The sequence below is a fragment of the Pseudoponticoccus marisrubri genome (genome assembly GCF_001482405.1).
GTDB classification, from domain to species: domain Bacteria; phylum Pseudomonadota; class Alphaproteobacteria; order Rhodobacterales; family Rhodobacteraceae; genus Pseudoponticoccus; species Pseudoponticoccus marisrubri.
Map to the genome: position 1 here is coordinate 1 of NZ_LPXO01000010.1, position 56124 is coordinate 56124.

52 protein-coding genes are annotated in these 56124 nt (G+C 68.9%); 23 read left to right on the forward strand and 29 right to left on the reverse strand.

All coding sequences use genetic code 11. The features are described from left to right. Positions 1-68: 68 nt before the first annotated feature. Complete coding sequence (locus AVJ23_RS15115) at positions 69-575, reverse strand: rhomboid family intramembrane serine protease (RefSeq protein WP_240484670.1); 507 nt, start codon at positions 573-575, stop codon at positions 69-71. A gap of 217 nt (positions 576-792) precedes the next feature. After that, a complete protein-coding gene (locus tag AVJ23_RS15120; RefSeq protein WP_058863053.1) occupies positions 793-2049 on the reverse strand; it encodes a hypothetical protein in 1257 nt (418 codons plus the stop codon). Between the two features lie 149 nt (positions 2050-2198). On the opposite strand from AVJ23_RS15120, the gene AVJ23_RS15125 reads away from it, so the two are divergent. The 4 genes from AVJ23_RS15125 to AVJ23_RS15140 all read left to right on the forward strand — a co-directional run bounded on the left by AVJ23_RS15125 (position 2199) and on the right by AVJ23_RS15140 (position 4986). Beyond that, the gene (locus tag AVJ23_RS15125) at positions 2199-2639 is read left to right on the forward strand and encodes a hypothetical protein (protein WP_058863054.1); all 441 of its coding nucleotides are present in this window, start codon (positions 2199-2201) and stop codon (positions 2637-2639) included. Positions 2640-3523: 884 nt separating this feature from the next. Next, positions 3524-3937 (forward strand): hypothetical protein, encoded by a 414-nt coding sequence (locus AVJ23_RS15130; RefSeq protein ID WP_058863055.1) that lies wholly within the window; start codon positions 3524-3526, stop codon positions 3935-3937. A gap of 310 nt (positions 3938-4247) precedes the next feature. After that, the gene (locus tag AVJ23_RS22860) at positions 4248-4598 is read left to right on the forward strand and encodes a hypothetical protein (RefSeq protein WP_157772683.1); all 351 of its coding nucleotides are present in this window, start codon (positions 4248-4250) and stop codon (positions 4596-4598) included. Continuing rightward, complete coding sequence (locus AVJ23_RS15140) at positions 4588-4986, forward strand: hypothetical protein (protein ID WP_058863057.1); 399 nt, start codon at positions 4588-4590, stop codon at positions 4984-4986. Before AVJ23_RS22860 ends, AVJ23_RS15140 begins: the two co-directional genes overlap by 11 nt. A 411-nt stretch (positions 4987-5397) precedes the next feature. Here the strand turns inward: AVJ23_RS15140 and AVJ23_RS15145 are convergent, their stop codons facing one another. Next, positions 5398-7908 carry an adenosylcobalamin-dependent ribonucleoside-diphosphate reductase gene (locus tag AVJ23_RS15145; protein WP_058863058.1) on the reverse strand — a complete coding sequence of 837 codons (2511 nt, stop codon included), beginning with the start codon at positions 7906-7908 and terminating at the stop codon, positions 5398-5400. A gap of 198 nt (positions 7909-8106) precedes the next feature. Here AVJ23_RS15145 and AVJ23_RS15150 point away from each other — a divergent pair, with 198 nt between their 5' ends. After that, the gene (locus AVJ23_RS15150; RefSeq protein ID WP_058863059.1) at positions 8107-8538 is read left to right on the forward strand and encodes a DUF1489 family protein; all 432 of its coding nucleotides are present in this window, start codon (positions 8107-8109) and stop codon (positions 8536-8538) included. 8 nt (positions 8539-8546) lie between these two features. Then, the gene (locus AVJ23_RS15155; RefSeq protein WP_058863060.1) at positions 8547-9086 is read left to right on the forward strand and encodes a GNAT family N-acetyltransferase; all 540 of its coding nucleotides are present in this window, start codon (positions 8547-8549) and stop codon (positions 9084-9086) included. Positions 9087-9148: 62 nt separating this feature from the next. On the opposite strand, the gene AVJ23_RS15160 is transcribed toward AVJ23_RS15155, so the two are convergent. Then, a complete protein-coding gene (locus AVJ23_RS15160) occupies positions 9149-10009 on the reverse strand; it encodes a hypothetical protein (RefSeq protein ID WP_058863061.1) in 861 nt (286 codons plus the stop codon). A 181-nt stretch (positions 10010-10190) separates the two neighbouring features. Further along, positions 10191-10682 (reverse strand): YdcF family protein, encoded by a 492-nt coding sequence (locus tag AVJ23_RS15165; protein ID WP_058863062.1) that lies wholly within the window; start codon positions 10680-10682, stop codon positions 10191-10193. Between the two features lie 69 nt (positions 10683-10751). Here AVJ23_RS15165 and yghU point away from each other — a divergent pair, with 69 nt between their 5' ends. Both yghU and AVJ23_RS15175 read left to right on the forward strand, forming a co-directional pair. After that, complete coding sequence (yghU, locus tag AVJ23_RS15170) at positions 10752-11612, forward strand: glutathione-dependent disulfide-bond oxidoreductase (protein WP_058863063.1); 861 nt, start codon at positions 10752-10754, stop codon at positions 11610-11612. A gap of 37 nt (positions 11613-11649) precedes the next feature. After that, on the forward strand, positions 11650-12993 hold the full coding sequence (locus AVJ23_RS15175; RefSeq protein WP_058863064.1) for an ABC1 kinase family protein: 1344 nt from the start codon (positions 11650-11652) through the stop codon (positions 12991-12993). Between the two features lie 46 nt (positions 12994-13039). On the opposite strand, the gene hisG is transcribed toward AVJ23_RS15175, so the two are convergent. From hisG to hisS, 3 genes are read right to left on the reverse strand one after another with little or no spacing between them, the layout of a single operon-like run. Further along, positions 13040-13735, reverse strand: coding sequence for an ATP phosphoribosyltransferase (gene hisG / locus AVJ23_RS15180; protein WP_058863065.1), 696 nt, complete (start codon positions 13733-13735; stop codon positions 13040-13042). Then, positions 13732-14814 carry an ATP phosphoribosyltransferase regulatory subunit gene (locus AVJ23_RS15185; RefSeq protein ID WP_058863066.1) on the reverse strand — a complete coding sequence of 361 codons (1083 nt, stop codon included), beginning with the start codon at positions 14812-14814 and terminating at the stop codon, positions 13732-13734. The genes hisG and AVJ23_RS15185 overlap by 4 nt, the downstream gene beginning before the upstream one ends. Next, on the reverse strand, positions 14811-16283 hold the full coding sequence (gene hisS / locus AVJ23_RS15190) for a histidine--tRNA ligase (protein ID WP_058863067.1): 1473 nt from the start codon (positions 16281-16283) through the stop codon (positions 14811-14813). Before hisS ends, AVJ23_RS15185 begins: the two co-directional genes overlap by 4 nt. Before the next feature lie 116 nt (positions 16284-16399). On the opposite strand from hisS, the gene AVJ23_RS15195 reads away from it, so the two are divergent. Further along, positions 16400-16606 carry a SlyX family protein gene (locus AVJ23_RS15195; protein ID WP_058863068.1) on the forward strand — a complete coding sequence of 69 codons (207 nt, stop codon included), beginning with the start codon at positions 16400-16402 and terminating at the stop codon, positions 16604-16606. Between the two features lie 81 nt (positions 16607-16687). On the opposite strand, the gene AVJ23_RS15200 is transcribed toward AVJ23_RS15195, so the two are convergent. Further along, complete coding sequence (locus AVJ23_RS15200; RefSeq protein WP_058863069.1) at positions 16688-17581, reverse strand: hypothetical protein; 894 nt, start codon at positions 17579-17581, stop codon at positions 16688-16690. Positions 17582-17687: 106 nt separating this feature from the next. After that, complete coding sequence (dnaE, locus tag AVJ23_RS15205) at positions 17688-21188, reverse strand: DNA polymerase III subunit alpha (protein WP_058863070.1); 3501 nt, start codon at positions 21186-21188, stop codon at positions 17688-17690. A gap of 195 nt (positions 21189-21383) precedes the next feature. Here dnaE and AVJ23_RS15210 point away from each other — a divergent pair, with 195 nt between their 5' ends. From AVJ23_RS15210 to AVJ23_RS15250, 9 genes are all read left to right on the forward strand, one after another. Further along, entirely contained in the window at positions 21384-22307 is a 924-nt protein-coding gene (locus AVJ23_RS15210) for a glutaminase (protein ID WP_058863071.1), read from the forward strand. Between the two features lie 231 nt (positions 22308-22538). Continuing rightward, positions 22539-23930: a xanthine dehydrogenase small subunit gene (gene xdhA / locus AVJ23_RS15215; protein WP_058863072.1), complete on the forward strand. Its 1392-nt coding sequence runs from the start codon at positions 22539-22541 to the stop codon at positions 23928-23930. After that, positions 23927-26365 (forward strand): xanthine dehydrogenase molybdopterin binding subunit, encoded by a 2439-nt coding sequence (gene xdhB / locus AVJ23_RS15220; RefSeq protein ID WP_058863073.1) that lies wholly within the window; start codon positions 23927-23929, stop codon positions 26363-26365. The genes xdhA and xdhB overlap by 4 nt, the downstream gene beginning before the upstream one ends. Beyond that, on the forward strand, positions 26355-27293 hold the full coding sequence (xdhC, locus tag AVJ23_RS15225; protein ID WP_058863074.1) for a xanthine dehydrogenase accessory protein XdhC: 939 nt from the start codon (positions 26355-26357) through the stop codon (positions 27291-27293). Before xdhB ends, xdhC begins: the two co-directional genes overlap by 11 nt. Next, positions 27260-28783 (forward strand): ABC transporter ATP-binding protein, encoded by a 1524-nt coding sequence (locus tag AVJ23_RS15230; RefSeq protein WP_058863075.1) that lies wholly within the window; start codon positions 27260-27262, stop codon positions 28781-28783. Before xdhC ends, AVJ23_RS15230 begins: the two co-directional genes overlap by 34 nt. Before the next feature lie 99 nt (positions 28784-28882). After that, the gene (locus AVJ23_RS15235; protein WP_058863076.1) at positions 28883-29968 is read left to right on the forward strand and encodes an ABC transporter permease; all 1086 of its coding nucleotides are present in this window, start codon (positions 28883-28885) and stop codon (positions 29966-29968) included. Further along, entirely contained in the window at positions 29968-30891 is a 924-nt protein-coding gene (locus tag AVJ23_RS15240; RefSeq protein WP_205626868.1) for an ABC transporter permease, read from the forward strand. Before AVJ23_RS15235 ends, AVJ23_RS15240 begins: the two co-directional genes overlap by 1 nt. A 6-nt stretch (positions 30892-30897) precedes the next feature. Further along, positions 30898-31680 carry an ion transporter gene (locus AVJ23_RS15245; RefSeq protein ID WP_058863077.1) on the forward strand — a complete coding sequence of 261 codons (783 nt, stop codon included), beginning with the start codon at positions 30898-30900 and terminating at the stop codon, positions 31678-31680. A 4-nt stretch (positions 31681-31684) separates the two neighbouring features. Then, positions 31685-32755: a BMP family ABC transporter substrate-binding protein gene (locus AVJ23_RS15250; protein WP_058863078.1), complete on the forward strand. Its 1071-nt coding sequence runs from the start codon at positions 31685-31687 to the stop codon at positions 32753-32755. Positions 32756-32820: 65 nt separating this feature from the next. On the opposite strand, the gene AVJ23_RS15255 is transcribed toward AVJ23_RS15250, so the two are convergent. The 4 genes from AVJ23_RS15255 to AVJ23_RS15270 all read right to left on the reverse strand — a co-directional run bounded on the left by AVJ23_RS15255 (position 32821) and on the right by AVJ23_RS15270 (position 35814). Continuing rightward, on the reverse strand, positions 32821-33531 hold the full coding sequence (locus tag AVJ23_RS15255; RefSeq protein ID WP_058863079.1) for a vWA domain-containing protein: 711 nt from the start codon (positions 33529-33531) through the stop codon (positions 32821-32823). Positions 33532-33603: 72 nt separating this feature from the next. Then, entirely contained in the window at positions 33604-34095 is a 492-nt protein-coding gene (locus tag AVJ23_RS15260; RefSeq protein WP_058863080.1) for a pilus assembly protein N-terminal domain-containing protein, read from the reverse strand. Positions 34096-34197: 102 nt separating this feature from the next. Beyond that, on the reverse strand, positions 34198-35202 hold the full coding sequence (locus tag AVJ23_RS15265) for a sensor histidine kinase (RefSeq protein ID WP_169795948.1): 1005 nt from the start codon (positions 35200-35202) through the stop codon (positions 34198-34200). Between the two features lie 177 nt (positions 35203-35379). Beyond that, positions 35380-35814 carry a CBS domain-containing protein gene (locus tag AVJ23_RS15270; RefSeq protein WP_058863082.1) on the reverse strand — a complete coding sequence of 145 codons (435 nt, stop codon included), beginning with the start codon at positions 35812-35814 and terminating at the stop codon, positions 35380-35382. Between the two features lie 114 nt (positions 35815-35928). Here AVJ23_RS15270 and AVJ23_RS15275 point away from each other — a divergent pair, with 114 nt between their 5' ends. Then, positions 35929-36861, forward strand: coding sequence for an aldo/keto reductase (locus AVJ23_RS15275; RefSeq protein ID WP_058863083.1), 933 nt, complete (start codon positions 35929-35931; stop codon positions 36859-36861). On the opposite strand, the gene AVJ23_RS15280 is transcribed toward AVJ23_RS15275, so the two are convergent. Then, positions 36858-37526, reverse strand: a complete 669-nt coding sequence (locus AVJ23_RS15280) for a nitroreductase (protein WP_058863084.1) — start codon at positions 37524-37526, stop codon at positions 36858-36860. The genes AVJ23_RS15275 and AVJ23_RS15280 overlap by 4 nt on opposite strands. Continuing rightward, on the reverse strand, positions 37523-38608 hold the full coding sequence (locus AVJ23_RS15285) for a CaiB/BaiF CoA transferase family protein (RefSeq protein ID WP_058863085.1): 1086 nt from the start codon (positions 38606-38608) through the stop codon (positions 37523-37525). Before AVJ23_RS15285 ends, AVJ23_RS15280 begins: the two co-directional genes overlap by 4 nt. Before the next feature lie 142 nt (positions 38609-38750). On the opposite strand from AVJ23_RS15285, the gene AVJ23_RS15290 reads away from it, so the two are divergent. The 4 genes from AVJ23_RS15290 to AVJ23_RS15305 all read left to right on the forward strand — a co-directional run bounded on the left by AVJ23_RS15290 (position 38751) and on the right by AVJ23_RS15305 (position 42942). Beyond that, entirely contained in the window at positions 38751-41189 is a 2439-nt protein-coding gene (locus AVJ23_RS15290) for a ligase-associated DNA damage response DEXH box helicase (RefSeq protein WP_058863190.1), read from the forward strand. A 51-nt stretch (positions 41190-41240) separates the two neighbouring features. Beyond that, on the forward strand, positions 41241-41915 hold the full coding sequence (pdeM, locus tag AVJ23_RS15295) for a ligase-associated DNA damage response endonuclease PdeM (protein ID WP_058863086.1): 675 nt from the start codon (positions 41241-41243) through the stop codon (positions 41913-41915). A gap of 39 nt (positions 41916-41954) precedes the next feature. Further along, the gene (locus AVJ23_RS15300) at positions 41955-42368 is read left to right on the forward strand and encodes a PaaI family thioesterase (protein WP_058863087.1); all 414 of its coding nucleotides are present in this window, start codon (positions 41955-41957) and stop codon (positions 42366-42368) included. A 97-nt stretch (positions 42369-42465) separates the two neighbouring features. After that, entirely contained in the window at positions 42466-42942 is a 477-nt protein-coding gene (locus AVJ23_RS15305) for an SRPBCC domain-containing protein (RefSeq protein ID WP_058863088.1), read from the forward strand. A 12-nt stretch (positions 42943-42954) separates the two neighbouring features. Here the strand turns inward: AVJ23_RS15305 and folD are convergent, their stop codons facing one another. The 13 genes from folD to tolQ all read right to left on the reverse strand — a co-directional run bounded on the left by folD (position 42955) and on the right by tolQ (position 56111). Continuing rightward, positions 42955-43857, reverse strand: a complete 903-nt coding sequence (folD, locus tag AVJ23_RS15310; RefSeq protein ID WP_058863089.1) for a bifunctional methylenetetrahydrofolate dehydrogenase/methenyltetrahydrofolate cyclohydrolase FolD — start codon at positions 43855-43857, stop codon at positions 42955-42957. A 73-nt stretch (positions 43858-43930) separates the two neighbouring features. After that, positions 43931-44245, reverse strand: a complete 315-nt coding sequence (locus AVJ23_RS15315) for a chorismate mutase (RefSeq protein ID WP_084794633.1) — start codon at positions 44243-44245, stop codon at positions 43931-43933. 132 nt (positions 44246-44377) lie between these two features. Next, positions 44378-46054 carry a formate--tetrahydrofolate ligase gene (locus tag AVJ23_RS15320; protein WP_058863091.1) on the reverse strand — a complete coding sequence of 559 codons (1677 nt, stop codon included), beginning with the start codon at positions 46052-46054 and terminating at the stop codon, positions 44378-44380. A gap of 174 nt (positions 46055-46228) precedes the next feature. Further along, a complete protein-coding gene (locus tag AVJ23_RS15325; protein WP_058863092.1) occupies positions 46229-46810 on the reverse strand; it encodes an MOSC domain-containing protein in 582 nt (193 codons plus the stop codon). Positions 46811-46952: 142 nt separating this feature from the next. After that, positions 46953-48866 (reverse strand): ATP-dependent zinc metalloprotease FtsH, encoded by a 1914-nt coding sequence (gene ftsH / locus AVJ23_RS15330; RefSeq protein ID WP_058863093.1) that lies wholly within the window; start codon positions 48864-48866, stop codon positions 46953-46955. Between the two features lie 75 nt (positions 48867-48941). Next, entirely contained in the window at positions 48942-50297 is a 1356-nt protein-coding gene (gene tilS / locus AVJ23_RS15335; protein ID WP_058863094.1) for a tRNA lysidine(34) synthetase TilS, read from the reverse strand. A gap of 112 nt (positions 50298-50409) precedes the next feature. Continuing rightward, entirely contained in the window at positions 50410-51234 is an 825-nt protein-coding gene (locus AVJ23_RS15340) for a tetratricopeptide repeat protein (protein ID WP_058863095.1), read from the reverse strand. A gap of 3 nt (positions 51235-51237) precedes the next feature. Next, positions 51238-51759 (reverse strand): peptidoglycan-associated lipoprotein Pal, encoded by a 522-nt coding sequence (pal, locus tag AVJ23_RS15345; protein ID WP_058863096.1) that lies wholly within the window; start codon positions 51757-51759, stop codon positions 51238-51240. A gap of 56 nt (positions 51760-51815) precedes the next feature. Beyond that, positions 51816-53138, reverse strand: coding sequence for a Tol-Pal system beta propeller repeat protein TolB (gene tolB / locus AVJ23_RS15350; RefSeq protein ID WP_058863097.1), 1323 nt, complete (start codon positions 53136-53138; stop codon positions 51816-51818). Positions 53139-53277: 139 nt separating this feature from the next. Then, positions 53278-53718 carry a cell envelope integrity protein TolA gene (gene tolA / locus AVJ23_RS15355; protein ID WP_058863098.1) on the reverse strand — a complete coding sequence of 147 codons (441 nt, stop codon included), beginning with the start codon at positions 53716-53718 and terminating at the stop codon, positions 53278-53280. Beyond that, a complete protein-coding gene (tolA, locus tag AVJ23_RS15360; RefSeq protein WP_240484672.1) occupies positions 53715-54857 on the reverse strand; it encodes a cell envelope integrity protein TolA in 1143 nt (380 codons plus the stop codon). The genes tolA (AVJ23_RS15355) and tolA (AVJ23_RS15360) overlap by 4 nt, the downstream gene beginning before the upstream one ends. Before the next feature lie 78 nt (positions 54858-54935). Then, on the reverse strand, positions 54936-55415 hold the full coding sequence (gene tolR, locus AVJ23_RS15365) for a protein TolR (protein WP_058863100.1): 480 nt from the start codon (positions 55413-55415) through the stop codon (positions 54936-54938). A gap of 3 nt (positions 55416-55418) precedes the next feature. Next, positions 55419-56111 (reverse strand): protein TolQ, encoded by a 693-nt coding sequence (gene tolQ / locus AVJ23_RS15370; protein ID WP_058863101.1) that lies wholly within the window; start codon positions 56109-56111, stop codon positions 55419-55421. Between the last annotated feature and the right edge of the window lie 13 nt (positions 56112-56124).

Below are 56124 nucleotides of genomic sequence, written 5' to 3' on the forward strand. Positions count from 1 at the left end.
TGCGCCACGAAACTGCAAACGCGTAACATCAACCAGCGGTGAGCCAGAGCCTCCAGTCTGGAAAGCGCTCAAGCGTCCCAAATTATCTGACGACGGACACCCCGGGGTGCCTCCCAGGAAACGCCGGGTTGACCGGGCAGCACGCCCCAGATGATCGAGCCATAGAGCACAACCACCAGAAACGACGCGCCAAGTGTCACAGCCGATCGGTCGACAAGGCCACGCGCGATCAGAAAGCCGACCCACCCGAAAACCAACCCGGATGCGCCGATGTGGATGCCCGTGCTGCCGAGCAGCCACACCAGCAAGCCTCCGAGCCCGACGACGATGACGTTCATGGCCATGAGGCCGCGCGTGGCGGTTGCCGCCAGCAGCGCGCCCAGCACCAGCAAGGGCGCCGTGTTCGCCGTCAGATGCGCGAAGCTGCCATGCAGGAACGGCATGCCGACGACGCCATCAAGCCCACTGACCCTCCTCGGAATGAGGCCGAGCCCCGCGTTGAGACCGTAGCCGGTTGCCCAGTTGACGGTCTGTATGATCCACAGCGCGGCCACGAAACCGGCCAGCGCCGCCATCCGTTTCAAGAATACCCACATATGCTCCCGTCCCTCGCTGTTCGGAGGATAAGTGTCGGCACAACCCGATCAAGGTGTGGCCAAGGCTACCGAATACGATCCAACCATGACCTGGTTGAACCATCCCCGCTGCAAGACGCGCGTTGCTCGTCGCAACTCAAGGGAACGCTTCAGCATCACGATCGGTCGATGGACAGCAGGTTCGGGCCGGTCGCGCTCACGAGTTTGCTCCGGCACCGACCTCTCCCTCCAACCGCGCGATCAGCGGTCGCAATCGCTTGACCATCAGGTCTTCTCCGCTTCCGTCGTCGGCGATCCTGCGCAACTGGTCCAGTGCCCAGGCCGTGCGGTCGATCCGTCGGACGGCTGTCATGAGGTGCGCGGCCGCGTTGTCGATGTCGAGAGGGGAGGCGTCGTAGCCTCGGCCGGCGAGCAGATGCTCTATGGCATGCAGGGCCACGCCTGCCGCGAAGGCGGGGTCCTTCTGCGCGAAGTCCCGGGCGGCGCGTGTCAGCGTGGCGGGCGCGGCCTCGTGGTCGGCGGCGCAGTCGAGGGCGATGTCGAGATATCCGGCGGTCTTCGCGGCCGCGAACCATTTCCCCTTGCGACCGTGGTACGCCATCAGGTCCTCGAGAACCCCACGCGGATCCCTGTCCGGGTAGCGCCTCACCAGGTCGCGCCACATCGCCAGCCACGTGCCGCCTGCCGTCATCGGCACGCCATAGCGTGCATAGGCCTCGTCCGCCTTGCCCTGGCGGATCAGGAGGGTCTCGCAGAACTGCGCAATGGCGCGATAACCCGGCGGCATGCGTTCCCCGTCGAGCAGCGCCGCGGCGCGCGCCAGCGCCTCGGCCTCGCGTCCCTGTCGGAGAAGCGCCTCGGCCGCGAATTTCTCATAGAACCAGAGCCGCGTCCTGGCGCTGTCCACGAGAGCAAGCAACGCGTCGTGACGGCCCGCCTCAAGGAGGCAGGACAGGGTCAACGTGGCGCTCGGGACATGCGAGAAGCGGGCGTGATCCGCCCATGCGGCCGAGATCAGGTCGAGATCGCGATCCGCGTGGTCGTTGATCACCGACGGAACCTGCGCGATCTCGCCGAAGCGGTCGGCGAGCGGGGCGAGGTAGTCGACGCCGTCGTCGAGAATGGCCCTGCGCAGCCGCTCCGCCCAGGCCGCGCGCATGGTGTGATCCGCCGGGGCGTCGATCAGGATCGGGGCGAGGTCTTCGAGGCTGCGCGCCACGGCCGTGCCAAGCGCGCCGGAGGAGGTGTCGATATGCTCGAAGGCTGGCCAGATGCGTTCCGCGAGCGCGATGACGCCCTCGCCGGCCGCGACGGGATCGCTCTTCCGCACGGCCTTGATCTCGCGCGTCGCCGCCTTCAGCCGCGCGGTGGCCTTCGCCGTGCCGCGCCAGCCGAATGCGCCCGCGCGCATGCCGGGCTTGAAGGCCCATTTGTGAGTCGTGCTTCGGGCCATGTCGTCCTCTTGTCCTGTCGAGACTGACACAGCGCGGTTCCGGGATGAAGAGCCGACCGCCTCTGGGCGGCCCACATCGACGGGGCCGATCTGGTTGACCTTTCGTCGGTGATCTGGCCATCGGGCCTGCGCAGGACGGGAGCGGTCACATGACCAGCGACGGGGATATCCGCGAGAAACTCGCCAAGCTCGAGCGCCTGTTCGCCCAGGGCGCGACCCCCGGCGAACGGGCCGCGGCCGGTGCGGCACGGGACCGGCTTCAGGCCAGGCTGGATGTCGGAACCGCGGACGACGCGGACCCGGAGATTGAGCTGCAGTACTCCCTGCCGGATGTCTGGTCGGTGCGCATCTTCGTGGCGCTCTGCCGCAAGCACGGGGTGCGACCCTATCGCTATCCCCGGCAACGGCGCACCACGGTCATGGTCCGGGCGCGGCAAGCCGGTTTCGAACGCACGGTCGCCGCAGAGTTCCGCACCCTCTACGGCGAGGTAACGGCGTATTTCGACGAGACGGTGAATCACCTCATCGCCGACGCCATGAAATCCGATGGCAACGACGAGACGCTCGAGCAGCGGCAGCTTCCGAAATAGCACGCCGTGCCCATCCGCCCGCCCGGAGCGGCCGCGAAGCATATCGCCGGCAAATATGACGCAGCGCTGTGCGCGTCGACGATCCGGGATCGTCGCGCCCGCAGTTGCCATCCAGTCTTGTCGGAAATTTGAGTAGCGATATCAGCTTTGGGGGCTTTTCCTCTGGCAAATAGAAACGAGCGCCGCCGCGCTCGTGGTCGTCTCCCGTCAGCGGCCGGGATCGCAAAGGCTGCCGAGGCAGCCCGCTCTGACGGATGGCATGGGAATTTGTCAGGGATGCACGTCGTTGCTTCCGCTCACGCGGATACCACCACCTCTGGGGACTGATCAGGTCCCCGCAGCGCGCTGCTATTTTCGGTGATGCATAACACCGTTCACGAGCGTCCAGTGGTTCTGGATGTCGCTGCCTCCTTTCTCTTCGCTCATCGTGCGGTCCCGGACGGCATCTTCATTCCTTCCGTCATGACGAAGAAATGGAACCATCGAGTTCAAACAGAAACTTTTTTGCAGCCGATGACCCAAGGTTATTTGCCCAGACCTCGCGAAGGCGGTTCTCCGAGATTCCTTTCAACGCTCCCGAGAAGGTGTCCGGTGCGGACGGGGACGCCGCTCTCTGGCCGGGGTGCCACAGCGCTTTGGGCCAGGGTCGTCATTCGGCGTCATGGGGCCGATTGACGACCCTGGCAGAGGACTCTCCTCACGGCCGAAGAGAGCTGAAGTTTTTTCTTCGTGCTGCGGGCGGCTGGCCAATCTCCAAATCGAGAGACGAGAACAACGGTCAATCGACGCAAGCAGGAGCAAGGAGGGAAGATCGGGAAAGAAAAGCGGACAGGCTTGATGCTGCCACGACCGGCAGATGACGCACAACCAATAGGAGGACCACCATGCTGCGCAAGCTCCCAACGAAGACCCTGTCCGCAGATCCGCAACTCGCCCCAGTGCGGGACTTTTTCGAAGAGCACGGAGCCGCCCTGTGCAACGCCGCCGGGCTGATCGACGATGGATTCGGAACGACGCGCGTCCTGCGCCTCATGTCCGGTTTGCGCGAAGCGTCGCGCCTCAATCGGGCGACGCGGCGCAGGCTCGTCGATCTGCATCGGCTCCTATCTCTCGACCCGGTCATCGACGCGTTCGAGCCTGACCTGTCGTCATGGATGCTCCTCGACCCTGCCAGTCCCGAAGTGGAAGAGCTCTGCCTGCTGACTGACCGGCTCTACGATCTTCTGGTCGAGATCGGAGAAATGGATGATGATCGGGACGCCCTGGCGCTCGCCCTCCTGGCTCAGGACGCGGCCTGAAGAGTGGCTTCGGCCATGCAGGGTTTGCATGGCCGGCGTCCTGCCGTCGGACCAACGCAAGGTCCGATACCCGGCCGTCAACCGTCTCGGGACATCTTTGGCGGCCGCCAAAAAAATCTCAAGCACTGGGCAGATTTCTTCTTCGTCATCCAAAAGAACGACCAATGTTCTCTTCACCAGCACCCAAGACCAGCCTTCGCAACCAGCCGAAAGGACCCTGCTACCGCCCAATCATCTCCCTGCGACGGAAAATGACGCCGATGAATCAGGCACCCAGCACCGTTTCCGCACCGCATGAAGGGAGATCAACATGCTCAACACCACAACCCTCGACACTGCCGAAGCCCGTCTCGGCGCATCATATGCGGTAGAGCAGCACCTACGCCGCCACGGCGCGAGTCTCTGCGACCTGCTCGACGCACTCGATGATCCGAGCGGGTTCGCGGCGCTCTGCGATCTGCATGGTGCCTTCGGGCAGCCGATCCCGGAGACACATGCCGTCGAGGTCGCCCTCCGCGACATCCGTCGCATCCTGGCCGACCAGGCACCGTCCTCGCTCGACCGGATCCGCCATGAGCGGGGCTTGCCAGCCTCCGACATAACCCGGTGGCATGGCGCGCGGGTCAGCGAGCTGCTCGCACGGTTCCCTCATGCCGAGTGAGACCGGGACATGCTGTGTCCTTCAGCTGGCGCGCCAGCGCCGCCTGAGCGTCCATCCCGATCAGTTCGGGATGGAGCAGGACATCTGCGACGTGACGCTGTGGCTCATCGAGAAGCACGGTCTGTCTCGTGTCCACGTGTGGGTGGATCGTCACTACACCCAGATCGGACGGGAGATCGCCGGAGTGACCGTCATGACCTCGCCAAGCCACCCCGCGCGGCTGACCGAGGCGGCACACGAGGCGTTTCTCGCGCTCGGCTACACGATCGAAGACACCCGCGCAGACATTTACGGCCATCAGTTCTGCGATGGCCGTCACTCGAAGCACGAGACCATCCAGGCCTACGCGCGCATCGACGGCGCATTGCGGCGCTGGCGATCACCATAAAAACCCTTAGGCACTTCGGAGAAGGGCGGCGAAAGTCGCCCTTTTTTCATGCCTTTCTTTCCTCGGGCCAATACCTGTCAGTATCGCGCATCGAATACTCGGCAAGTCTTTGGAACGGCCGCTGGAGTACTCTTCCACTGGGAAAGGCAGCGGAGGCGCGCCTCCGGACCAACAGCGCTACCGGCCTCGATCGAGCCCCCAAAAAAATTCCGAGAACCGTTTCTGTCGCCCGTTTCCGGTGTCCATATCCCTCAGGACAGAGCCGAAAGCGCCTTCATGCGCGAAATGGTCGAAATAACGGAAAAACGGGCGCGTACGCCCGATTGACCTCAATTGCCTGCGGAATGGACCTTTCAAGCCCGCCGATGGCCATGAATTGGTGGTCAAAATAAATAAGCCCAACCAGCCCCCTCACCCGCATTTGGAATGGCCGCAGGAGGCGCAGGTGAGGCAGCCTTCGATCATGCGCAGGTCGTATTGGCCGCAGCTGGGGCAGGCCTTGCCGCGGGGGGTGTCGAGGCCGACGACCTGGGCCTGGGGGTCGCTTTTCAGGCCCATGCCCTCGCCTTCCAGGAAGCCGATCGCGACCATGTGGCGTTCGATCACGCCGCCGATCGCGGCGAGGATCGAGGGGATGTACTTGCCCTGCACCCAGGCGCCGCCGCGCGGGTCGAAGACGGCCTTGAGCTCTTCGACCACGAAGCTGACATCGCCGCCGCGGCGGAACACGGCCGAGATCATCCGGGTCAGGGCCACGGTCCAGGCGAAATGCTCCATGTTCTTGGAGTTGATGAAGACCTCGAAGGGCCGGCGACGCCCGCCAACGACGATATCGTTGATCGTCAGGTAGATGGCATGCTCGCTGTCGGGCCATTTCAGCTTGTAGGTCTGCCCTTCCAGCGCCTGCGGCCGGTCCAGCGGCTCGGACATGTAGACCACGTCGCCATGCGGCTGGAGCGGTTCGGCCGCGGTGGTGGCGGCGACTTCGGGGGCTTTCTCTTGGCCAAACAAGATCCAACTTGCGGGGACACCACAAATGTCGGCGACTTTCTTCGCCATCTCAGGCGGCAGATTCCTTTCACCGGTTATCCAGTTGTTGAGACGGGTCGTGGATACACCTGCTGCTTCGGCGAACTCCCTTTGAGTTGCATATCCCGCTCTTTCTTGGATCCATTTCAAACGCTCGGCCGCCGAATTCAGATCCGGCAACTCCGCCTTCTTCTCCTCCGCCACGCTCAGCACGCTGCCCGTCACCTCGTTCGGCCGGTAGGTGGTGCAGCCCTTGCAGCCGGTCTCATAGGCGAGCAGGTAGACCTCCTTGAAGGCCTCGAAGGAGATGTCCTCGGGGCAATTGATCGTCTTGGAAATCGAGCTGTCCACCCATTTCTGGGCGGCGGCCTGCATGCGCACGTGTTCCTCGGGCGCCAGAACCTGCGCGTTGACGAAATGGGACGGCAGCTCGGCCTCGGGCCCGTGTTTCGCGCGGTACATCTGCACGGCGTAGTCAATCACGTCTTCCTCGGTGCGGCTGCCATCCTTCTGCAGCACCTTGCGGGTGTAGCTGTAGGCAAAGACCGGCTCGATCCCCGAGGACACGTTGCCAGCATAGAGCGAGATCGTCCCCGTCGGCGCGATCGAGGTGACCAGCGCGTTGCGGATGCCGTGTTCGCGCACGGCCTCGCGCACATCCTCGTCCATGGCCATCATCGTGCCCGAGGCGAGGTACTGCTCGGCATCGAAGAGCGGGAAGGGCCCCTTCTCGCGCGCGAGATCGACCGAGGTCAGGTAGGCGGCGCGCGCGATCGCCTTGAGCCAGGCCTCGGTGCGGACCGCCGCCTCTTCCGAGCCGTAGCGCAGCCCGACCATCAGCAGCGCATCGGCGAGCCCCGTGACCCCCAGCCCGATCCGGCGCTTGGCGCGAGCCTCCTCGGCCTGCTGCGGCAGCGGAAAGCGCGAGGCGTCGACCACGTTGTCCATCATGCGCACGGCGCAGGCGACCAGCTCGGCCAGCTCGTCGGCGTCGATATCGGCGCCCGCCTCGAACGGGTCGCGCACCAGCCGGGCGAGGTTGACCGAGCCCAGCAGGCAGGCGCCATAGGGCGGCAGGGGCTGCTCGCCGCAGGGGTTGGTGGCGCTGATCGTCTCGCAATAGCGCAGGTTGTTGGCCTCGTTGATGCGGTCGATGAAGATCACGCCCGGCTCGGCATAATCATAGGTCGCGCGCATGATGCGGTTCCACAGGTCGCGGGCCGGCAGGGTGTGATAGACCCGGTCGCCGAAGCGCAGCTCCCACGGACCGTCGGCCTTGACCGCCTCCATGAAGGCATCGGTCACCAGCACGGACAGGTTGAACATGCGCAGCCGCGCGCTGTCGGCCTTGGCGGCGATGAAATCCTCGATATCCGGATGGTCGCAGCGCATCGTGGCCATCATGGCGCCCCGGCGCGAGCCCGCGGACATGATGGTGCGGCACATGGCATCCCAGACATCCATGAAGCTGAGCGGCCCGCTGGCATCCGCCGCCACGCCCGCCACCGGCGCGCCCTTGGGCCGGATGGTCGAGAAATCATAGCCGATGCCGCCGCCCTGCTGCATGGTCAGCGCGGCCTCCTTCAGCATGTCGAAGATGCCGGCCATGGTGTCGGGGATCGTGCCCATGACGAAGCAGTTGAACAGTGTCACGGACCGGTCGGTGCCCGCGCCCGCGGTGATGCGGCCCGCCGGCAGGTAGCGGAAATCCGACAGCGCCTCGTAGAATCGCGCCTCCCACGCGTCGGGATCGGCCTCGGGCGCGGCCAGGGCGCGGGCAATGCGGCGCCATGTATCCTCGACGCTGAGGTCGATCGGCGTGCCATCCGCCTCTTTCAGGCGGTATTTCATGTCCCAGATCTGTTCGGCGATGGGCGCGGCAAAGCGGGTCATGTCGGTGATTCTCCGGCTGCGGGGAAGACGCAGCATAGCCAAGAACCGGGCCGTATTGAAGGCACAGTTTGTGTGACGCCGTGATCCGCCCCACAGGATGTCGTGCGGTCTTGGGGCGCGGTCGGGCGGCCGCCCTGCCCTTGCGCGCCCAGGCGGGGCGGCCTAGATGAGGGGGATCAGGCCAGCGGAAGGGCGTCCATGCCGGATCATGTGCATCTCATCAAGCTGAGCGTCGGCACAGAAAGCGTCGAGAGCCTTGCCACCTGGCAGGCCGGCTACGCGCGCCGCTTCGAGGACGGCCTGCCGCGCCACGTCACCCGCATGTGGCCGCGCCGCGAGACCGAGATCCTCGCCGGCGGCTCGATCTACTGGGTCATCAAGGGGCTGGTACAATGCCGCCAGCGCATCCTCCGGCTGGATGCCGTGACCGGGCAGGACGGCACGCGGCGCTGCGCCATCGTGCTCGACCCCGAGATCATCCGCACCGGCACCGCGCCCAAGCGCCCCTTCCAGGGCTGGCGCTACCTGAAGCCCGAGGACGCGCCGCCCGACCTGTCCGAGCATCGGCAGGAAGAGGATACGCTGCCGCCGGAGCTGGCCGGCGCGCTGGCCGAAATCGGCGTGCTGTGAGCTCTGCCATGCAGCTCTGGACGGCTCCCGCAGGGCACACGACCGCGCTGAAAGACCTCTTCACCCGGACCTTCACCGCCTCCGAGGGCGCCGACGAGGGCGCGCTGATCGGCACACTGGTGCAGGGGCTGCTGGCCGACACGCCGCCCGCCGACCTGCGGGTCTTCGCCGTGCCCGACGGGGAAGAGGCCGCCGCGGCGGTGCTCTTCACCCGGCTGCGCTATGCCGGGGATCCGCGCCGCGTGATGCTGCTCTCGCCCATGGCGGTGGCGCCCGACCGGCAGGGCCAGGGCCTTGGACAGGCGCTGCTGACCGAGGCTCTGGCTCGCCTGCGCGCCGAGGGCTTCGAGGGCGCGATCACCTATGGCGACCCGGCCTTCTACGGCAAGCTGGGGTTCCGCCCGCTGTCCCCGCAGATGGCGCCCCCGCCCCACCCGCTCAGCCAGCCCGAGGGCTGGATCGGCCAGTCCCTCACCGACACCCCCCTCACCCCGCTGCAAGGCCCCGCCACCTGCGCCCCTGCCCTAGACGATCCGGCCTACTGGTAGCCCCCGAACGCAAAAGGGCGGCCCGCTTGGGGCCGCCCTTTGCGAAACCGTGGGAACGGGTCTCAGAACCCGATGGAGCCGGTCAGGCCGGTGATGGCCGAGCGTTCGCCGCGCACGACCGAGTTCGACACGGTATGGGCCGGGGTCCGCTTGGCGCGGGCATCGCCCAGCAGCAGCGTCGCGCCCATCGAGAAGCGGTCGCCATCCAGCGAGCCGATCGGCGAGCGGCCGGTGGCCGAGGCGTATTCGCCGCTGAACACCACCGACTGGGTGCCGAGGTTGGTGGTGTAGCTGAGGCCCACCGCCTTGGTGTCGGAGTCCAGCCCGGTATTGTCGATGGCGCTCATCTGGTAGCTGACGAAGGCGTCGAAGCCCGAGCCGAAGGCCATGTTGGCCCCGGCGCCAAGGCTGCGCGCATCCACGTCACCCAGCCCGGCGATGTCGATATTCGACCACACGCCGCTGCCCCAGACGCTGACATTCTGGCCAAGATCGGCGCGCATGCGCAGGCCGGTATCCTTGACCTCGACGATATTGGCCAGGTTGTCGATCTCGGTCTCGCCGTGGAAGGCCGCGCCTTCGAACCGGCCGAAACGCAGCGTGCCCTCGACGCCGTAGCTGTTCAGGTCGGTGTCCAGCCCGCCGCCCAGGTCAAGATTGTCCTTGGCGATATAGGCGCCCAGCCCGAAATTCTGCGACACCCAGTAGGTCGGCGCCACGTGGAAGGCCATCTGGGTCAGCTCGCCGCCATTGTCCTCCAGCTGGTTCCAGCCCAGGTCGACCTTGGTCGAGACACGGCCGAAGCGCAGCACGCTTTCCCCCTCGAGCGAGAAGCCGTCCGCCGTCAGCCCCTGCACGTCGACCGAGGAATAGCCCAGCCCGATTGCCGTTGAATGAGAGAATTCCTGCGCAACCGCAGGCATAGCACAACCAATACCGCACAGGGCGGCCACAAACCACTTGCTCATATTTGCCTCAGCGTTTTTCGAGTTTCTTATGCCGATCGGATAAACCAGCCGGTTCAGATCGCACAAGAGCGAATCCAGAGGCTTAGGCATTTTCTTGGTGGACCGGTCCACGCTTTGGCCCCGGCCTGCCCCCTGCTCAGCGCCCCTTCCCGGCCAGCGCGTACCACGCAAAGGCGCCCGCTTCACGCAACCGCAGGCTTAGTGCGCGACGCGACGGCAAGGGTGTGGCAGGCGGCCAGTCGGCCCGCGCCGACAGGCCCGCCCGCCGCGCCACCAGAAGCGCCCGCGGCGCGTGATAGCGCTCTGTGACAAGCACCACGGGCGGGTGTCCCAGCGCCTCGAGCAGCGGCAGGGAAAGGCGGATATTCTCCTCGGTCGTGGTGGCACGGGGCTCCAGGTGCAGCGCCTCAGGCGCCACGCCCGCGGCATGGCAGAGCCCCGCGATCACCTCGGCCTCGGCCGGTCCGTGACGCCCCTCTCCGCCGCTTGCGATGATGGCACCGATGTGGCCGGCATGCCACAGATCCGCCGCGTGTAGCGCGCGCCGCGACAGGCTGGGCGAGGCCACGCCGCCCGGCCAGACCGCCGCGCCCAGCACCAGCGCCACCGGCCGTCTCGCATCCGTCATCGCGCCCCCTCTGGCATTTCCGCCCGCCATGGTTACCTTGCGCCGCAGCAGACAGGAAGGACGCGACAGATGACCGACAGCTATACCCCGCCCAAGGTCTGGACCTGGGACAAGGAGAATGGCGGCCAGTGGGCCAGCCTCAACCGCCCCATCGCCGGCGCCACCCATGATGCCGAGCTGCCCCGCGGCAAGCACCCGTTCCAGCTCTACAGCCAGGGCACGCCGAACGGGGTCAAGGTGACCATCCTCTTCGAAGAGCTGCTCGCCGCCGGCCATTCGGAGGCCGAGTACGACGCTTGGCTGATCCGCATCGGCAAGGGCGACCAGTTCGGCTCGGGTTTCGTCGAGGTGAACCCCAACTCCAAGATCCCGGCGCTGATGGACTATTCCGGCGACACACCGCTGCGCGTCTTCGAATCCGGCGCCATCCTGATGCACCTGGCCGAGAAATTCGACGCCTTCCTCGCCCATGGCGAGAAGCGCGCCGAGATGCTGTCCTGGCTGATGTGGCAGATGGGCAGCGCGCCCTATCTGGGCGGCGGCTTCGGCCATTTCTACGCCTATGCGCCCTACCCCATGGAATACCCGATCAACCGCTTCGCCATGGAGGTCAAGCGCCAGCTGGACGTGCTGGACCGCCACCTGGCCGAGAACCGCTTCATGACCGGCGACGACTACACCATCGCCGATATCGCGATTTGGCCGTGGTACGGGCGCACCGTGCAGGGCCTGTCCTACGACGCGGGCGAGTTCCTCGACGTGAAGACCTACACGAACGTCATCCGCTGGACCGAAGAGATCGCCGCCCGCCCGGCGGTGCAACGCGGCGCCATGGTCAACAAGACCGGAGGCGAGCCGTCGCAACAGCTGCACGAGCGTCACGACGCCTCGGATTTCGAGACGAAGACGCAGGACAAGATCGGCGCCTGACCCTCGCCCCCGGGGCGGGGCCGCCTATCTCTGCGCCATGAGCGATCCGACCCGCCCCCTCGCCGTCCCGTCCTCGCGCCTGTCGCGCGGGGTCCGGACCGGCACGCTGACCGCCCGGCTGATGGCCGGGATGCTGCCCGGCGCCACCCGCGCGCTGGCCTCGGGCCGCCGGCCCGACCCGCGCGAGATGCTGCTGACCCCCGCCAACATGCAGCGCCTGACTTCCGAGCTGGCCCGGATGCGCGGTGCCGCGATGAAGCTGGGCCAGCTTCTGTCCATGGAATCGGGCGACCTCGTGCCGCCCGAGCTGGCGCAGATCCTCGCCCGGCTGCGCGCCGACGCCCATCACATGCCGCCGGCCCAGCTGAAGCGCGTGCTACTGGACCAATACGGGCCCGACGCGCTGAAGCGCTTCCGCCGATTCGACCCGCGCCCGGTGGCCGCCGCCTCGATCGGGCAGGTGCATCGCGCCGTGGCGCAGGACGGGCGCGAACTGGCGCTCAAGATCCAGTATCCCGGCATCCGCGCCGCGATCGATGCCGATGTGGCCAATCTGGGCACCCTGATGCGCTATTCCGGCCTTGTGCCCGCCGGGCTCGACCTTGCGCCGCTCCTGGACGAGGCCCGCACCCAGCTGCATGAAGAGGCCGACTATACCCGCGAGGCGCGCGAGTTGACCCGTTTCGCCGACCTGCTGGCAGACGACCCGGAATTCGCCCTGCCGCGCCCGCATGCCGACCTGTCCACCGCCGATATCCTGGCCATGGATTACATGCCGGGCCGGCCGATCGAGACGGTGGAAGAGACCGACCAGGCCACCCGCGACCGCGTCGCCGCCCGGCTGATCCGTCTCTACCTGCGCGAGGTCTTCGACTGGGGGCAGGTGCAGACCGATCCGAACTTTGCCAATTTCTTCCACGACCCCGACAGTGGCCGCACCGTGCTGCTGGATTTCGGCGCCGCGCGCAGCTTTGACGCCGCGCTGGTCGACCGGTTCCGCAGGCTGATGCGCGCCACGGCCCAGGGCGAGCGCGAAGCGATCCGCAACGCGCTGTATGATATCGGATACATGCGCCCCGAAACGCCGGCCGCGCAGCAGGAGACGATCCTGCGCATGACGGCGCTGGTCTCGGGCGCGCTGCAGGGCGGCGTGTTCGATTTCGGCGACACGACCCTGCTCGACCGGATGCGGCGCGAGGGCGAGCGGCTGGGGATGGAGCAGGGCTTTGCCGAGGTGCCGCCGATGGACGCGCTGTTCCTGCAGCGCAAGCTGGCGGGCATCGTACTGCTGGCCACCCGGCTGCGCGCGCGGGTCGACATCGCCGCCGTCATGGCGCCCTATCTATCGGACGCACCCCGGCCAGAGTTCTGCCCGAAATGACGGAAACGCTGCCCGTTTCGTACGAAACGGGCAGATTGGCCACCGCTCACTCCAGCGACATCCGGTCCAGCAGGTCGCGCAGCGTCTCGCGCTCGGCATCGCTGAGCGGCGCGGTGCGGCTGCGGAACAGCGTCGCCTGGCTGCGCAGCACCGGTTCCTCGCAGAGCACCTTGAGATGGTTGGCGCGCAGCGTCTCGCCGGTCGAGGTGATGTCGGCGATCGCCTCGGCGGTCAGGTTCTTCACCGTGCCCTCGGTCGCGCCCTGGCTGTCGACCAGCTGGTAATCCGCGACCCCGCCGCGATGCAGGTAATCCCGCACAAGCCTATGATATTTCGTGGCAATCCGCATCCGGAACCCATGGCGCGCACGAAAGGCGCTGGCCGCTGCGTCCAGGTCGTCCAGCGTGTCCACATCGACCCAGCATTGCGGCACGGCGATGATCAGGTCGGCATGGCCAAAGCCCAGCTCGGCCAGCGGCGCGACCTTCTGGTCCCATTGCGCCAGCTTCTCCTGCACCAGGTCGGTGCCGGTCACGCCAAGATGAATACGCCCGGCGGCCAGTTCGCGGGGGATCTCACCGGCGCTCAGCAGCACCAGCTCCATCCCGTCAAGCCCTTGAACTTCCCCGGAATATTCCCGCTCGGACCCGGTCCGCGCAAGGCCCACGCCGCGCGCGCCGAACCAGTCGAAGGTCTTCTCCATCAGCCGTCCCTTGGACGGCACGCCCAGCTTGACGCTCATGTCGCGGCCTCCAGCTCGCAGAGCAGCCCCGGGCGGATCACCCCGCCCACGGCCGGGATTTCGCGCCCCTGCCCCAGCTGCCGGGTCAGCGCGTCATAGCGGCCACCGGACGCGACCACTGGCCAGTCGGGCCGAAAAGGTTCAACGAATCCGAAGACAAAGCCGTCGTAATACTCCATCGAGCTGCGCCCGTAGCTGGCCTCGAAGCCCAGCGCGCCCACGTCCACGCCGCGCGCCTCCAGCGCGTCGCAGCGACGCGAAAACCGCTCCACCGCCGGCGAGATGGCCGGCAGGTCCACCGCGATATCGCGCAGCCGCTCCAGCGCGTAGGGACAGGATTCCGAGACCTTGAGCAACGCCTCGACCAGCGCGACCAGTTCGCCCGACAGGGCAGGCTCTTGCGCGTCTTCCCTAAGTGCCTCGATTCGCTGCGAGATTTCCATCTGCGAGCGCATGCCGATCAGCGGTCCGGCCCCGGCCATCGGGTCCACCGCGGCCAGGAGTGCCGCGCGCGAGGGCGGCACCTGCGCCTGTCCCGCGAAACGCTCCAGCAACGCGCGAAACCGCCGCGGCCGCCAGATATGGCGCTGCAGTGCCGCGCGCCGGCGCCCGGACAGGCCCAACCCTTCGACCGCGGCCATCAGGATGCCGATATCGCCCGTGACCGCGCGCAGCCCGTAAGGCGCCAAGGTATTGAAAAACAGCGCGAAAACCTCGGCATCCGCGGCATCCGGATCGCTGCGGTCAAAGACCTCGTAGCCGACCTGCACATATTCCGAGGCGCGCTCGGGATGCTCCTCCTGCCGGCGAAAGACCTTGCCCGCATAGGTATAGCGCGCGGGCTCCGCCCCCTCGGCCATGTGCATCTGCACCACCGGCACGGTGAAATCGGGCCGCAGCATCACCTCGCCCGCCACCGGGTCATAGGTGACATAGGCGCGGGTGCGGATATCCTCGCCGTACAGGTCCAGCAGCGTGGCCGCGGGCTGCAGAACGGCGCATTCCACCGCCTGCGCGCCGGTTGCCTCGAACGCGGTGCGCAGGTCCTGCGCCTTGGCCGTGATCTTCGAAAGGCTCATGCCTGGCCGTCCAGGATCTCTTGCACCCGGGCCACCAGCTGGTCGCGCGGCACCTCGACCTGGCTGGGTCGTTCCTTCCATTCCTCGAGGCTGGCGCTCTCGGCGATGCGCGCGCCCAGCACCAGGTCCTTGATCTGCACCACGCCCTGCGCCTTCTCCTCCGCGCCCTCGATCACGGCGACCGGCGCGTGACGTTTATCGGCGTATTTCAACTGGTTGCCGAAATTCTTGGGGTTGCCCAGGTAGACCTCGGCGCGGATGCCGGCGGCGCGCAGCTCGGCCACCATGGACTGATAGTCGGCCATGCGGTCGCGGTCCATCACGGTCACCACGACGGGGCCTTGCGGGGTGCCCCCCACCCGGCCCTTCTCGCGCAGCGCGGCCAGCAGCCGGTCGACGCCGATCGACACGCCGGTGGCCGGCACGACCTGCCCGGTGAAGCGCTTGACCAGATCATCATAGCGCCCACCACCGGCGACCGAGCCGAACTGCCGCGGGCGGCCCTTCTCGTCGAGGATCTCGAAGGTCAGCTCGGCCTCGAAGACCGGCCCGGTGTAATAGCCCAGCCCCCGCACGACCGAGGGGTCGATGACAATGCGGTCGGGCCCGTAGCCCTGTGCGGTCAGCAGATCGGCGATCTGCGCCAGCTCGTCCACGCCCTCGGCCCCGGCGGCGCTGTCGCCCACCGCGTCGCGCAGGTTGGCCAGCGTCTCGGTCGTGTCGGCCCCACGCGAGGTGAGGAAGGCCAGCACCGGCGCGGCCTGCGCCTCGCTCAAACCGACCCCGTCGATATAGGCGCCCGAGGCGTCCAGCCGGCCCTTGCCCAGAAGCTCGCGCACCCCGGCCTCGCCCACCTTGTCGAACTTGTCGATGGTGCGCAGCACGGCGGCCGCCTGTCCCTCGTCGGCGACGCCGGTGGCCTCCAGCACGCCGTTCAGCACCTTGCGGTTGTTGACCCGGATCACGTAGTCGCCGCGCGGGATCCCGACCTCTTCGAGGCAGTCGGCCAGCAGCGCGCAGATCTCGGCATCGGCGGCCACGCTGGCCGCGCCCACCGTGTCGGCATCGCATTGATAGAACTGGCGATAGCGCCCCGGGCCCGGCTTCTCGTTGCGCCAGACGGGGCCCATGGCATAGCGCCGATAGGGCAGCGGCAGATCGTTGCGGTGCTGGGCATAGACCCGCGCCAGCGGCGCGGTCAGGTCATAGCGCAGCGCCATCCAGGTCTCGTCCTCGTCCTGCCAGGCAAAGACCCCCTCGTTCGGGCGATCGACGTCGGGCAGGAACTTGCCCAGCGCCTCGACCGTCTCGACGGCCGAGCTTTCCAGCGCATCGAACCCGTAGCGGTGATAGACCGCGGCGATCCGGTCCAGCATGGCCTTGCGCTCGCCCACCTCAGCGCCGAAATAATCGCGAAAGCCCTTGGGGGTCTGGGCCTTGGGCCGCGGGGCTTTTTTCACTTTGGCCATGGGTCGGATCCGCCTTGGAATTGCCTCGCGCACCCTGTACCCATTCGCAACCGCGGGAGCAAGCGACCCGCCCCGGCGATGTCCGGGCCGCCACCCGCAATCCTGGGAGAGTGCCCATGTCCACCGATCGCGACGCGCTGGAAACCCGGCTGGCCTTCCTTGAACGCAGCCTCGAGGACCTCTCGGACACGGTGGTCGTCCAGCAGCGCGAGATCGAGCGGCTGACCCGCCGCGTCGCGCTGCTGATGGCGCGCGAGGCCGAGCGCGAGAGCGAGGGCGGCGGCGGGCTGGTACTGGGCGACGAGCGCCCGCCGCATTACTGAGCCGCGGCCGGGGCCAGGTGGTCTGCGGGACGGCGGGCGGGGCGAGGTGCCGCAGGCACGAGCGCCGTCAGACGGGCCCGCTCAGCTCTTCATGTCCAGCGCGACCACTTCGCCATCATGCAGCAGGATGTTCTTCCAGCGCGCATTGCTGCCAAAGCGTTCATACACGCTGACAAAGACCGTGTTGCGCTCCAGCCGGCCGATCCGGTCGCCGCAGGGCTGGCCGCGGCCCACCCGGCAGACCCGGCTCTTGAGCTCTTCATAGGCGATATCGGTCTCGGCGGTGGGCTGGCCGGCGCCGCCGGCCGCGTAGCGGATCTGCTCGTAGGTCGAGGGCGCGCCGAACAGCACCAGCGCGGCCGAGAACTGGCGCGCGCAACCATCGCCGAACCCCGTCAGGTAGAAGCTGCGCTGCCCGGTCGTGTCCGGCGCGCTGTCATAGAGCGTGTAGCCGCCCCGCCCGCTCTCGGGATAGGCGTTGACCTTGCGGCCCAGCCGGCGCTCGGGCACGTCGCAGACCCGCGCGATCTCGCCATAGGGCAGGGTCGTGCCCAGCGGCACCTGCCGGTAATCCGGCGCGCCGGGCTCGGGCGCGCGCCCGCCACCCCCGCCACCGCCGCCGAACAGCGCGGCAAGCCCGCGGCGCGGCGCCGGGTCGGGCGCAGTCTCCTCGGGCTCGGGGGCCGGCTGGGCCGCCACGGTCGGCTCGGGCGCAGGCGTGGGCGCGCTGTCGCGCCCCGCATCGGCCTGCCGGCGCAGAAAGCCCAGTAGCCCGCCACGCGGACGCTCGGCCGCGGGGGCCGGCTCGGGCGGCGTGTCGACCACGCTTTCGGGCGCCTCCTCGGCCGGCAAGGCCTCGGCGCGGCCGGTCTCGTCCGCCACCTCCACGTCCTGCAGCCGCGGCACGTCCCGCAACGGGTCCCCGCAGGCCGAGACCGCCAGAACCGCCAGACCGATCAACACCCAAGGCCGCATGCGCCCCACTCCTTCCCAGAACGCCCCCTTCTATCCACCGGGCCGGGGGCGGGTCCAGCGCGCAGAGGGATATGGGCGGCGGAACGCGACGTTCCGCCGGGGGGCATCAGAAATCCTCGACCGCCAGCACGCCGTCCAGCGATTTCACCGCACCCTTGACCTCGGGCGTGACGGGGAAATCGGCCTGCAGGTCCAGTTCCACCTCGCCGGGCAGGCCGTGATGGCTCAGGCACAGGTGGACCGGCCCACGCGCGGCACGCGGCATCTGCTCGGCCGCGCGGCTGAGCACCGAGGCGATCTGCGGCAGCGCCTGTTCGGCATCGACGAAGATGCGGATCCCGCCCGGCACCGCGCCGGCCATGGCGGCATCCACCGGCGCCACGCTGCGCCCCAACAGCTTGAGCTGGTCGGCCTCCAGCGTCGCCTCGACCGTGACCACGACCTTGGCGCCGGTCTCGAGGAACTCGCGCGATTTTTCCAGCGTCTCCGAGAACAGCGTGACCTCGTAGGCGCCCGTCGGGTCGGAGAGCTGGCAGAAGGCAAAGCGGTTGCCGCGCGCGGATTTGCGCTCCTGCCGACCGGCCACCACGCCGGCCAGCTTGGCGACCAGCGGGCCGCCCTGCGCGCGGTCGGTCAGCGCGGTCAGCGTGGTCACGTCCTGCCGCCGGAGGCTGGGCATGTAATCGTCCAGCGGATGGCCGGACAGGTAGAAGCCCACCGCCTTGAACTCCTCGGCCAGCCGCTCGGCCGGCAGCCAGTCCGAGACCGGCGAGAGGCGCGGCTCGGGCAGGTCCTCGCCCGCCTCGCCGAACAGCGAGACCTGCGCGCTGGCCTTCTGCTCGTGGATCGCCGCCGAATAGGCCACCAGCGCGTCGAGACTGTCGAAGACCCGGCGCCGGTTGCGGTCCAGCTGGTCGAAACAGCCCGCCCGCGCCATCATCTCCAGCGGCCGCTTGCCGATCCGCTTGAGATCGACCCGGCGGGCGAAGTCGAACAGCGTGGCAAAGGGCCGGCCGTCGCGCCCCTGCACCACCAGCTGCATCGCGTCGACACCGACATTCTTGAGCGCGCCCAGCGCATAGACCAGCTCGCCCTTCTCGACATCGAACATGGCCTGCGAGCGGTTCACGCAGGGCGGCACCCAGGGCAGCTCCAGCCCCTTGCGGACTTCCTCGAAATAGACCGCCAGCTTGTCGGTCAGGTGGATGTCGCAATTCATCACCCCGGCCATGAACTCCACCGGGTGGTTCGCCTTCAGCCAGGCGGTCTGGTAGCTGACCACGGCATAGGCCGCGGCGTGCGACTTGTTGAAGCCGTAATTGGCGAATTTTTCGAGCAGGTCGAAGACCTCCTTGGCCTTCTTCTCGTCCACCCCGTTGGCCATTGCGCCCTTGGTGAACTTGGGCCGCTCGGCGTCCATCGCCTCCTTGATCTTCTTGCCCATGGCACGGCGCAGCAGGTCGGCACCGCCCAAGCTGTAGCCCGCCATGACCTGGGCGATCTGCATCACCTGCTCCTGGTAGACGATGATGCCCTGCGTCTCTTCCAGGATGTGGTCGATCAGCGGATGCACCGAGGTGATCTCGCGCTGACCGTTCTTGACCTCGCAATAGGTGGGGATGTTCTCCATCGGGCCGGGCCGGTAGAGCGCCACAAGCGCCACGATATCCTCGATGCAGGTGGGCTTCATGCGCTTGAGCGCATCCATCATCCCCGAGCTTTCCACCTGGAACACCGCCACCGTCTTGGCCGCGGCATAGAGCTTGTAGGTCGCCTCGTCGTCCAGCGGGATCAGGTTCATCTGGTTCTCGCCGCCCGGCGCGGGGGCGTAGAGCTCGGTCCCGTCGGCGGCCACGTGCAGCGGGCGGCCGGATTTCAGGATCAGGTCCAGCGCGTTCTGGATGACCGTCAGCGTCTTCAGCCCGAGGAAGTCGAACTTGACCAGCCCGGCCTGCTCGACCCATTTCATGTTGAACTGCGTGGCCGGCATGTCGGAGCGCGGATCTCGGTAGAGCGGCACCAGCTCATCCGTCGGCCGGTCGGCGATCACCACCCCCGCGGCGTGGGTCGAGGCATTGCGCAACAGCCCCTCGACCTGCTGGCCATAGGTCAGCAGGCGGTCGACCACCTCCTCGTTGCGGGCCTCCTCGGCCAGGCGCGGCTCGTCCTTCAGCGCCTTCTCGATGCTGACGGGCTTGACGCCCTCGACCGGGATCATCTTGGACAGCCGGTCCACCTGCCCGAAGGGCATCTGCAACACGCGGCCCACGTCGCGCACCGCCGCCTTGGACAGCAGCGCGCCGAAGGTGATGATCTGCGCCACCCGGTCATGGCCGTACTTGTCCTGCACGTAGCGGATCACCTCCTCGCGGCGATCCATGCAGAAGTCGATGTCGAAGTCGGGCATCGAAACCCGCTCGGGGTTCAGGAAACGCTCGAACAGCAGCGAGTAGCGCAGCGGGTCGAGATCGGTGATGGTCAGCGCATAGGCCACCAGGCTGCCCGCCCCCGACCCCCGCCCGGGTCCGACGGGGATGTCGTGATCCTTGGCCCACTGGATGAAATCGGCCACGATCAGGAAGTAGCCGGGAAAGCCCATCCCCTCGATGATGCCCAGCTCGAAATCCAGCCGCGCCTGGTACTCCTCGACGCTCACCGCGTGCGGGATCACCGCCAGCCGGGCCTGCAGACCCTCGTTGGCCATGCGGCGCAGCTCGGCCACCTCGTCATCGGCGAAGCGCGGCAGGATCGGGTCGCGCCGGTAGGCCATGAAGGCGCAGCGTTTCGCGATCTCGACGGTGGTCTCCAGCGCCTCGGGCAGATCGGCGAACAGCACCGCCATCTCCTGCGGCGTCTTGAGGTAATGTTGCGGCGTCAGCCGGCGGCGCGGCTCGTTCTGGTCCACATAGGCGCCCTCGGCAATGCAGATCAGCGCGTCATGCGCCTCGTACATCTTGGCCTGCGGGAAATAGACATCATTGGTGGCGACCAGCGGCAGCCCCATCTCGTAGGCCATCTCGACAAAGCCGCGCTCGGTCAGGCGCTCGGCCTCGGGCAGCTGGCCATCCTCGCCCGGATGGCGCTGCAGCTCGACATAGAGCCGGTCGCCGAACATCGCCTCCAGCCGCGTCATCAGGGTCTGCGCGGCGGCGCGCCCGCCGGCCTGCAGCAGGCGCCCGACCGGCCCGTCCGGCCCCCCGGACAGGCAGATCACGTCCGCGCAATGCGCCTCCAGCTCCTCCAGCGTGACATGTGGCAGCGCCCCGTCGCTGCGCAGGTAGAGGCAGGAATTGAGCTTCATCAGGTGCTCGTAGCCGGTCTCGCTCTGCGCCAGCAGCACCACCGGCGCGGGCGGCTTGGGCCGCTCGCCGGGCTGCGGCTGCAGGTAGCGCAGATCGACCTGGCAGCCGATGATCGGCTGCACGCCGGCCCCGCTCGCCCCGACCGAGAATTCCAGCGCGGCGAACAGGTTGTTGGTATCGGTCACCGCCACGGCGGGCATGCCCATATCGGCGCAGAGCCCGGGCAGCTTCTTCAGCCGCACGGCGCCCTCCAGCAGCGAGTACTCGGTATGGGTGCGAAGATGAATGAATCGGGGATCGGCCATGGCCGCACAGTATGTGGCGGTCGCAGGCACCGCAAACCCCGAAATGCGCCCCAGGGCTTCTTCTCTTTCCAAATACTCACGGCGCGACGCCGCCGCCCCCCGCGCCCCGCCGGGCCGGTCGCGCGACCGCGCCCCGGGCTTGACCCTGCGCAGCGCGCCCCGCACCCTGCGCCCGCCTGCCGCGGAGCGCCCTTCATGACCGATCCCGACCGCCTGCCCGCCTTTCTCGACACGCTCGATGCCGAGCTGCGCGCGCGCGGCGAGTGGGGCCGGGTGGCCGATTACATCCCCGAACTGGCCGGGGTGGACCCGGCGCAATTCGCCATCTCGGTGGTGCGCGCCGACGGTTCGGTCACCGGGGCGGGGCAATGCGACACGCGCTTCTCGATCCAGTCGATCTCCAAGATCTTCGCGCTGGCCTGCGTGCTCAACCGGATCGGCGACAGCCTGTGGTCGCGCGTCGGGCGCGAGCCCTCGGGCGACCGGTTCGATTCGATCCTGCTGCTGGAACAGGAGCAGGGCCGGCCGCGCAACCCCTTCATCAATGCCGGCGCGCTGGTCACCACCGACGAGCTGCTCGCCGGGCGCCCCCCGCGCGAGGCGCTGTCCGAGATCATCGGCTTCGTGCGCGCCGCCGCCGAGGAGGACGACATTCATATCGACAAGGCCGTGGCCGCCTCGGAGGCCGCCACAGGCTATCGCAATGCCGCGCTGGTCAATTACCTGAAAAGCTTCGACAACCTGCGCAACGCGCCCGAGCGGGTGCTGGGCACCTACGTGCATCAATGCGCCATCGAGATGACCACCCGCCAACTGGCGCTGGCCGGGCGCTGCATCGCGGGGCTGCCCGGGGCGCCCATGCTGATGACCGAGGCCAAGCGCCGCCGCATCGCCGCGTTGATGATGACCTGCGGGCATTACGACGGCTCGGGCGATTTCGCCTTCCGCACCGGCTTGCCGGGCAAGTCCGGCGTGGGCGGCGGCATCCTGATCGCCGTGCCGGGGCGCGCCTCGGTGGCGATCTGGTCGCCGGGTCTGAACGCCTGGGGCAATTCTCAGGCCGGGACCGAGGCCGCCGAACGGTTGGCCCGCTTCACCGGCTGGTCGGTCTTCGGCTGAGCCCGACCCCTCCCCGAGGGCCAAGGGCCCGGCAATCGGGCGGGATCCGCGGACGCCTGCGAAGCGGGCAGAACCCGCGCCGCTGACGCTTTGACGGGCATTTTTGACTTGCCAACCATGTTTTGCCTCGCCTAGCCTCGATTGCGACGGGACAAAGGCGCGCTTTCTACGCCGCATCGAGGGCGCGCCCCCTTCCGGGGCCAAAAGGGTAAAGCGGCGGGACTTCTGACAATGGACATCACCTTTCTTCTCAACGGAGAGAGCGTGCATCTGGACAGCGTGGACCCGACGGTCACGCTGCTCGACTGGCTGCGCGAGACGCGCGGGCTCACCGGCACCAAGGAGGGCTGCAACGAGGGCGATTGCGGCGCCTGCACCGTGATGGTGCAGGACGCAGGCGGCGCGCGCGCGCTGAACGCCTGCATCCTCTTCCTGCCGCAGCTGCACGGCAAGGCCGTGCGCACGGTCGAGGGGATCGCCGCGCCCGATGGCCGCCTGCACCCGGTGCAGGAGGCGATGGTGACGTATCACGGCAGCCAATGCGGCTTCTGCACGCCGGGCTTCGTGGTGGCGATGGCCACGGCGCATCTGAACGGCGACACCGGCTTCGACGACGCGCTGGCCGGCAACCTGTGCCGCTGCACCGGCTATGCTCCGATCATCCGCGCCGCCGAAGCCGCCGCCGACCAGCCGGTGCCCGACTGGCTGGCCGATGCCGCGCCCGAGGCACCGCCCCCCCGCGCCCATCCCGACGGCCACGGCGCCCCGCGCTGGCATGCGCCCGAGGATGTCGACGAATTGGCCGAGCTCTGCGCGCGCCACCCCGAGGCCGTGCTGGTCGCCGGGGCGACGGATGTGGGGCTCTGGGTGACCAAGGGTCTGCGCGATCTGGACGAGGTGATCTTTCTCGGCCGCTGCCGCGACCTGCAGGAGATCGAGGAGGTCGCGGGCGGCCTGCGCATCGGTGCCGGTGTCACCATGGACCGCGTGCTGGAGGCGATGCGCCCGCGCCACCCCGCCTATGCCGAGATGATCCGCCGCTACGGCTCGGCCCAGGTGCGGGCCGCGGCGACGATCGGCGGCAATATTGCCAACGGCTCGCCCATCGGAGACAACCCGCCGGCACTGATCGCGCTGGGGGCCACGCTGCACCTGCGCTTTCGCGAGACGCGCCGCGAGATGCCGCTGGAAGAGTTCTTCCTCGACTACGGAAAGCAGGACCGCCACCCGGGCGAGTTCGTCGAGGCCATCACCCTCCCGCCCCAGCCCGACCGGCTGCGCGTCTACAAGCTGTCCAAGCGCTTCGACCAGGACATCTCGGCCGTTTGCGGTGCCTTCAACATCACGGTCGAGGATGGCCGGGTGGAGAGTGCGCGCATCGCCTTCGGCGGCATGGCGGGTGTTCCCAAGCGCGCCCGCGCCGTCGAGGCCGCGCTGACCGGCAAGCCCTGGACCGAGGAGACGGTGATCAGCGCCTGGGACGCGTGGGAGCGCGATTTCCAGCCCATGGACGACATGCGCGCCAGCGCCGCCTACCGGTTGACCGCCGCGCGCAACATGCTGTCGCGCTGCCTGCTGGACGACCTGGGCGCGGCCACCAACGTGCTGGAGGTGCGGGCATGAGCGTCGCGAAACCCCTGCCCCATGACGCCGCGCGGCTGCACGTGACAGGGGCGGCGCGCTATGTCGACGACATCCCCGCCCCGGCGGGCGCGCTGCACCTGGCGTTCGGCCTGTCCGAGATCGCCGCCGGGCGGATCACCGCGATCGATCTCGACGCGGTGCGCAAGGCGCCCGGCGTGGTCGGCGTCTGGGAGGCGAGCGACCTGCCCTCGGACTGCGACTGCTCGCCCTCCAACCATGACGAGCCTCTGCTCTCGGGCCACCGCATCCGCTATCTCGGCCAGCCGGTCTTTCTGGTGGCGGCAACCTCGCACCTGGCGGCGCGCCGCGCGGCGCGGCTGGGCAAGCTGGACTACCAGTCGCGCGACGCGATCCTGTCGGTGGACGAGGCGATGGAAGCCGACAGCCGCTTCGAGGACGGCCCGCGCATCTGGGAGAAGGGCGATGCCGGCGAAGCGATCGACGGCGCGCCGCACGCGATCGAGGGCGTGATCGAGATCGGCGGGCAGGAGCATTTCTACCTCGAGGGGCAGGCCGCGTTGGCCCTGCCGCAAGAGGGCGGCGACATGGTCGTGCATGCCTCGACCCAGCACCCGACCGAGATTCAGCACAAGGTGGCCCATGCGCTGGGCCTGCCGATGCATGGCGTGCGCGTCGAGACGCGGCGCATGGGCGGCGGGTTCGGCGGCAAGGAGAGCCAGGGCAACGCGCTGGCCATCGCCTGCGCCGTGGTGGCGCGCGCCACCGGGCGGCCCGCCAAGATGCGCTATGACCGGGACGACGATTTCACCATCACCGGCAAGCGGCACGATTTCCGTATCGAGTACCGCGCGGGGTTCGACGATGACGGCCGGCTGGCGGGGGTCGAGTTCGTGCACCTGTGCCGCTGCGGCTGGGCGCAGGACCTGTCGCTGCCGGTGGCCGACCGGGCCATGCTGCATGCCGACAATGCCTATCACCTGCCCGCGATCCGCATCGAAAGCCACCGGCTGAAGACCAACACCCAGAGCGCCACCGCCTTTCGCGGCTTTGGCGGCCCGCAGGGCATGCTGGGTATCGAGCGGGTGATCGACCACGTGGCCCATGCGCTGGGCCGCGACCCCTTGGAGGTGCGGCGCGTCAACTATTATGCCGGCGAGACGGTGGCCGGTGCCGAGGGGGGCGCTGCCCCCCGGCGCCCTGCGGTCGCCCCCCCCGGGAGTATTTCGGGAAAGATGAAAGAGCCCGGGCAGGACCTGGCCTCGCGCGGGGGGGCCGAGGGGCCGTCGGATGCCGGTGCCCCGGCGGTGCCGGCCGGCGTGCAGACCACGCCCTATGGCCAGGTGGTGGAGGATTTCATCCTGCACGAGATGACCGACCGGCTGGTGGAGCGCAGCGATTACGCGGCGCGGCGCCGGGCGGTGGCCGCGTGGAACGCCGCCAACCCGGTGCTGAAGCGCGGCATCGCGCTGACGCCGGTGAAGTTCGGCATCTCCTTCACGCTGACCCATCTCAACCAGGCCGGCGCGCTGGTGCATGTCTACCAGGACGGCTCGATCCACCTGAACCATGGCGGCACCGAGATGGGACAGGGCCTGTTCCAGAAGGTGGCGCAGGTGGCCGCGGCCGAGTTCGGCGTGGCGCCCGAAATGATCCGCATCACTGCCACCGATACCGGCAAGGTGCCCAATACCTCGGCCACCGCGGCCTCGTCCGGGTCGGACCTGAACGGGATGGCGGCGCAGGCCGCCTGCGTGACGATCCGCGAGCGCATGGCCGAGCACCTGGCCCGGCTGCACCAGGACGAGGCGCGCGACGTGCGCTTTGCCGAGGGGCAGGTGCATGTGGGCGGCAACCGGCTCAGTTTTGCCGAGGCCGCGGCGCTCTGCTACGAGGGGCGGGTCAGCCTGTCGGCGACGGGGTTCTACAAGACGCCCAAGCTGAAATGGGACCGCATCCGCGGCCAGGGTCGGCCCTTCTTCTACTTCGCCTATGGCGCGGCCTGTTCCGAGGTGGTGATCGACACGCTGACCGGCGAGAACCGGATCCTCGCCACCCATATCCTGCATGATTGCGGCGCCTCGCTGAACCCGGCCATCGATCGCGGCCAGGTCGAGGGCGGTTTCGTGCAGGGGGCGGGCTGGCTGACCACCGAGGAGCTGGTCTGGGATGGCGACGGGCGGCTGCGCACGCATGCCCCCTCGACCTACAAGATCCCGGCCTGCTCGGACCGGCCCGACATCTTCGAGGTGGATCTCTGGGACGGGCGCAATCGCGAGGAGACGATCTATCGCTCCAAGGCGGTGGGCGAGCCGCCCTTCATGCTGGGCATGTCGGTCTTCTTCGCGTTGCAGCACGCCGTCAGTGCCTGCGGGCCGGGCTGGCCGGACCTGCAGGCGCCCGCCACGCCCGAGGCGGTTCTGGCCGCGGTGCGGAGGGCGCGCGATGGGGTTTGACCTGGCCGCGCTGGACCGGGCCGTGGCGGCGCATGGCCGCGTCGCCCGCGTGGTGATCGCCGAGGTGGCAGGGTCGTCGCCGCGCGAGGTGGGCGCCGCGATGCTGGTCTGGGCGGGCGGGCAATCCGGCACGATCGGTGGCGGGGCGCTGGAATACCAGGCCGCGACGGCCGCGCTGTCCCGAACGGGGCTGTCGCGCCATGCGCTGGGTCCCGAGCTGGGCCAGTGCTGCGGCGGCGCGGTGACGCTGTTGACCGAGCAGTTCACCGAAGAGACGCTGCCCCGGCCCGAGGGCGGAGACGTGATCGCGCGCGGGCCGGGCGAGAGGCCGCTGGCGGTGCGGCGCCTGATCGACCGGGCGCGGGCCCGCGGCGCCGCGCCGGCACCGCAGCTGGTGCAGGGTTGGATGGTGGAGCCGGTCGCCCGGCCGACGCGCCCGGTCTGGATCTGGGGGGCGGGCCATGTTGGCCGCGCGCTGGTCGATGTGCTGGTGCCGCTGCCGGACCTGGCGCTGAGCTGGGTCGATACCGGGCCAGAGCGCTTTCCCGACACCGTGCCCGACGGGGTGACGGTGCTGCCCGCCGCGGCGCCCGAGCGGTTGATGTCCCATGCCTCGCGGGATGCCGCGCATGTCATCCTGACCTACAGCCACGAGCTGGATTTCCGGCTGTGCCATGCCGCGCTGGAGCACGGTTTCGCGCAGGCCGGGCTGATCGGATCGGACACGAAATGGGCCCGCTTCCGCAAGCGGCTGGCCGCGCTGGGCCATGCAGATGCCCAAATCGACCGCATATGCTGCCCGATCGGGCACAAAGCTTTGGGCAAACACCCGCAGGCCATTGCCATCGGGGTGGCCTCGCGCCTACTCCACGACAAAACGGAAGAGGTTTCAGGGTGGTCGACACACTCCTCAGCATCTCGGGCCTGACCAAGGCCTATCCGGGCGTCGTGGCCAATGACGCCGTGTCCTTCGACATCGCGAAGGGCGAGATCCACGCGTTGCTGGGCGAGAACGGCGCCGGGAAATCGACGCTGGTCAAGATGATCTTCGGGCTGGTGGCGCCGGACAAGGGCAGCATGACCTGGGACGGGGCGGCCTTTGCGCCGACCAAGCCCTCGGATGCGCGCCGCGCCGGCGTGGCGATGGTGTTCCAGCATTTCTCGCTCTTCGATGCGCTGAACGTGGCCGAGAACGTCGCGCTGGGGATGGAGGATCCACCGAAACCGCGCGACCTGGCGCGCCAGATCCGCGAGGTGTCCGAGACCTATGGGTTGCCGCTGGACCCGTTCCGCACCGTGGGCACCCTGTCGGCGGGCGAGCGGCAGCGCGTCGAGATCATCCGCTGCCTGTTGCAGGAACCGCGGCTGCTGATCATGGACGAGCCGACCAGCGTCCTGACCCCGCAGGAGGTCGAGATCCTGTTCGAGACGCTGCGCAAGCTGAAATCCGAGGGCACCTCGATCCTCTACATCTCGCACAAGCTGGAGGAGATCCGCGCGCTCTGCGACGAGGCAACGATCCTGCGGCGCGGGCAGAAAGTGGCGACCTGCGTGCCGCGCGAGACAACGGCGCGCGAGATGGCCGAGATGATGGTGGGGGCGAGCTTTGCCACGCCAGAGGCCAAGCCGCACGTGCCGGGCGAGGTGCTGCTGAAGGTGCAGGACCTGTCCATGCCGGCGCCGGGCGCCTTCGGCACGCCGCTGCGGAGCATCAGCTTCGAGGTGCGCGCGGGCGAGGTGCTGGGGCTTGGCGGCGTGGCGGGCAACGGGCAGGACGAGCTGCTGATCGCGCTGGCGGGGGAGCGCCCGGCGCCGGCTGGCAGCCTCTTCCTGAAAGGGCAGGATATCAGCGCCGCCGGGCCCGTGGCGCGCCGGGATGCAGGGCTGCTGAGCGGGCCGGAAGAACGGCTGGGCCACGCGGCCGCACCCGACATGAGCCTGGTCGAGAACGGCGTGCTGACCGCGGTGCGCCGGCAGGAGATGCTGCGCAACGGCTTCATCTCCTGGGGCCGCGCGCGGGGGTTTGCCGAGGCGGTGATCGAGCGCTTCGACGTGCGCACGCCGGGGCCGCAGACCGCGGCGCGGGCGCTGTCGGGCGGCAACCTGCAGAAATTCGTGGTCGGGCGCGAGATCAGCCAGGATCCGGACGTGCTGATCATCAACCAGCCGACATGGGGGGTCGATGCGGCGGCGGCGGCCTTCATCCGCCAGTCGCTGCTGGACCTTGCGTCCAAGGGGGGTGCCGTGGTGGTGATCAGCCAGGACCTAGACGAGTTGATGGAGGTCTCTGACCGGTTTGGTGCGCTGAACGAGGGACGGCTGTCCCCGATCCGACCCGTGTCCGAGCTGGATATCGAGAAAATCGGCCTGATGATGGGCGGCGCGCATGACATGGAGGTGGCGCATGTGGCCGAATGACAGCACATACGCCAGCCATGCGTGCGGGCAAAAGTCGTGCACGACTTTTGCAAATTCCGTTCACGGAATTTGCGGCCGCCCGGCGGAAAGGGGCGCGCCATGATCCGGCTGGAGAAACGCCCGCAGCCCTCGCGGCTCTGGACGGGGCTCAGCCCGGTGCTGGCCGTGCTGCTGACCATGGTGTTCGGCGGGGTGCTCTTCGCCTTTCTCGGCGCCAACCCGTTCGAGGCGATCCGCACCATCTTCTGGGATCCGCTCTTCAACACGCAATTCGCCGGCTTCACCCGGCCCCAGCTGCTGGTCAAGGCCGGCCCGCTGATCCTGATCGCCATCGGCCTGTCCATCGGCTTTCGCGCCGGGATCTGGAATATCGGCGCCGAGGGGCAGTACATCATGGGCGCCATCTGCGGCGCAGCGGCGGGGCTGGCGGTCTATCCCGCCTCCAGTTTCCTCATCCTGCCGATGATGATCCTGTTCGGCGCATTGGGCGGGTGGGCCTGGGCGATGATCCCCGGCATTCTCAAGACGCGCTTCGGCACCAACGAGATCCTCGTCTCTCTGATGCTGGTCTACGTGGCCGAGAACATCCTCGCGACGGCCTCCTCGGGCTTTCTGCGCAACCCCGAGGGGCGCGGCTTTCCCGGCTCGCGCAATTTCAAGGAATGGGACGCGGCGCATAATGCCGAGCTGATCTCGGGCACCGGCATGCATTGGGGCGTGCTCTTCGCCTTCCTCGCGGTGATCGGCGCCTATGTGCTGCTGACGCGCCACATCCTTGGCTTCAACATCCGGCTGACCGGCGAGGCGCCGCGCGCGGCGCGGTTCTCGGGCGTCAACCCGGCACGGATCGTGCTCTTCTGCCTCGGCATCTCGGGCGCGCTGGCCGGCATGGCCGGGCTGTTCGAAGTGGCCGGCCCGGCCGGCCAGATCAGCATCGATTTCAACTCGGGCTACGGCTTCACCGCGATCATCGTGGCCTTCCTCGGCCGGTTGCACCCTGTGGGCATCCTGCTGGCCGGGCTGCTCATGGCGCTGACCTATATCGGGGGCGAGCTGGCGCAGCTGATGCTGGGCGTGCCCGGCGCCTCGATCCAGCTGTTCCAGGGGATGCTGCTGTTCTTCCTGCTGGGGGTCGACGTGTTCACCAATTACCGGCTGCGGCTGGGCCAGAGGGAGACCGCGTGATGGACCTGTCCTCGATCAACCCCGTCCTGCTCGTCGCCTCGATCATGGTCTCGGCCACGCCCATCCTGCTGGCCGCCATCGGCGAGATGGTGGTCGAGAAATCGGGCGTGCTGAACCTCGGCGTCGAGGGGATGATGATCACCGGCGCGGTGGTGGGCTTTGCCATCGCCGTGAACACGGGCGCGCCGGGCTGGGGGTTCCTGGCCGCCGCCTGCGCCTCGGCCGCGCTGTCGCTGAGTTTCGGCGTGCTGACGCAGTTCCTGCTGTCCAACCAGGTCGCCACCGGTCTGGGGCTGACGCTGGTCGGGCTGGGCCTGTCCTCGCTGATCGGCAAGCCCTACGAGGGGATGAAATCCCCCACCCTGCCCAAGCTCGACCTCGGCCCGCTCTCGGACATCCCCGTGCTCGGCCGGATGCTCTTCAGCCATGACATCATGGTCTATTTCGCGCTGGCGCTGGTCGCCGGGGTCTGGGCCTTCCTGAAATTCACCCGCGCGGGGCTGATCCTGCGCGCCACGGGCGAAAGCCACGACAGCGCCCATGCGCTGGGCTACAAGGTGGTGCGCATCCGGCTGGCGGCGATCGCCTTCGGCGGCGCCTGTGCCGGGCTGGGCGGCGCCTACCTGAGCCTCGTGCGCGTGCCGCAATGGACCGAGGGCATGACCGCCGGCGCGGGCTGGATCGCGCTGGCCATCGTGGTCTTTGCCTCGTGGCGGCCGTGGCGCGTGGCGGTCGGCGCCTATCTCTTCGGCGGCGTCACCGTGCTGCAGCTGAACCTGCAGGCAGCGGGGGCGAACGTGCCCGTCGCGCTGCTCTCGGCCTCGCCCTACATCATCACCATCCTCGTGCTGGTCGTCATCTCGGCCCGGGGGCATCACGGCGCGCCCGCCTCGCTGGGCCGGCCGTTCCACGCCACCACATGAGCGCCCATGGCCCGACGGCTGAAGTCCCGCGTCCAGGCCGCGCTGGAGGGCCAGGACCCGCAGCTGGGCCGGGCCGTGGCGGTGCTGGTCTATGGCGCGATCCTCGCCTCGGCGCTGGTCATCACGCTGCAGAGCCTGCGCGACCTGCCGGGCTGGGCCGTGGCGCTGCTGCGCGGGGCCGAGCTGACGCTGCTGGCGATCTTCGTGGCGGAATATGCCGCGCGGCTCTGGTCGGCCCCGTCGCGCTGGCGCTACGCGCTGTCCTTCTGGGGCATCGTCGACCTGCTGGCCATCCTGCCGGCGCTGCTCTTGCTGGCGCCGCACAGCCAGACGCTGCGGGTCCTGCGGCTGATGCGCATCTTCCGCCTGCTCAAGCTGTTCCGCATGCGCCGCGCGCTGATGCGGCTGGAACATGCGCTGGACAAGGCGCGCGAGGACCTGCTGCTCTTCCTGCTGCTGGCCGCGATCGTGCTGTTCCTGGCCGCGGTGGGCATCCACCATTTCGAGAAGGACGCCCAGCCCGACAGTTTCGGGACCATCCCGAACGCGCTGTGGTGGGCGCTGGCGACGCTGACCACGGTGGGCTATGGCGATGTCTACCCGGTCACCGTCGCGGGCAAGATCTTTACCGCGCTGACGCTGATGGTCGGGCTGGGGATCGTGGCGATCCCGGCCGGCATCATCGCCTCGGCGCTGCTCAACGCGCCGGCACGGCCCGACGAGACCGAGGCGTCCGGGGACGACCCCGACACCAGGCAACCCAAGACCAACAACACTGAAAGGGAGTAACTCCATGCACAGAAGAACGCTTCTTGCCAGCGCGGCGCTGGCCCTGACGCTGGGCCAGGCGGCCGCGGCACAGGACGTGACCGCCGGCTTCATCTATGTCGGCCCGGTGGGCGATGGCGGCTGGACCTATGAACATGACCAGGGCCGCCTTGCGGTCGAGGAGCATTTCGGCGACCAGGTCAAGACGATCTACCAGGAAAGCGTGCCCGAGGGCGCCGATGCCGAGCGCGCGATCACCCAGATGGCGCTGTCGGGCGCCGACATCATCTTCACCACCTCCTTCGGCTACATGGATCCGACCATCGCGGTGGCCGAGAAATTCCCGGACGTGAAGTTCGAGCACGCCACCGGCTACAAGCGCGCCGACAACGTCTCGATCTACTCGGCCCGCTTCTACGAGGGCCGCGCGATCCAGGGCCATATCGCCGGCAGCATGACCGAGACCAACAAGATCGGCTACATCGCCTCCTTCCCGATCCCCGAGGTCATCCGCGGCATCAACTCGGCCTACCTGCACGCCAAGAAGGTGAACCCGGATGTCGAGTTCTCGATCGTCTGGGCCTATACGTGGTTCGACCCCTCGAAAGAGGCCGACGCGGCCCGCGCGCTGATCGAGAACGGCGCCGACGTGATCCTGCAGCACACCGACTCCACCGCGCCGCAGGCCGCCGCGCAGGAGGCGGGCGACGTGATCACCTTCGGCCAGGCCTCGGACATGTACGACTACGCGCCCCTGCCGCGCGTGTCCTCAATCATCGATGACTGGGCGCCCTACTATATCGAGCGCGTGCAGGCGGTGATCGACGGCACCTGGGAAAGCACCGACACCTGGGACGGGATCGGACCGGGCATGGTCGGAATCGGCGAGATCACCGATGCCGTCCCCGAGGACGTCAAGGCCGAGGCGCTGGCCATGAAAGAGGCGATCGCCTCGGGCGAGTACCACCCGTTCACCGGCCCGATCAACAAGGCCGACGGCTCGGTCTGGCTGGAAGAGGGCGAGGTGGCCGATGACGGCACGCTGCTGGGCATGGATTTCTACGTCGAAGGCATCGACGCCGAGATCCCGAACTGAGCGCAGCGACACCGCGATCCTTGGCGCGCCCCCCTTGCGGGGCGCGCTTTTTGTTTGGCCGCTGCTCAGCCGCCGGGGCGCGGTATTGCGACCGGCGACAGCGCCCCGAACAGATTGCAGCCCAACGTCAGGCGCAACGCGCCGGCCAGCTCGTCGAGGGTCTGCGCCGTGACATAGCGCCCGCCCGTGCGGTCCGCGAGGCAGCGCGCGGCGATGATCGGCCGCCCGCCCCGGTCCAGCTCGCCCCGCATGTCGACCTTGAAGCCGATCACGTGCACCACCAGCCCGGGCGCGTTCTCGGCCAGCTCGGCCGCCAGCGCGCAGGGCGCGCCGCCGCAGGTCTCGGCCCCGTCGGTGACCAGCACCACGGCGCCGGCCGTGTTGCGGTAGTCCAGCGCCTCGGCGGCCATGCGCACGCCCTCGGTCAGCGGCGTGCCGCCCACCGGGCGCAGCGCATCGACCTCGGACAGGATGCGCGGCGCGGCCTCCCATTGCGGGCCGAAGCGCAACTCGGAATTGCGGCAGGTGCGGTCGCCGCCGGGTCCGTAGATCACCAGCCCCAGCCGACGCGCCGCCGCGACCGAGGGCAGGACCCGCCGCAGGGCAAGCCGCGCCTCGCTGATCTTGGCCACGCCCACCATGTTCACGCCGATCTCGGCCATCGAGCCCGAGCCGTCGAAGACGATCATCGCGTCATCGGTACAGCTTTGCTGCGCGCCCGAGGGCAGCGGCAGGGCAAGGCTCAGCGACAGGAGGCAGGCAGAAAGGGCGCGCATGGGACAAGCCTGCCAAGGGATGGTTGACCTGTCCAGACTTTCCTTGCCGCTACGTCAGCAGAGCTGCCGTGATCAGCATTCCTCGACATTGGCCAGCACGGTATAGCCATCCCCCTTGAGCGCGGCGATGGTCTGGGCCAGCACGTCCTGACGGTGGCTGCCCGTGGCGCAACCGGCGAGGAACACGTCGGATCCTTCGCGGGTCAGCGTCACCTCGGGCAGCGCCTCCTCGACGAAATCCAGAAGCGGGCCGAGATCGGTGATGACGTGGATGTCATAGGCCTCCACCGCGCCGCTGCCCCGGATGACCGTCAGCGTCGTCTCGCCCACGGTCTTGCCCAGCAGGTAGATCCGACGATCGCTCAGCGCGCTCATGTCGGCAATCTCGGGCTGCGCCATGGACAGCTCGGTGAACGGGTCGGTGAAGCTGAGCGTCAGCGCCTGGTCGGCAGACAGCTCGATCACGTCGACCGAGGGCTCGACCGCGAAGGGCGCGGCCGCGTCCTGCGCCAAGGTCGCACTGCCAAGGACGGCCAGCAGCAGCGTGGGAAATCCATGTCTCATCAATCACTCCTGAAATGCGGCGCCATTCTTGCGGCCCGTCGGAACAGCCTGCGGCAGCCCGCAGGACCTGTCAATTCAGGAGATCCGCGCCCGGAGAGGCGGTCAGAGCCGGTCGGCCGGGGCACTGATGCGGGCATGGAACCCCTCGGGCGGGTAGGACAGCGCCACTTCGCCTCCCAGCGCCGAGCGGGTGAACATGTCGAGCAGCTTGGTGCCGAAGCCCTCGCGCTCGGGCGGGGTCACGGCGGGGCCGTCATGTTCCTGCCAGTCCAGCACGAACCGTTCGCGGGCGTCGCCCTCACGGCTCCACTGCACCGTGACGCGCCCGCCCTCCTGCGAGAGGGCACCGTACTTGACGGCGTTGGTCATCATCTCGTGCATCGACAGCGCGATGGCCTGCGCCGTGTCCGCGGTCAGCGGCTGGCGCGGCCCCTTCATCATCACGCGGCCCGGATCCTTGCCGATGAAGGGCTGCACCTGCGCCGTGATCACGTCGCGTATATCGGCCCGGGCGGTGCGTTCCTGCGCGACCGTGTCCTGGTTGCGGGCCAGCGCGTTGACCCGTTCGACGAAGGCATCGACGAAGCCGTTGTCATCCACCTGCCGCTTCATCTGCCGCGCGATGCCGGTGACCACGGAATAGACGTTTTTGGTGCGGTGGTTCATCTCGCCCAAGAGCAGCTGTATCTGCTCCTGCGAGCGGTGCTCCTCGGTCACGTCATAGACGGCGAAGACGCCCGAGACCGGGCGGCGGCGGCCGCCATCGGCCGGCGTCTCGAAGGTGATCTGCTTGCGGGTGCGGACCCAGCGGGTCTCGCCATCGGGCAACACCACGCGGTGGGTGAGGTTGAGCACGTCGACGTCCCCGGGATCGAGCAGGCAGGTCACGCGCAGCTCGACCTCGGGCCAGTCCTCGGGATGGATGCGCTGATGCAGGGCGTCACGCATGATTTCCATTCCGGCCGGCAGGTCGAAAAGCTTGGCCGCGAGGTCATCGAGGAACACGGTGTCGTCGCGGTAATTGACGCTGCCGATGCCGATGCTGGCGACTTCAAGACCCACACGCAGCTGGTCTTCGCCCAGTCGCGTGCGTTCGGGTAATTCCATGTCGTTCATTGCGCCCTCCGGCCGGCGGCAGTCCATGCCAGCAGAACGCATGTTAGAGCCGCCTACAAATCACGTAGAGATTACCGGCGGCAAATCCACATCTTTTTCGCGCATCACGCGCAAAATCTTCCGCCTGCCGTTGCGTCAGGCGAAAAACAATTGCCCTTGGCCGATGTCCTACTGCGCGGCCGTCGGCGCGCCCTGCGCCTCGCGGAAGCGCTCGACCATCAGGCGATACTCGGTCGGCACGTCGCGGATCGACATCATGCCCACGATGCTGCCGATGGCGTCGATCACCGGCAGGTGGCGAAAGCCGCCCTCGACCATCACGGTCTGGGCATCCGCAAGGCTGGCATTGCGGCGGATGGTCTGCGGATCGGGTGTCATGATCTCGCGCACCCGGGTCTCGTCGGTGCGGCGGCCGGCGGCGATGCAGCGGCGGATCACGTCCCGCTCGCTGAGGATGCCGACCAGACGGGGCCCGTCCAGCACGGCCAGCGCGCCGATCCCGTGGCGGTCCAGCAGGGTACAGGCCTCGCGGATCGTGGCGTCGGGGGTGACAGAGACCAGGCTGCGGCCCTGCAGCAACTGGTCGATACTCTTGATAATCATGTCGCTCTCCTGCAATCGGAGCCATAATGTAACGGTTTCATGACGCGCGCGCAGCCCGGAATTCCCGACCATCGGGCCTTTGCCCGGACCGCGGGCTGTGCCACTCTCCGGCCCATGACACAGATCACGACGCTTTCCGGCGCGACGCCGGCCCCGTTCGCCTTTGGTGCCATGCAGTTCGGCGGTCGTGCCGATGCCGCGCAGAGCCGCGCCATGTTCGATGCCTGCCGCGCCGCGGGGATCACCCATTTCGACACCGCCTATACGTATACGGGTGGCGCCTCGGAGCAGCTTCTGGGCGAGTTTGCCGGCCCCGAACGCGACAAACTGTTCATCGCGACCAAGGTCAACTTCCCCGCCGGGGCCGGGCGCGACACCATCCTCAACAGCTGCGACGAAAGCCGCGCCCGGCTGGGCATGGACGTGATCGACCTGCTCTACATGCACCGGTTCGACGATGACACCCCGCTGGAAGAGACCTTCGAGACGCTGGCCGCGCTGCAGCAGAAGGGCCAGATCCGCTATATCGGCGTGTCGAACTATGCCGCGTGGCAGGTGATGAAGGCACAGGCCGTGGCCGCCGGGTTCGGCACGCGGATCGACGTGATCCAGCCCATGTACAACCTCGTCAAGCGGCAGGCCGAGGTCGAGATCCTGCCCATGTGCGCCAGCGAGGGCATCCTGCCGGTGCCCTATTCGCCGCTGGGCGGCGGGCTGCTGACCGGCAAGTACCTGCGCGGCGAAAGCGGCCGGCTGCACGAGGACAGCCGCTACACCGCCCGCTACGCGCCGCAATCCATGCATGCCACGGCGGAAGGTCTGGTCAAACTGGCCGAGGAGCTGGGCACCGATCCCGCCACCCTGGCCGTGGCCTGGGTGGCGCGCCACGCCGCGGGCCCGGTGCCGATCCTGTCGGCCCGCACGGTCGAGCAGCTGCGCCCCTCGCTCGACGGGATGGGCTATGCCATGGATGACGCGCTCTATGCCCGGGTCTCGGAGCTCAGCGCCGCACCGCCGCCGGCCACGGACCGGCTGGAAGAGGTCTAGCGCCAGTCCACCACCTCGGCCAGCGGCGCGCGTTCGGTGCGGAACCCGTTGGCCGGGTGATCGGGATCGGGATAGCCCAGCGCGATGCCGCAGAGCAGGTCGCGATCCGCCGCGATGCCCAGCCACTCGCGCAGGAAGGGCGCATGGCCCGCGACCGAGGCCATGGCGATCGACCCGATCCCGCGCGCCTGCAGCCCCAGCAGCAGGGCGGTGACGAAGGCGCCGCAATCCAGCACGCCATAGGCGCCGAGCGCCTTGGGCGTGGTGACGAACATCACCTGCGGCGCGCCGAAGAAGCGGAAATTCTCGCGCATCTGCCGGCCCGAGGCGGCGCGGTCGCCCTTCGCGACCCCGACCGCGGCATAGAGCTGCCAGCCGCAGGTGCTGCGCCGGTCCTTGTAGACGCCCTCGTAGTGCTCGGGAAAGGGGATGTCGCTGTCATGGGGCGCGGTTGCTACGTGGGCATACAGCGCCTCGGCCAGGCGCGCGGTCTCTTCGGGGCCGCAGGCGATGACCTGCCAGGGCTGCGAGTTGCACCAGGACGGCACGTGCTGCGCATCCTCCAGCGCCGCCGCGATCTGAGCGCGCGGCACCGGGTCGGGCCGGAAGCCGCGGCAGGAGAAGCGGCGGCGCAGCAGCGCACCGAAAGCGTGGGCATCGCTCATAGAAGGCCCCTTTCGTGCAGTTCGTCCAGAATTGCGGCCCCGTCCTGCCCGCGCGCAGGCGACGTGGCGGCCGGCGGGTCGAAGGTGGAGAAGCGCGGGGCCGGCGCCGGGCCGTCCCGCCCTGCCTGCCAGGTGTCGCGGGCGGCGATATGCGGATCGGCGCGCGCCTCCTCGGGGCTCAGCACCGGCGCGACACAGGCATCCGTGCCTTCGAACAGCGCCGCCCAATGATCGCGCGACCGGGTAGCAAAGAGCTGGACCAGCCGCGCCGTCTGGGCGGGCCATTGCGCCGGGTCGAACTGGTCGCGCAGCAACGGATCCTGCCCGAGGCCCAGCGTGTCGAGGAAGATGCGGTAGAATTTCGGCTCGAGGCATTGCACCGCGATCTGCCCGCCACAGGCGCAGAGGTAGCAGCGTGACCAATGCGGCCCGTCCAGCAGCGAGACGCCGCGCGCGGTGGTCGAGAACTGTGACCCCATGGACAGGAGCAGCGCCATCATGTGGCTGGCCCCGTCGACGATGGCCGCATCCACCACTGTGCCCTGCCCGGTCGCCCGCGCGTTCAGCAGCCCCGCCAGCATGCCGATCGCGAGGTAGAGCGCACCGCCCCCGATATCGCCCAGCAGCGTGGGCGGCACGACGGCCGCCTGCCCCGGCAGCCCGGCATGGAACAGCGCGCCCGAAAGGCCGAGATAGGTCAGGTCATGACCCGCCTGCTGCGCCCGCGGACCCTCCTGGCCCCAACCGGTCATCCGGCCATAGACCAGCCGGGGGTTGCGCGCGCGGGCCTCGTCCGGGCCCAGCCCCAGCCGCTCCATCACCCCGGGGCGCAGCCCCTCGATCAGCCCGTCGGCGCTGGCGACGAGCGCAAGCGCGACCTCCCGGTCGCGCGGCGCCTTCAGGTCCAAGGTGATCGAGCGCTTGCCGCGATCGAGCAACCCGTTGCCGTCCGCGCCCGGCAGCGGCGCGCCGCCCGGGCGGTGCACGACGATCACCTCGGCGCCGAGATCGGCCAGCAGCATGCCGGCAAAGGGCGCGGGGCCCAGCGCCTCGAACTCGATGATGCGGATGCCTGAGAGCAAACCTGTCCTCCTGCCCGGAGGGAAGCGCATTTGGCGGCGCTTGGAAAGGGGGCGCTGCCCCCCTCGCCCTGCGGGCTCACCCCCGGGATATTTCGGGACCAAAGATGTTTTCCTTTTGTTCAGGCCGCGTTATCTGCTGGGCATGGTCGAGCTTGCGCGCCCCCTGCAGGACTGGTTCGATGCACGCGGCTGGGTTGTGCATCCGCATCAGCGTGCCATGTTGGCACGGGCGCAGGCGCCGGCAACGCTGCTGGTGGCGCCCACGGGCGGGGGCAAAACGCTGGCGGGCTTTCTGCCCACGCTGGATGCGCTGGCGTCGGGCGGGCCGGACGGGCTGCACACGCTTTATGTCAGCCCGCTCAAGGCGCTGGCGGCGGATATCCGGCGCAACCTGCTGATCCCGATCGAAGAGGCCGGGCTGCCGATCCGGGTCGAGGACCGGACCGGCGACACGCCCGCCAGCCGCAAGAAGCGCCAGCGTGCCGATCCGCCGCATATCCTGCTGACGACGCCGGAATCGCTGGCGCTGCTGACCAGCTACGAGGATGCGCCACGCATGTTCGCCGGGCTGAAGCGCGTGGTGGTGGACGAGATCCACGCGCTGGCCGAGAGCAAGCGGGGCGATCAGCTGATGCTGGCGCTGGCCCGGCTGCAGACGCTCTGCCCCGATCTGCGCCGCGTCGGCCTGTCGGCCACGGTCGAGGATCCCGGGGCCATCGCGCGCTTCCTGGCCCGCCATCCCGACCCCTGCGAGATCCTCGAGGCCGATCCCGGCCCCGATCCCGATATCAGCATGCTGGTCACCGAGCAGGCGCCGCCCTGGTCGGGCGGCGGCGCCGCCTACGCCATCCCGGCGGTGCTGGAGCAGGTCCGCCGGCACCGCACCACGCTGATCTTCCACAATACCCGTGCGCAGGCCGAGATCTTCTTTCACAACCTGTGGCTGGCCAACGAGGAGGGGCTGCCCATCGGCATCCATCACGGCTCGCTCGATCGTGGTCAGCGCGCGAGGGTCGAGGCGGCGATGGTGCAGGGTGAGCTGCGCGCCATCGTCTGTACCGGGTCGCTGGACCTGGGGATCGACTGGGGCGACGTGGACCTGGTGATCCAGGTGGGTGCGCCGAAGAACGTCAAGCGGCTGGTGCAGCGCATCGGGCGCGCCAACCACCGCTACAACGCGCCGTCCAAGGCGCTGCTGGTGCCGGCCAACCGCTTCGAGGTGATCGAATGCGTTGCCGCGCTGGAGGCAGTGCGCGCCCGCGACCTGGATGGCGAGCCGCGCGGCCGCGGGCCCCGCGACGTGCTGTGCCAGCATATCCTGATCGCCGCCTGCGCCGGGCCGTTTGCGGCCGACGCACTTTATGCCGAGATGACGACGGCCGGGCCCTATGCCGGGCTGGCCCGGGCCGAATTCGATTCCTGTCTCGATTTCTGCGCCACCGGCGGCTACGCGCTGCGCGCCTATGACCAGTGGCAGCGGCTGAAACAGCGCCCGGACGGGCTGTGGCAGCTGCGCGATCCGCGCTCGGCCACGCGGATCCGCCAGAATATCGGCACGATCCAGGACACCGACACGCTCAAGGTGCGCTGGCGGGGTCGCGGCGGCGCGCCGCTGGGCGAGGTCGAGGAGGGCTTTGCCGCCTCGCTGACCAAGGGCGACACCTTCCTGATCGGCGGGCAGATCGTGCGCTATGAGGGCCTGCGCGAGATGGTGGTCGAGGTCACCCGCGATCCCGGCCGCAAGCCCAAGATCGCCACCTTCCTCGGCACCAAGTTCGCCACCTCGACCCAGCTGTCGCAGCGCATCCTGCGCATGTTCCGGCAACAGGACTGGCCCGAGCTGCCGCGCCACACCGCCGATTGGCTGGCCCTGCAGCGCGCGGTCTCGCGCCTGCCCGAACCCGGCCGCCTCTTGATCGAGACCTTTCCCCATGACGGGCGCCAGCAGATGGTGGTCTACGGCTTTGCCGGGCGCAATGCGCAGCAGACACTGGGGCTGTTGCTGACCAAGCGGATGGAGGAGATGGGGCTGGCGCCCATGGGCTTCGTGGCGACCGATTACGCGGTGCTGGTCTGGGGGCTGGACGCGGTGACCGATCCCGCGCCGCTCTTCGATCTGGACGCGCTCGAGGCCGGGCTGGACACCTGGCTGGCCGGCAACGCGGTGATGAAGCGCACCTTCCGCGCCTCGGCCACCATTGCCGGGCTGATCGAGCGGCAGGTCGGCGGACAGCGCAAGACCGGGCGGCAGGCGACCATGTCCTCGGACATCCTCTATGACACGCTGGCCAAGTACGATCCCGATCACCTGATGCTGCAGATCACCCGCGAGGAGGCGATGCGCGGGCTGGTCGATTTCGCCCGGATCCGCGAGATGTGCGCCCGGGTCGGCGACCGGATCGACCATGTGCGGCTGGACCGCGTGACGCCGCTGGCCGCGCCGCTTTTCCTTGAACCCGGGCGCGTGCCGGTGCGTGGCATGGCCGACGAGCGGCTGATGGAGGAAGAGGTCACCCGCCTGCTGGACGAAAGCGGGCTGGCCGGGGTCGAGACCAAGCCAACCTGGCGCGTGCCGTTCTGACCATCGCCCTGACCCCTTGCGCCGCGCGCCGCGTGGTGCCAAAGACAAAGCATGAACACCCACGCCTTCCAGTTCCATGGCGCCGCGCTGACCGCCCTGCCCTCGGGCGCGCTGTTCTGGGCCGCGCAGGACCTGCTGGTCGTCTCGGACCTGCATTTCGGCAAATCGGCGCGGCTCTCGGCCGTGGGCGGTGCCGCCCTGCCCCCCTACGAGACGCGCGAGACGCTGGACAAGCTGGACCGTGACCTGGCGTGGACCGGCGCGCGCCGGGTGATCTGCCTCGGCGACAGTTTCGACGCGCCGGGCATCGACGCCGTGCTGCCCGAGGAGGACATGCTCTGGATCCGCCGGCTGCAGGCCGGGCGCGACTGGATCTGGATCGAGGGCAACCATGATCCCGGCCCGGTGACGCTGGGCGGCACGCATCGCGCGGAACTGACCATCGGGCCGCTGGTCTTCCGCCACATCGCCACGCCGGACGGGCGGGGCGAGGTCTCTGGCCACTACCACCCCAAGGCGCGGCTGATCCTGCGCGGCCGGGCGCTCAGCCGGCCCTGTTTCCTCGTCGATGGCACGCGGCTGATCCTGCCGGCCTATGGGACCTATACCGGCGGGTTGCATTGCGACAGCGGGCCGCTTTCGGCGCTCATGGCGCCGGGGGCCGAGGCGATCCTGACCGGAAACCGCGCGATCCCCATGCCGATGCCGCGACGGTCGCGCGCCTGAGGGCTTGCCGCCCGGCGCGGATCGTGGCCAAGTGGCGCCATGTTCGATCCAGACCGCATCCGCGCCAGCTTTGCCCGGCAGGCCATGATGACCACTTTCGGGGCCGAGTTGCTCTCGGTTCGCGAAGGGGCCGTGACCATCGCCGCGCCGATCCTGCCCGGCAGCACCCAGCAGCAGGGGCTGGCCCATGGCGCGCTGGCCTTCGGGCTGGGCGACAGCGCGGCGGGCTATTCGGCGCTGACGCTGGTCCCGGCCGAGTTCGAGGTCGTCACCTCGGAGATGGGCATCCACTACCTGGCCGCCGGACGCGGCGAGCGACTGGTCGCCGAGGGTCTGGTGATCCGCCCGGGGCGGCGCAGCCTCGTGACCTCGGCCGATGTCTATGCCGAGGCGGACGGGCAGCGCACCCATATCGCCCGGCTGACCGGCACGATGGTGCGCGTGCCGGCCTGAGCGCCTGTCCGGAAACGGGCCATCGCACGGTGGCCGATCCGGGGTATGATCGGGCACGCGCGGAGCAGACCGCGCCCCGTCTTGCGGAGGCCCCGACATGACCCTGACGACAGACCGGCTCTCGTCCACGTCGCTGCGCGTGACGCGCGACTTCGCCCATCCGCCAAGGGCGCTTTGGCAGGCGCTCACCGATCCCGGCCTTGTGCCGCGCTGGCTGCTGGGGCCGCCGGGCTGGGAGATGCCGGTCTGCCGCATCGACGCGCGGCCCGGCGGGACCTTCCACTATCGCTGGGCGCCGCAGGGCGGCGGCGCGGGCGGGTTCGACATCACGGGGAGCTTCCTCGCGCTCGAGCCGCCCCGCCTGATCCGCCATGTCGAGACGATGTTCCTGCCCGATCCCGGCCCGCCCAACACGGTCGAAACGCGCCTGTCCGCCACCGACCACGGCACGCGGATGGAGCTGGTCATGACGCTGGAAGCGGCCGAGACGCTGGACGCGATGCTGGGCCACGGCATGACCGATGGCATGGCGCAAAGCTATGACCGGCTCGCCGCGCTCCCCCTGCCGGGCTGAGCGCGACCGGTCTCAGGCCGTCAGCCCCTCGGGCTCGGGCAGGCCATTGGCGCGGCAGCAGGCGGTCACCGTGTTGGCCAGCAGGCAGGCGATGGTCATCGGCCCGACGCCGCCCGGCACCGGGGTGATGGCGCCGGCGACTTCGGCACAGCTGTCGAATTCGCAATCGCCCACCAGCCGGGTCTTGCCCTCGCCCTTCTCGGGCGCGTCGATCCGGTTGATGCCCACGTCGATCACCGTGGCGCCGGGCTTGATCCAGTCGCCGGTCACCATGCCCGGCCGGCCCACCGCAGCGATGACGATATCGGCGCGCCGGACAACGCCGGGCAGATCCTGCGTGCGCGAATGCGCGATGGTCACCGTGCAGCTGTCGCCCAGCAAAAGCTGGGCCATCGGCTTGCCCACGATGTTCGACCGGCCGATCACCACGGCCTCCTTGCCCGAGAGCGAGCCGTGATGGTCGCGCAGCATCATCAGGCAGCCCAGCGGGGTGCAGGGCACCATGCTCTTCTGCCCGGTGCCCAGCAGCCCGACATTGGAGATGTGGAACCCGTCCACGTCCTTGGCCGGGTCGATCGCGTTGATCACAAGGTCGGAATCCAGATGATCCGGCAGCGGCAGCTGGACGAGGATGCCATGCACCGCCGGGTCGGTGTTCAGCCGGTCGATCAGGCCCAGCAGCTCGTCCTCCGAGGTTTCGGCCGCCAGCCTATGCTCGAACGAGGCCATGCCGGTCTCGACCGTCTGCTTGCCCTTCGAGCGGACATAGACCTGGCTGGCGGGATCCTCGCCCACCAGCACCACGGCCAGCCCGGGGGTGATGCCGTATTCTTCCTTGAGGCGGCCCACATGGGTGGCCACCTTCTCGCGGATCGTGGCGGCGAAGGCCTTGCCGTCGATCACCTCTGCGCTCATCGCGGGCTCCTTTCCTCTGTCCTGTGCCGCGGCCCGTCGGGCGGGCCGGGCCGTTCTGTCGCGGTGGGAGGTCTCAGCCGTCGCGGCCTCCTGTCCCGATCACCGCCTCTTCCTGCGCGATCACCGCCTCGATCATGATCCGCCACATCTCCGCGACCACCTCCGGGTCGACATCGCGATCGGTGGCCTTGCTCCGCACATGATCCAGCACCGCCTGAACCCGGCCCGGGGCGCGGGCCGCGATCCCCTCGCGCGCCTTCAGCGCCGGCGCCCGGTCGGTGTGGCGGAACCGTTCGGCCAACAGGTCCATCAGCGCATCGTCGATGGCATCGATCGACACGCGCAGTTCGGCCATGGTCTCGATCTCGTCGGGGGGTCTGCGTGTCACGTGCTCTCCGATCTGCGCCGCGGCGGGCAGGGGCGCGCCTTGTGGGACGGTGGGTGGGGCGATGTTCGCCAGAACGAGCGTCCGACCGAAGGTCGGCCCACCCGCCGGCGCGGCGCCCCGCCTGTCCGTCGCTCAGAACAGCCCCTCGATCAACCCCTCTTCGTTCAGGCGGATCGTCTCCGCCGCCGGCACCTTGGGCAGGCCCGGCATGGTCATGATCTCGCCGCAGACCACCACGATGAATCCCGCCCCCGCCGACAGCCGCACCTCGCGCACCGGGACACCGAACCCCGTTGGCGCGCCGCGCCGCGTCGGGTCGGTGGTGAAGGAATACTGCGTCTTGGCCATGCAGACCGGCAGGTCGCCATAGCCCTGCTCCTCCCAGAGCCGCAGCTGGTCGCGGATCTTCTGATCGGCCAGCACCTCGTCGGCGCGGTAGATGCGCTTGGCGATGGTCTCGATCTTCTCGAAGAGCGGCATCTCGTCGGGATAAATCGGCGCAAAGCTGGCGCTGTCCGCATCCGCCAGCGCCGCCACCTTGCGCGCCAGCTCGGTCGAGCCTTCCGAGCCCAGCTCCCAGTGCCGCGACACCACCGCCTCGGCGCCATGGCCCGAGACATAGTCGCGGATCGCGGCCACCTCGGCATCGGTATCGGTCACGAAATGGTTGACCGCGACCACCACCGGCACACCGAAGCTCTTGACGTTCTCGATGTGCCGGCCAAGGTTCGCGCAGCCCTTGGTGACCGCCTCGACATTCTCGGCGCCCAGGTCCGTCTTGGCGACGCCGCCATTCATCTTCATGGCCCGCACCGTGGCCACCACCACCACGGCCGAGGGCGCCAGCCCCGCCTTGCGGCACTTGATGTTCATGAACTTCTCGGCGCCCAGATCGGCGCCGAACCCCGCCTCGGTCACCACGTAATCAGCCAGTTTCAGCGCCGTGGTTGTCGCGATGACCGAGTTGCAGCCATGCGCGATATTGGCAAACGGCCCGCCATGCACGAAGGCGGGGTTGTTCTCCAGCGTCTGCACCAGGTTGGGCTGCATCGCGTCCTTGAGCAGCACGGTCATCGCGCCCTCGGCCTTGATGTCGCGGCAATAGACCGGCGAGCGGTCGCGCCGGTAGGCCACGATCATCGCGCCCAGCCGCTCCTCGAGATCCTTGAGGTTGCGCGCCAGACACAGGATCGCCATGACCTCCGAGGCGACGGTGATGTCGAACCCGCCCTCGCGCGGGAAGCCGTTGGCCACGCCACCCAGGCTCAGCGTCACCTGACGCAGCGCGCGGTCGTTCATGTCGACCACCCGCCGCCATTGCACGCGGCGCAGGTCGATCTCCTGCTCGTTGCCCCAGTAGATGTGGTTGTCGATCATTGCGGACAGCAGCGAATGCGCGCTGGTGATGGCGTGGAAATCCCCGGTGAAATGCAGGTTCATCTCTTCCATCGGCACGACCTGCGCCCGACCGCCCCCGGCGGCGCCGCCCTTCATGCCGAAATTCGGACCGAGCGAGGCTTCGCGGATGCAGATCATCGCCTTCTTGCCGATGGCGTTCAGCCCGTCGCCCAAGCCCACCGTCGTGGTGGTCTTGCCCTCGCCCGCGGGCGTCGGGTTCACCGCGGTCACGAGGATCAGCTTGCCGTTCGGGCGCTCCTGCACCGAGTCGATGAACTCCTGTCCGACCTTCGCCTTGTCATGGCCATAGGGCAGCAGGTGCTCGGACGGGATACCCAAGCCGTCGCCGATCTGCTGGATCGGCTTCTTGTTGGCCGCGCGGGCGATTTCGATGTCGGACTTGAATGCCATCTTGGGGGATTTCCTGTTCGAGAAAAGGCCGGTCGTGCCAAGGCTTACCCGGCGGCGCGACAGTCTGTCCCGGCAAATCCGACATTTTTCCGCGATCTTGCGGCGCTGTGCCGGCGAAGGGGTGACCCGTCGTCCCCCATCGGAAACAGCGGCGCGTTTCCGCGCCGGCCTGCCTCAGGGCCGCCAGGCGCGCTGGTCGGGGATGTGCAGGCGCAGCGCATCCCCCAGCGCGATGCGCCCCTCGCGCGCCACCCAGGCGGTCACGCCGCGCCGCCCGCGGGCGGCGGCCTTGAAGCCGCGCCCCTGCCCCGGCGCCACCGCCTCGATGCTGCGGGCCGGGAACTGGCAGGGCCGGTTGTGCATGTCGACGACCAGCGTCGCGCCCGAGGGCGCCTGCAGCCGCGCAGAGGGCGGCACATGGGTGAAATCGGCGATCCCCTCGATTACCACGGACGCGCCCAGCCGCGCCGGGTCGATATGCTCCAGCCCCATGCGCAGCGCGATCTCGGCGATCTCCTCGGCGCTGAGGATGCTCAGCTGCCGCTCGTTGCGGATCTCGGTGCCCTTGGGATGCTGCGCCGTCACCCGGCTGCACGCGGCGCGTGTCAGCCCGCCATGTACCGAGCCCGCGATCCCGTCGAAGCGCAGCTCGATCGCCTCGCGCGTCTCGGCCAGCAGCTCGCTGCGATCCATGCTCGTCACCACGCCCAGCCAGGTCACGTGCGCGATGTGATCTGTGGGCTTCAGGGCTGGCATGGGACGGCTCCTTTGGTCGGCGCCACTATGCCTGCGGCGCGGCGGAACCGAAACCCGTCAGCCTGTCGTCGCTCGCCCCCCGCACATGAAAAACCCCGCGCCGTGAGGGGCGCGGGGCGTGTCGTCAGATCGGATGATCGGGTCAGGCCGAGGGTTCCGGCTCCATGTCGCCCGAGGGCTTGGCCTTGGGCTTGGTCTTGGGAATCGCCGTCAGGCTGGGCTTCTCCTCGACCGCGCCGGTGCCGTCATCGTCATCCTCGGATTGTGGCGGCTCGCCCCGGATGACGCGCTTGATCTCTTCCCCGGTCAGCGTCTCGTATTCCAGAAGGCCCTGCGCCAGCCGTTCCCACTCGTCCTTGCGGTCGGTCAGGATCTTGTGCGCGGTCTCGTAGGCATCCTGGATGAAGCGCTTCACCTCGTCCTCGATCAGTTCCTTGGTATGGGCCGAGACCGAAAGGCCCGCGGTGTTGCCCTGGTAGCCTTCATGCGCTTCGGCATAGTCGATATTGCCCACCTTGTCGGACATGCCCCAGCGCAGCACCATGGCACGCGCCAGCGCGCTGGCCTGCTGGATGTCGCCGGCCGGTCCGTTCGAGACATTGCCTTCGCCGTATTTCATGATCTCGGCCGCCTTGCCCGCCATGGTCATGGCCAGCTTTTCCTCGCATTCCGACTTGTGCCAGTTGAGCCGGTCGATCTCGGGCAGGCTGACCACCATGCCCAGCGCGCCGCCACGCGGGATGATCGTCGCCTTGTAGACCGGGTCGCATTGCGGCAGCGTCAGGCCAACGATGGCGTGACCGGCCTCGTGATAGGCGGTCTTCTCCTTCTGCTCGTCGGTCAGGACCATCGAGCGCCGCTCGGCCCCCATCATGACCTTGTCCTTGGCATTCTCGAAATCGTCCATCGTCACGAAACGTCGGCCGACCCGGGCCGCCATCAGCGCGGCCTCGTTCACGAGGTTGGCCAGATCGGCGCCCGAGAAGCCCGGCGTGCCGCGCGCGATGATGCGCAGATCGACATCGGGGCCCAGCGGGGTCTTGCGCGCATGCACGCCAAGGATCTTCTCGCGCCCCTTGATGTCGGGGTTCGGCACGGTGACCTGACGGTCGAAGCGGCCGGGCCGCAGCAGCGCGGGGTCCAGAACGTCCTTGCGGTTCGTGGCGGCGATGATGATCACGCCCTCGTTGGCCTCGAACCCGTCCATTTCGACCAGCAGCTGGTTGAGCGTCTGTTCACGCTCGTCATTGCCGCCGCCATAGCCCTGGCCCCGGGCGCGGCCCACGGCGTCGATCTCGTCGATGAAGACGATGCAGGGCGCGTTCTTCTTGGCCTGTTCGAACATGTCGCGCACGCGGCTGGCGCCGACACCCACGAACATCTCGACGAAGTCCGAGCCCGAGATGGTGAAGAAGGGCACGCCGGCCTCACCCGCGATGGCACGCGCCAGCAGCGTCTTACCGGTGCCCGGCGGGCCCACCAGAAGCGCGCCCTTGGGGATCTTGCCGCCGAGACGACTGAACTTCTGCGGGTTGCGCAGGAATTCGACGATCTCCTCCAGCTCTTCCTTGGCCTCGTCGATGCCCGCCACGTCGTCAAAGGTCACGCGGCCATGCTTCTCGGTCAGCAGCTTCGCTTTGGACTTGCCAAAGCCCATGGCCCCGCCCTTGCCGCCGCCCTGCATGCGGTTCATGAAATAGATCCAGACACCGATGAGCAGCAGGAAGGGCAGAAGCGACAGCATGAAGGCCTGAAAGCCCGACTGCTCCTGCGCCTCGGCGCTGACCGGCACGTTGTTGTCCAGCAGCAGCGTGGTGATCTCGGCATCCTCGGGCTTGATCGTCACGTAGTCCTGCCCGTCATCCGAGCGGTAGCGGACCTGTTCGCCATCGATCGTGACCGAGCTGACATTCTGGGATTCGACCGCCCGGACGAATTCGGAATAGCTGATCTCGCGGCTCTGCAGCGTGTTGCCGCCGCCCGAGAACAGGTTGAAAAGCGCCAGGATCAGCAGGAACAGGACGACCCAGAAGGCGATATTTCGAGCATTGCCCAAGGCAGAACTCCTTTGAAAGCGGTGTCGAGGCCATTTTCGGCGTTGCAGTGTAACATAGAGATCACCCGCCCCGGTTCAACGTGAATCGAGGAAACGGCCGAAATGTCTCATCTCCCGGCCCATTGGCCACAGCGTGGTGGTCCCGCCCGGCCCGACCCCCAGCGCATCGCAGGCTACCATGGTTTCCCCCTGCCACAAAGCCGGCAGGCTGCGCGCCACGGCGAAGGGCGGCGCACCCGTGGGCCGCTCGGCCACCTGCTGCCAGCCGCCCGGACCCAGCGCGCGGATCTCGCCACCCGTGCCCGCGGCGGACAGGCGCCAGCGCCCGTCCCACAGGACGTCCGCCCCCTGCGGCACGACCATCCCCTGCACGGCGCTGTATTCACGGAACACATGACAGGCGCTGCGCTCCATGCGGATCTCGCAGCCCGACAGCGTGCCGCCGCCGCCGCCCAGCACCCGGTCCAGCAGCGCCTCCAGAGGCGCGGCGCGCGGGCGGTACACCGCCCCTGAGACCCATTGCAATGCGGCGGCCAGCAGCCGCAGCTGCGTGTCGCGCTCCACCCGCTCGAACCCGTCGCGCTCGAACAGAAGGTCACCCGTCGGCGCGGCACCGGCGCGCCCCTCGCGCCCAATCTCCTGCCAGACCGACGCGGCCCGCGCGCCCAGCGCCACCCGTGCCCGCGCCATGCGCGCCGCCGTGCCCGCCAGCCGGTCGACCCCCAGCCCCTCGTCCTCCAGTCCCCGCAGCAGCCGCCGCATCCGCGCCCGGTCGAACCGGTCATCCGCGTTGCTCGGATCCTCCACCCAGCGCCCCTTGAGCGTGCGCAGGTAGTGGCGCAGCTCGGCGCGCCCCATCTCCAGGCACGGCCGGATCAGCCGCGCCGGACCCGACCCCTCCGGCGGCGGCGCAGTCCAGCAGACATCGCGTGCCGGGGGCGCCGCCCCGTCCGACACCGGCATCTCGACCGACGCCGCCATGGTCGACAGCCCCTCGACACCCGAGCCGCGCGCCAACCGCATCAGGAAGGTCTCGGCCACGTCATCGCGGGTATGGGCAAACAGCACATGGGCCAACCCGCGGCGCCAATGCCCGATCAGCGACAGCCGCGCGCGCCGTGCCGCATCCATCAGGTTGCCCTGCCCGTCCCAGTGCCAGCGCAAGGTGGCATGAGGCCAACCAAGCGCCGCGCATTCCGCGGCCACCAGCGCCGCCTCCTCCGCACTGGCGGCGCGCAGCCCGTGATCCACCGTCACCACCCAGAGCCGCACGCCCCAGGCATGCGCCCAGTTATGCGCCAGGGTCAGCATCGCCATGCTATCGCCGCCGCCGGACACGGCCAGCGCGATGTCCGCGGGGAAATCCGGCCCCAGCAACTGGCCCATCGCTTCGGCAAAGCGCTGGTCGAGGCTGCCGCCCGTCTCTTTCATCTTTCCGAAAATACTCCGGGGGAGTCCCGCAGGGACGGGGGCAGCGCCCCCATCAACCTTGCCGCAAGCGCGCCGGCCCGGTCACAGGGGCAGACCACCCCCGGGTCCGGGGTCATTCGCAGCCCAGCGCCTGCCAGCTCGACCGCGCGCGCGCCACGTAATCGCTGTCGGGATAGCGCGCGCCCACCTCGCCCAGCGCCACGCAGGCTTCGGTGACCGAGCCCAGCGCGCCCAGCATCTCGCCCAGCCGCCACAAGGCTTCCGGCGCGACCCGCGCGTCGGGGAAGTTGGAATAGGCATCGAGATAGCGCCGCGCCGCCTCGCGCGTGTCCTCCAGACCCTCCAGCGCACGGCCCTCGCCAACCAGCGCGGCGGGCTCCAGCGGGCCCATCGGGTAGCTTTCGCGGAACTGCGCGAAAAGCTGCGCCGCCCCCTGGTAGTCGCCCAGCTCCAGCGCGTCCTGCGCGGCGCGGAAATCGGCCTCCTCGCTGACCGCCAGCTCGCCCTCGACCGGAAGCGCGTCGGTCGAGGCCTGCGGCGCCGGGGCGGCCGGGGCCGGGGCGGGCACCGCATCACCGCCCAGCGGCGGCGCGCTGCCCAGCTCGGCAATGTCGCACTCGGCCTCCAGCTCGCAAAGGCGGAAGGTCAGGTCGCCGATCCGGTTCGTGCCATCCTCGACCACCCGGCCGATGCGGTATTCCAGCTCCTCGGTCTTGGCGGTGATGCGCTGCAGCTCGGATTCGATCACGTTGATGCGGTCCAGCGTGCTGCCGCCCACCGCGACCTCGCTGGCGCCGGTCGTGTTCAGCTCCTGCTTGAGCTTGCGCAGCTCGACGCTCAGCACCGACAGGTCCTGCCGGATATCGGCCAGCGTCTCGACATCCTGCGCCTGCGCGGCACTGCCGAGCATCAGGACAAGGGCGAGGAGGATGCGCATGGCCTACCCCGTCAGCCCGCCGGCCGCGATCACGGTGACCGCGCGGCGGTTCTTGGCATAGCAGGCCTCTTCCGAGCAGATCTCGACCGGGCGTTCCTTGCCGTAGCTGACGAATTTCAGCCGTGCCGGCGACACGCCCTTCGAGGTCAGGTACTCCATCACCGCGTTGGCGCGGCGCGCGCCCAGCGCGATGTTGTATTCACGGGTGCCCTGCTCGTCGGCATGGCCCTCGATCACCGCCATGTAATCGGTATTGGTCAGCAGCCATTGCGCCTGCCCGTCCAGCACCTGCCGGGCCTCGGGGCTCAGCGTCGACTGGTCGACGGCAAAGAGCACGCGGTCGCCCACGCGCTGCTGGAAGAAGGCGGTCGAGGTCGGGTCGTCGACGCTGCCCGGGATCGGGCCGGTCGCCGGGGCGGCGGTGCCGCGCGACAGGGCCGGGTCATCCTCGAACCGGTTGGCATTGGTGCAGGCGGATGCGGCCAGCGCGCCGACCAGAAGAAGGGCCTTGGTGAAATGCGACATTGTCTGTGTTCCTGTCCCTGGCGGCCGGGCCATCGCGCCCGCCGCGCGTTGTCGAATTACTGAAGCGGTCCCCAGCTGGGATCCGAGGCGCCGGCCGGCGTGCGCACGCGCTGCAGGTTGCGCCCCGAGATGTCGACCGAGTAGAGCGCCGAGGCCCCCTGCGCGCCCTGCGTCTCGCGCGCGAACATGATGACGCGGCCGTTCGGCGCCCAGGTCGGCCCCTCGTCGAGGAAGGAGGCGGTCAGCAGCCGCTCCTCGCTGCCATCGGTGCGCATCACGCCGATATGGAACCGGCCCGCATTCTGCTTGGTGAAGGCGATCATGTCGCCGCGCGGCGACCAGACCGGCGTGCCATAGCGCCCCTGCCCGAAAGAGATGCGCCGCGCCTCGCCGCCCATGGCCGGCATGATATAAAGCTGCTGCGTGCCCGAGCGGTCGCTTTCGAAGACGATCTGCGACCCGTCGGGCGAGAAGCTGGGCGCGGTCTCGATCGCCGGCGTCGAGGTCAGCCGCCGCGTCGCGCCCGAGGCGACATCCATGGCGTAGATGTCGGTGTTGGAGCCTTGGCTCAGCGAATAGACCACCATCCGCCCGTCGGGCGAGAAGCGCGGCGCAAAGCTCATCTGGCCGTCGCCAGCCTGCAGGATGCGGCTCTGGACGTCGCCCACGCTCAGCACGTGGATGCGCGGAAAGCCGGTCTGGTAGCTGGTATAGAGCACCCGGTCGCCCGAGGGCGAAAAGCGCGGCGCCAGCACGATGGCCCCCCCGTCGGTCAGGTACTGGATGTTGGCGCCGTCGTAATCCATGATCGCCAGCCGCTTGACGCGTTCTCCCTTGGGCCCGGTCTCCGAGACGAAGGCGACGCGGCTGTCGAAATAGGGATCCTCGCCGGTCAGCCGGGAATAGACCTGGTCGGCCACCTTGTGGGCCAGCCGGCGCCAGCCCTCGGCGGGGGCGGCGAACTGCATGCCCTGGCCCAGCTCCTGCCCGGCAAAGACATCCCAGGCGCGGAACTTGACCACGACACGCCCCGCGCCATCGGCGCTGACCGAGCCGGTGATCAGCGCCTGCGCGTTGATCGCCTTCCAGTCGGCGAACTGCACCGGCGCGCCAAAGCTGGTGACCTGCGCGATATGCGCCTCGCGCGGGATCTCGCGGAACAGGCCCGTACCGGTCAGGTCATCGGCCACCACGCGGCTGATCTGGTCGGCATATTGCTGCGCCTCGGGCGTCTCGGCCACGAAACTGGGCACCGCGTAGGGCATGGGTTCGACCACACCCTCGGTGATCTCGATCCGCAGCGGCTCTTGCGCCTGTACCGCGGCAGGAAGAAACGCCAGCCCGAGGGCCAGCGAAAGGGAGGCGAGAAACGCTTTCATTTCCGGTTCCTCCTTCGGGAACTGCTCGACACCGTCAACCGGCAGGTCTGCGCCCGCCCTGCCCCACCATACCGGTGTTTACGATCTGGCAAAATAGCGTTTAACCGATGATCCGGCGGGGAATTGCCGAAAACCGGGCTCATTTTGCCGGTTTCGCGGGGGAAAAGCACAGTTCGACGCGCCGCCACTCGGCATAGCGCTCGCGCGGGAGGGGGTAGCCGCTGCTGCCCTGGCAGCGCAGCACCGCGCGCCGGGCAGCGCCGAAGGCCCGGCGGATCGCCCCGGGATCGCCGCCCGAGGCATGGCGCAGGGTCAGGCTGTCGGGCTTGACCCGCCCGTCGGGCGTCAGCGCAAAGCCCAGCGTCAGCGACACGCGCGCCGCCCGGTCGGCCGGATCGAGAACCCAGCACCGCTGTACGGCAGCGGCGAACTGCGCCGCATAGTCCGACCCCGCTCCGCCGCTGTCGCTGGTGCAGTCGGGGGCGGCATAGATCACCGGCTCGGGCCGCGTCTCGGCAGCCCCTGCATCGACGGCCAGGACACAGAGGCCCAGCGCAAGGACAGGCAGCCAGCGGGTCATCTCAGGCGCATGTCCTCGGGGTTGAAGACCATCTCGACCTCGCGCCAGGTCTCGTACTTGTCGGCCGGCAGGTCGTAGCCATTCGGCAACTGGCAGCGCAGCACGGCGCGGCGTGCCGCCTGGAACGCCGTCTCGGCCGCCGCGCCCGAGCCGCCATCCGCCTCGATCAGGCGGACATTGCCCTGCACGCGGCCGTCGCGATCCAGCGCAAAGCCGACGGTCACGGTCACGTTCGCCGCCTGGGATCCGACATCGACCCGCCAGCAGGACTGCACCGCCAACCGGAAGGCGTCCTGTTCGCCCCGCGACAGCGGCGGACCGGTCCCGGCCGGGCCGGTGCCGCCCGAAAGCGCCTCGCTCAGCGCCGCGTTCAGCGCGTCATCGAGTGGCGAGCCGCTTGCGGCAGTGTCGGAGGGCTCTGCCGGCGCCGCATCGGCGGTGTCGGACGGGGTGGCGTCCGGCTCGGGCGCGGCGGCGGTCAAGGTTTCGGGCCGGGCGCGGGGGCGCACGGAGCTCGACGGCGCCCGCGCGGCCGGCGCATCGGCGGCCGGCTCGTCGGCCTCGGTCACGATGCGGGTCGCGGTCTCGGGCGGGGCGGTTTCCTCCTGCGCCTCTTCGGCCACGTCAGGGCTGTCGGCATCGGGCGTGGCGGCGCGCTGGGTCTCTTCGGCCTCGACGGCCTCGGGATTGGGCGGCGCGACCGGATCGGGCGCGACGCGCGGCGCCGGCCGGGGCACCGGGCGCAACGAGGTCTGCGGCGCAAGGCTGCGCGGCGCCGGTTCGGGCACCAACTGCGTCGGCGCGTCGGGCTGCTGCGCGGGATCCGGCTCGGGCGCGGGCTGCGGCTGCGGCTCTGGTTCCGGCTGAGGTTCTGGCTCGGGCTGCGGTTCAGGCTGCGGCTCTGGTTCCGGCTCGGGCTGCGGCTCCGGTTCGGGCTCCGGCTCCGGTTCGGGCTGCGGCTCCGGTTCGGGGGCCGGCTGTGGCGCCGGGGCGGCGTCGGGTTCGGGGCCCGGGGCCGGGCTGGGCTCGGGCGCCGGGGCGTCCTCGTCCGCAACCCCGGCAGAGAGCGCGGCGAACTCGTCCTCGGAGAGCACCGTCACGTCGGCCACCTGCACGCTGGGCGGATCGTCGCTGAACACGCCGCCGAACATGACATACAGGATCAGAAGGGCGTGCGCCCCACCCGATATATAGAACCCGTGCGACATCGCCCGGCCTCAGGGATCGCGGCCGTCGAGCGCCGGGCCACCGGTTTCGGTCACCAGTCCGATCGAGGAGAACCCGCCCGCGTTCAGCGCGCCCATGATCTCGGCCACCTGCCGGTAGGGCACGTTGCCGTCGGCCCGCAGATAGACCCGGTCATCCGCACGCTCGGCCGCGATGGCGCGCAGCCGCGGCACGAGATCCTCGCGCGCGATCTCGGTCGACATGATCGCCACCGACCCGTCGGCGGCGACAGTGACCGCCAGCGGCTCCTCGGTGTCCGAGGGCAGCGTCTGCGCGGCGGTCTTGGGCAGTTCGACCGGGACGCCCACGGTCAGCAGCGGTGCCGCCACCATGAAGATGATCAACAGCACCATCATCACGTCCACGAAGGGCGTGACGTTGATCTCGGCCATGGGCTGGCTGCGGGCGCGGCGGCCGCGCCGCCTGCGGCCCCCGCCGCCGCCTCCGGAACTGGTGACACCCGCGCCCATGGCTCAGGAATCCAGCTGGCGCGAGAGGATGGTCGAGAACTCGTCGGCAAAGGCCTCGTAGCCGCCGATGATCCGGTCGCTGTCGGCCGAGAACTTGTTGTAGAAGATCACCGCCGGGATCGCGGCCAGCAGGCCCAGCCCGGTGGCCAGCAGCGCCTCGGCGATGCCGGGCGCCACGACGACCAGCGAGGTGTTCTGCTGCTCGGCGATCTCGATGAAGCTGTTCATGATGCCGAAGACCGTGCCGAAGAGCCCGATGAAGGGCGTGGTCGAGCCGACCGTGGCCAGGACCGGCAGCCCGCGCTGCAGCGTGTCGGCCTCTTTCTGGATGGCCACGTCCATGCTGCGGTCGATGCGCTGCTGGGCATTGGCGATCAGCCCGCCATCGTCTCGATGGCTGCGGCGCCATTCCAGCATGCCGGCGGCAAAGACCCGCTGCGCGCGGCCGCGCGGCTCGGGGCCCAGCTGCTCGAACAGCTCGTCCAGCGGCTCGCCCGACCAGAAGGCCTGGTCGAAGCGGCGTGCCTCGCGCCGCGCGGCGCGGTACGAGATGAATTTCTCGATGATGATGGCCCAGGCCCAGATCGATGCCGCGATCAGCATGAGCATGACGATCTTCACCGTCAGGGTTGCGCGCAGGTAGAGCCCCCACATGGAGAAATCGATCTCCTGCGCCAGCACAAGCGTGTCTTCCATGAACCTGCTCTTT

Excerpts from the sequence above, each read along its gene's own strand:
- AVJ23_RS15115 (WP_240484670.1), bottom strand. The coding sequence starts at position 575 with ATGGCGGCGCTGGCCGGTTTCGTGGCCGCGCTGTGGATCATACAGACC.
- AVJ23_RS15120 (WP_058863053.1), bottom strand. The coding sequence starts at position 2,049 with ATGGCCCGAAGCACGACTCACAAATGGGCCTTCAAGCCCGGCATGCGC.
- AVJ23_RS15125 (WP_058863054.1), top strand. The coding sequence starts at position 2,199 with ATGACCAGCGACGGGGATATCCGCGAGAAACTCGCCAAGCTCGAGCGC.
- AVJ23_RS15130 (WP_058863055.1), top strand. The coding sequence starts at position 3,524 with ATGCTGCGCAAGCTCCCAACGAAGACCCTGTCCGCAGATCCGCAACTC.
- AVJ23_RS22860 (WP_157772683.1), top strand. The coding sequence starts at position 4,248 with ATGCTCAACACCACAACCCTCGACACTGCCGAAGCCCGTCTCGGCGCA.
- AVJ23_RS15140 (WP_058863057.1), top strand. The coding sequence starts at position 4,588 with ATGCCGAGTGAGACCGGGACATGCTGTGTCCTTCAGCTGGCGCGCCAG.
- AVJ23_RS15145 (WP_058863058.1), bottom strand. The coding sequence starts at position 7,908 with ATGACCCGCTTTGCCGCGCCCATCGCCGAACAGATCTGGGACATGAAA.
- AVJ23_RS15150 (WP_058863059.1), top strand. The coding sequence starts at position 8,107 with ATGCCGGATCATGTGCATCTCATCAAGCTGAGCGTCGGCACAGAAAGC.
- AVJ23_RS15155 (WP_058863060.1), top strand. The coding sequence starts at position 8,547 with ATGCAGCTCTGGACGGCTCCCGCAGGGCACACGACCGCGCTGAAAGAC.
- AVJ23_RS15160 (WP_058863061.1), bottom strand. The coding sequence starts at position 10,009 with ATGCCTGCGGTTGCGCAGGAATTCTCTCATTCAACGGCAATCGGGCTG.
- AVJ23_RS15165 (WP_058863062.1), bottom strand. The coding sequence starts at position 10,682 with ATGACGGATGCGAGACGGCCGGTGGCGCTGGTGCTGGGCGCGGCGGTC.
- yghU (WP_058863063.1), top strand. The coding sequence starts at position 10,752 with ATGACCGACAGCTATACCCCGCCCAAGGTCTGGACCTGGGACAAGGAG.
- AVJ23_RS15175 (WP_058863064.1), top strand. The coding sequence starts at position 11,650 with ATGAGCGATCCGACCCGCCCCCTCGCCGTCCCGTCCTCGCGCCTGTCG.
- hisG (WP_058863065.1), bottom strand. The coding sequence starts at position 13,735 with ATGAGCGTCAAGCTGGGCGTGCCGTCCAAGGGACGGCTGATGGAGAAG.
- AVJ23_RS15185 (WP_058863066.1), bottom strand. The coding sequence starts at position 14,814 with ATGAGCCTTTCGAAGATCACGGCCAAGGCGCAGGACCTGCGCACCGCG.
- hisS (WP_058863067.1), bottom strand. The coding sequence starts at position 16,283 with ATGGCCAAAGTGAAAAAAGCCCCGCGGCCCAAGGCCCAGACCCCCAAG.
- AVJ23_RS15195 (WP_058863068.1), top strand. The coding sequence starts at position 16,400 with ATGTCCACCGATCGCGACGCGCTGGAAACCCGGCTGGCCTTCCTTGAA.
- AVJ23_RS15200 (WP_058863069.1), bottom strand. The coding sequence starts at position 17,581 with ATGCGGCCTTGGGTGTTGATCGGTCTGGCGGTTCTGGCGGTCTCGGCC.
- dnaE (WP_058863070.1), bottom strand. The coding sequence starts at position 21,188 with ATGGCCGATCCCCGATTCATTCATCTTCGCACCCATACCGAGTACTCG.
- AVJ23_RS15210 (WP_058863071.1), top strand. The coding sequence starts at position 21,384 with ATGACCGATCCCGACCGCCTGCCCGCCTTTCTCGACACGCTCGATGCC.
- xdhA (WP_058863072.1), top strand. The coding sequence starts at position 22,539 with ATGGACATCACCTTTCTTCTCAACGGAGAGAGCGTGCATCTGGACAGC.
- xdhB (WP_058863073.1), top strand. The coding sequence starts at position 23,927 with ATGAGCGTCGCGAAACCCCTGCCCCATGACGCCGCGCGGCTGCACGTG.
- xdhC (WP_058863074.1), top strand. The coding sequence starts at position 26,355 with ATGGGGTTTGACCTGGCCGCGCTGGACCGGGCCGTGGCGGCGCATGGC.
- AVJ23_RS15235 (WP_058863076.1), top strand. The coding sequence starts at position 28,883 with ATGATCCGGCTGGAGAAACGCCCGCAGCCCTCGCGGCTCTGGACGGGG.
- AVJ23_RS15240 (WP_205626868.1), top strand. The coding sequence starts at position 29,968 with ATGGACCTGTCCTCGATCAACCCCGTCCTGCTCGTCGCCTCGATCATG.
- AVJ23_RS15245 (WP_058863077.1), top strand. The coding sequence starts at position 30,898 with ATGGCCCGACGGCTGAAGTCCCGCGTCCAGGCCGCGCTGGAGGGCCAG.
- AVJ23_RS15250 (WP_058863078.1), top strand. The coding sequence starts at position 31,685 with ATGCACAGAAGAACGCTTCTTGCCAGCGCGGCGCTGGCCCTGACGCTG.
- AVJ23_RS15255 (WP_058863079.1), bottom strand. The coding sequence starts at position 33,531 with ATGCGCGCCCTTTCTGCCTGCCTCCTGTCGCTGAGCCTTGCCCTGCCG.
- AVJ23_RS15260 (WP_058863080.1), bottom strand. The coding sequence starts at position 34,095 with ATGAGACATGGATTTCCCACGCTGCTGCTGGCCGTCCTTGGCAGTGCG.
- AVJ23_RS15265 (WP_169795948.1), bottom strand. The coding sequence starts at position 35,202 with ATGGAATTACCCGAACGCACGCGACTGGGCGAAGACCAGCTGCGTGTG.
- AVJ23_RS15270 (WP_058863082.1), bottom strand. The coding sequence starts at position 35,814 with ATGATTATCAAGAGTATCGACCAGTTGCTGCAGGGCCGCAGCCTGGTC.
- AVJ23_RS15275 (WP_058863083.1), top strand. The coding sequence starts at position 35,929 with ATGACACAGATCACGACGCTTTCCGGCGCGACGCCGGCCCCGTTCGCC.
- AVJ23_RS15280 (WP_058863084.1), bottom strand. The coding sequence starts at position 37,526 with ATGAGCGATGCCCACGCTTTCGGTGCGCTGCTGCGCCGCCGCTTCTCC.
- AVJ23_RS15290 (WP_058863190.1), top strand. The coding sequence starts at position 38,751 with ATGGTCGAGCTTGCGCGCCCCCTGCAGGACTGGTTCGATGCACGCGGC.
- pdeM (WP_058863086.1), top strand. The coding sequence starts at position 41,241 with ATGAACACCCACGCCTTCCAGTTCCATGGCGCCGCGCTGACCGCCCTG.
- AVJ23_RS15300 (WP_058863087.1), top strand. The coding sequence starts at position 41,955 with ATGTTCGATCCAGACCGCATCCGCGCCAGCTTTGCCCGGCAGGCCATG.
- AVJ23_RS15305 (WP_058863088.1), top strand. The coding sequence starts at position 42,466 with ATGACCCTGACGACAGACCGGCTCTCGTCCACGTCGCTGCGCGTGACG.
- folD (WP_058863089.1), bottom strand. The coding sequence starts at position 43,857 with ATGAGCGCAGAGGTGATCGACGGCAAGGCCTTCGCCGCCACGATCCGC.
- AVJ23_RS15320 (WP_058863091.1), bottom strand. The coding sequence starts at position 46,054 with ATGGCATTCAAGTCCGACATCGAAATCGCCCGCGCGGCCAACAAGAAG.
- AVJ23_RS15325 (WP_058863092.1), bottom strand. The coding sequence starts at position 46,810 with ATGCCAGCCCTGAAGCCCACAGATCACATCGCGCACGTGACCTGGCTG.
- tilS (WP_058863094.1), bottom strand. The coding sequence starts at position 50,297 with ATGAAAGAGACGGGCGGCAGCCTCGACCAGCGCTTTGCCGAAGCGATG.
- AVJ23_RS15340 (WP_058863095.1), bottom strand. The coding sequence starts at position 51,234 with ATGCGCATCCTCCTCGCCCTTGTCCTGATGCTCGGCAGTGCCGCGCAG.
- pal (WP_058863096.1), bottom strand. The coding sequence starts at position 51,759 with ATGTCGCATTTCACCAAGGCCCTTCTTCTGGTCGGCGCGCTGGCCGCA.
- tolB (WP_058863097.1), bottom strand. The coding sequence starts at position 53,138 with ATGAAAGCGTTTCTCGCCTCCCTTTCGCTGGCCCTCGGGCTGGCGTTT.
- tolA (WP_058863098.1), bottom strand. The coding sequence starts at position 53,718 with ATGACCCGCTGGCTGCCTGTCCTTGCGCTGGGCCTCTGTGTCCTGGCC.
- tolR (WP_058863100.1), bottom strand. The coding sequence starts at position 55,415 with ATGGGCGCGGGTGTCACCAGTTCCGGAGGCGGCGGCGGGGGCCGCAGG.
- tolQ (WP_058863101.1), bottom strand. The coding sequence starts at position 56,111 with ATGGAAGACACGCTTGTGCTGGCGCAGGAGATCGATTTCTCCATGTGG.